This window comes from Enterobacter sp. BNK-34, from assembly GCF_048684445.1.
In the GTDB taxonomy this organism is placed as follows: domain Bacteria; phylum Pseudomonadota; class Gammaproteobacteria; order Enterobacterales; family Enterobacteriaceae; genus Enterobacter; species Enterobacter pseudoroggenkampii.
On record NZ_JBLQUA010000002.1, the window covers coordinates 1 to 54842 of the forward strand.

63 protein-coding genes and 8 pseudogenes are annotated in these 54842 nt (G+C 49.5%); 41 read left to right on the forward strand and 30 right to left on the reverse strand.

Annotated features, from left to right (window positions below):
• Both ACMGG5_RS23770 and ACMGG5_RS23775 read right to left on the reverse strand, forming a co-directional pair.
• A partial coding sequence (locus ACMGG5_RS23770) for a DMT family transporter (protein WP_420278636.1) occupies nucleotides 1–683 on the reverse strand: 683 nt, incomplete at its 3' end.
• On the reverse strand, nucleotides 683–1270 hold the full coding sequence (locus ACMGG5_RS23775) for a TetR/AcrR family transcriptional regulator (protein WP_119916886.1): 588 nt from the start codon (nucleotides 1268–1270) through the stop codon (nucleotides 683–685). The genes ACMGG5_RS23775 and ACMGG5_RS23770, both read right to left, overlap by 1 nt.
• Before the next feature lie 356 nt (nucleotides 1271–1626).
• Between ACMGG5_RS23775 and ACMGG5_RS23780 the strand changes: the two genes are divergently transcribed.
• The 11 genes and pseudogenes from ACMGG5_RS23780 (at nucleotide 1627) to ACMGG5_RS23830 (ending at nucleotide 7898) form a co-directional block, all read left to right on the forward strand.
• On the forward strand, nucleotides 1627–1893 hold the full coding sequence (locus ACMGG5_RS23780) for a DUF1778 domain-containing protein (protein ID WP_039025113.1): 267 nt from the start codon (nucleotides 1627–1629) through the stop codon (nucleotides 1891–1893).
• Nucleotides 1881–2366, forward strand: coding sequence for a GNAT family N-acetyltransferase (locus tag ACMGG5_RS23785; protein WP_039025114.1), 486 nt, complete (start codon nucleotides 1881–1883; stop codon nucleotides 2364–2366). Before ACMGG5_RS23780 ends, ACMGG5_RS23785 begins: the two co-directional genes overlap by 13 nt.
• Nucleotides 2367–2648: 282 nt before the next feature.
• Nucleotides 2649–2801 (forward strand): annotated as a pseudogene (locus ACMGG5_RS23790) (DUF5431 family protein); the annotation flags it as partial.
• Nucleotides 2746–2868: a type I toxin-antitoxin system Hok family toxin gene (locus ACMGG5_RS23795; RefSeq protein ID WP_223256846.1), complete on the forward strand. Its 123-nt coding sequence runs from the start codon at nucleotides 2746–2748 to the stop codon at nucleotides 2866–2868. The pseudogene ACMGG5_RS23790 and the gene ACMGG5_RS23795, both read left to right, overlap by 56 nt.
• Before the next feature lie 874 nt (nucleotides 2869–3742).
• Nucleotides 3743–4057, forward strand: coding sequence for a hypothetical protein (locus tag ACMGG5_RS23800; RefSeq protein ID WP_032641243.1), 315 nt, complete (start codon nucleotides 3743–3745; stop codon nucleotides 4055–4057).
• Between the two features lie 60 nt (nucleotides 4058–4117).
• On the forward strand, nucleotides 4118–4579 hold the full coding sequence (locus ACMGG5_RS23805) for a DUF1419 domain-containing protein (RefSeq protein ID WP_252063808.1): 462 nt from the start codon (nucleotides 4118–4120) through the stop codon (nucleotides 4577–4579).
• Nucleotides 4580–4666: 87 nt separating this feature from the next.
• Nucleotides 4667–4867 carry a hypothetical protein gene (locus ACMGG5_RS23810; RefSeq protein WP_031494497.1) on the forward strand — a complete coding sequence of 67 codons (201 nt, stop codon included), beginning with the start codon at nucleotides 4667–4669 and terminating at the stop codon, nucleotides 4865–4867.
• A 40-nt stretch (nucleotides 4868–4907) separates the two neighbouring features.
• A complete protein-coding gene (locus ACMGG5_RS23815) occupies nucleotides 4908–5699 on the forward strand; it encodes an N-6 DNA methylase (protein WP_164961891.1) in 792 nt (263 codons plus the stop codon).
• 43 nt (nucleotides 5700–5742) lie between these two features.
• Nucleotides 5743–6078 carry a hypothetical protein gene (locus ACMGG5_RS23820; protein ID WP_164961890.1) on the forward strand — a complete coding sequence of 112 codons (336 nt, stop codon included), beginning with the start codon at nucleotides 5743–5745 and terminating at the stop codon, nucleotides 6076–6078.
• 688 nt (nucleotides 6079–6766) lie between these two features.
• Nucleotides 6767–7060 (forward strand): hypothetical protein, encoded by a 294-nt coding sequence (locus ACMGG5_RS23825; protein WP_164961889.1) that lies wholly within the window; start codon nucleotides 6767–6769, stop codon nucleotides 7058–7060.
• Nucleotides 7061–7076: 16 nt separating this feature from the next.
• Entirely contained in the window at nucleotides 7077–7898 is an 822-nt protein-coding gene (locus tag ACMGG5_RS23830) for a DUF932 domain-containing protein (RefSeq protein ID WP_164961888.1), read from the forward strand.
• 28 nt (nucleotides 7899–7926) lie between these two features.
• On the opposite strand, the gene ACMGG5_RS23835 is transcribed toward ACMGG5_RS23830, so the two are convergent.
• The gene (locus tag ACMGG5_RS23835; RefSeq protein WP_164961887.1) at nucleotides 7927–8466 is read right to left on the reverse strand and encodes a lytic transglycosylase domain-containing protein; all 540 of its coding nucleotides are present in this window, start codon (nucleotides 8464–8466) and stop codon (nucleotides 7927–7929) included.
• A 573-nt stretch (nucleotides 8467–9039) separates the two neighbouring features.
• Here ACMGG5_RS23835 and ACMGG5_RS23840 point away from each other — a divergent pair.
• Nucleotides 9040–9435: a conjugal transfer protein gene (locus ACMGG5_RS23840; protein WP_252063805.1), complete on the forward strand. Its 396-nt coding sequence runs from the start codon at nucleotides 9040–9042 to the stop codon at nucleotides 9433–9435.
• 32 nt (nucleotides 9436–9467) lie between these two features.
• Here the strand turns inward: ACMGG5_RS23840 and ACMGG5_RS23845 are convergent, their stop codons facing one another.
• Nucleotides 9468–10109, reverse strand: coding sequence for an Arc family DNA-binding protein (locus ACMGG5_RS23845; protein WP_110915536.1), 642 nt, complete (start codon nucleotides 10107–10109; stop codon nucleotides 9468–9470).
• Between the two features lie 195 nt (nucleotides 10110–10304).
• Here ACMGG5_RS23845 and ACMGG5_RS23850 point away from each other — a divergent pair, with 195 nt between their 5' ends.
• The 19 genes and pseudogenes from ACMGG5_RS23850 (at nucleotide 10305) to ACMGG5_RS23940 (ending at nucleotide 24556) form a co-directional block, all read left to right on the forward strand.
• Entirely contained in the window at nucleotides 10305–10658 is a 354-nt protein-coding gene (locus tag ACMGG5_RS23850) for a type IV conjugative transfer system pilin TraA (protein ID WP_107112185.1), read from the forward strand.
• 3 nt (nucleotides 10659–10661) lie between these two features.
• Nucleotides 10662–10964, forward strand: coding sequence for a type IV conjugative transfer system protein TraL (gene traL, locus ACMGG5_RS23855; protein WP_015572087.1), 303 nt, complete (start codon nucleotides 10662–10664; stop codon nucleotides 10962–10964).
• Between the two features lie 5 nt (nucleotides 10965–10969).
• A complete protein-coding gene (locus ACMGG5_RS23860) occupies nucleotides 10970–11551 on the forward strand; it encodes a TraE/TraK family type IV conjugative transfer system protein (protein ID WP_045332716.1) in 582 nt (193 codons plus the stop codon).
• An 11-nt stretch (nucleotides 11552–11562) separates the two neighbouring features.
• A pseudogene (locus ACMGG5_RS23865) lies at nucleotides 11563–11892 on the forward strand (TraK domain-containing protein); the annotation flags it as partial.
• A pseudogene (locus ACMGG5_RS23870) lies at nucleotides 11893–13107 on the forward strand (conjugative transfer relaxase/helicase TraI domain-containing protein); the annotation flags it as partial.
• A 28-nt stretch (nucleotides 13108–13135) separates the two neighbouring features.
• Entirely contained in the window at nucleotides 13136–13963 is an 828-nt protein-coding gene (locus ACMGG5_RS23875) for a DsbA family protein (protein WP_233396695.1), read from the forward strand.
• Nucleotides 13964–14038: 75 nt separating this feature from the next.
• On the forward strand, nucleotides 14039–14266 hold the full coding sequence (locus ACMGG5_RS23880; RefSeq protein ID WP_233396696.1) for a type II toxin-antitoxin system Phd/YefM family antitoxin: 228 nt from the start codon (nucleotides 14039–14041) through the stop codon (nucleotides 14264–14266).
• 26 nt (nucleotides 14267–14292) lie between these two features.
• Nucleotides 14293–14628 carry a type II toxin-antitoxin system RelE/ParE family toxin gene (locus ACMGG5_RS23885; RefSeq protein WP_233396697.1) on the forward strand — a complete coding sequence of 112 codons (336 nt, stop codon included), beginning with the start codon at nucleotides 14293–14295 and terminating at the stop codon, nucleotides 14626–14628.
• A 13-nt stretch (nucleotides 14629–14641) separates the two neighbouring features.
• Nucleotides 14642–14800 (forward strand): annotated as a pseudogene (locus ACMGG5_RS23890) (type II toxin-antitoxin system YafO family toxin); the annotation flags it as partial.
• A 163-nt stretch (nucleotides 14801–14963) separates the two neighbouring features.
• Nucleotides 14964–16136 carry an IS21 family transposase gene (gene istA, locus ACMGG5_RS23895; protein ID WP_233396699.1) on the forward strand — a complete coding sequence of 391 codons (1173 nt, stop codon included), beginning with the start codon at nucleotides 14964–14966 and terminating at the stop codon, nucleotides 16134–16136.
• Nucleotides 16136–16933 (forward strand): IS21-like element helper ATPase IstB, encoded by a 798-nt coding sequence (istB, locus tag ACMGG5_RS23900; RefSeq protein ID WP_233396739.1) that lies wholly within the window; start codon nucleotides 16136–16138, stop codon nucleotides 16931–16933. The genes istA and istB overlap by 1 nt, the downstream gene beginning before the upstream one ends.
• 426 nt (nucleotides 16934–17359) lie before the next feature.
• Nucleotides 17360–17896 (forward strand): fimbrial protein, encoded by a 537-nt coding sequence (locus tag ACMGG5_RS23905; protein WP_420278637.1) that lies wholly within the window; start codon nucleotides 17360–17362, stop codon nucleotides 17894–17896.
• Nucleotides 17897–17997: 101 nt separating this feature from the next.
• A complete protein-coding gene (locus ACMGG5_RS23910) occupies nucleotides 17998–20538 on the forward strand; it encodes an outer membrane usher protein (RefSeq protein WP_420278638.1) in 2541 nt (846 codons plus the stop codon).
• 72 nt (nucleotides 20539–20610) lie between these two features.
• The gene (locus ACMGG5_RS23915; protein WP_233396702.1) at nucleotides 20611–21360 is read left to right on the forward strand and encodes a fimbria/pilus periplasmic chaperone; all 750 of its coding nucleotides are present in this window, start codon (nucleotides 20611–20613) and stop codon (nucleotides 21358–21360) included.
• 39 nt (nucleotides 21361–21399) lie between these two features.
• Nucleotides 21400–21999 (forward strand): fimbrial protein, encoded by a 600-nt coding sequence (locus ACMGG5_RS23920; RefSeq protein WP_233396703.1) that lies wholly within the window; start codon nucleotides 21400–21402, stop codon nucleotides 21997–21999.
• 23 nt (nucleotides 22000–22022) lie between these two features.
• Entirely contained in the window at nucleotides 22023–22493 is a 471-nt protein-coding gene (locus tag ACMGG5_RS23925; protein WP_233396704.1) for a hypothetical protein, read from the forward strand.
• A gap of 28 nt (nucleotides 22494–22521) precedes the next feature.
• Complete coding sequence (locus ACMGG5_RS23930; protein WP_233396705.1) at nucleotides 22522–23040, forward strand: fimbrial protein; 519 nt, start codon at nucleotides 22522–22524, stop codon at nucleotides 23038–23040.
• On the forward strand, nucleotides 23037–23579 hold the full coding sequence (locus ACMGG5_RS23935; RefSeq protein WP_233396706.1) for a fimbrial protein: 543 nt from the start codon (nucleotides 23037–23039) through the stop codon (nucleotides 23577–23579). The genes ACMGG5_RS23930 and ACMGG5_RS23935 overlap by 4 nt, the downstream gene beginning before the upstream one ends.
• Before the next feature lie 80 nt (nucleotides 23580–23659).
• On the forward strand, nucleotides 23660–24556 hold the full coding sequence (locus ACMGG5_RS23940; protein WP_233396707.1) for a hypothetical protein: 897 nt from the start codon (nucleotides 23660–23662) through the stop codon (nucleotides 24554–24556).
• Between the two features lie 151 nt (nucleotides 24557–24707).
• Here ACMGG5_RS23940 and ACMGG5_RS23945 read toward each other — a convergent pair.
• Nucleotides 24708–25433: pseudogene (locus ACMGG5_RS23945) on the reverse strand (IS66 family transposase); the annotation flags it as partial.
• On the opposite strand from ACMGG5_RS23945, the pseudogene ACMGG5_RS23950 reads away from it, so the two are divergent.
• Both ACMGG5_RS23950 and ACMGG5_RS23955 read left to right on the forward strand, forming a co-directional pair.
• A pseudogene (locus ACMGG5_RS23950) lies at nucleotides 25431–26071 on the forward strand (integrase core domain-containing protein); the annotation flags it as partial. The pseudogenes ACMGG5_RS23945 and ACMGG5_RS23950 sit on opposite strands and share 3 nt — an antisense overlap.
• A gap of 238 nt (nucleotides 26072–26309) precedes the next feature.
• The gene (locus ACMGG5_RS23955; RefSeq protein ID WP_233396708.1) at nucleotides 26310–26840 is read left to right on the forward strand and encodes a fimbrial protein; all 531 of its coding nucleotides are present in this window, start codon (nucleotides 26310–26312) and stop codon (nucleotides 26838–26840) included.
• 769 nt (nucleotides 26841–27609) lie between these two features.
• Here the strand turns inward: ACMGG5_RS23955 and ACMGG5_RS23960 are convergent.
• The 4 genes and pseudogenes from ACMGG5_RS23960 to ACMGG5_RS23975 all read right to left on the reverse strand — a co-directional run bounded on the left by ACMGG5_RS23960 (nucleotide 27610) and on the right by ACMGG5_RS23975 (nucleotide 30285).
• A complete protein-coding gene (locus ACMGG5_RS23960; RefSeq protein ID WP_233396709.1) occupies nucleotides 27610–28428 on the reverse strand; it encodes a hypothetical protein in 819 nt (272 codons plus the stop codon).
• A gap of 581 nt (nucleotides 28429–29009) precedes the next feature.
• A pseudogene (locus ACMGG5_RS23965) lies at nucleotides 29010–29305 on the reverse strand (ISNCY family transposase); the annotation flags it as partial.
• Between the two features lie 204 nt (nucleotides 29306–29509).
• On the reverse strand, nucleotides 29510–29995 hold the full coding sequence (locus ACMGG5_RS23970; protein ID WP_232946148.1) for a GNAT family N-acetyltransferase: 486 nt from the start codon (nucleotides 29993–29995) through the stop codon (nucleotides 29510–29512).
• Complete coding sequence (locus ACMGG5_RS23975; RefSeq protein ID WP_407057344.1) at nucleotides 29983–30285, reverse strand: DUF1778 domain-containing protein; 303 nt, start codon at nucleotides 30283–30285, stop codon at nucleotides 29983–29985. The genes ACMGG5_RS23970 and ACMGG5_RS23975 overlap by 13 nt, the downstream gene beginning before the upstream one ends.
• 619 nt (nucleotides 30286–30904) lie before the next feature.
• Between ACMGG5_RS23975 and repA the strand changes: the two genes are divergently transcribed.
• On the forward strand, nucleotides 30905–31918 hold the full coding sequence (gene repA, locus ACMGG5_RS23980; protein WP_233396710.1) for a plasmid replication initiator RepA: 1014 nt from the start codon (nucleotides 30905–30907) through the stop codon (nucleotides 31916–31918).
• A 950-nt stretch (nucleotides 31919–32868) separates the two neighbouring features.
• Complete coding sequence (locus tag ACMGG5_RS23985) at nucleotides 32869–33675, forward strand: DUF4225 domain-containing protein (protein WP_063136860.1); 807 nt, start codon at nucleotides 32869–32871, stop codon at nucleotides 33673–33675.
• Here ACMGG5_RS23985 and ACMGG5_RS23990 read toward each other — a convergent pair.
• The 6 genes from ACMGG5_RS23990 to ACMGG5_RS24015 all read right to left on the reverse strand — a co-directional run bounded on the left by ACMGG5_RS23990 (nucleotide 33650) and on the right by ACMGG5_RS24015 (nucleotide 36961).
• The gene (locus ACMGG5_RS23990) at nucleotides 33650–33979 is read right to left on the reverse strand and encodes a hypothetical protein (RefSeq protein ID WP_126488661.1); all 330 of its coding nucleotides are present in this window, start codon (nucleotides 33977–33979) and stop codon (nucleotides 33650–33652) included. The two genes, ACMGG5_RS23985 and ACMGG5_RS23990, sit on opposite strands and share 26 nt — an antisense overlap.
• Before the next feature lie 131 nt (nucleotides 33980–34110).
• On the reverse strand, nucleotides 34111–34881 hold the full coding sequence (locus ACMGG5_RS23995) for a TraX family protein (RefSeq protein ID WP_214580417.1): 771 nt from the start codon (nucleotides 34879–34881) through the stop codon (nucleotides 34111–34113).
• Nucleotides 34882–35229: 348 nt separating this feature from the next.
• Nucleotides 35230–35727 carry a hypothetical protein gene (locus ACMGG5_RS24000; RefSeq protein WP_233396711.1) on the reverse strand — a complete coding sequence of 166 codons (498 nt, stop codon included), beginning with the start codon at nucleotides 35725–35727 and terminating at the stop codon, nucleotides 35230–35232.
• Nucleotides 35728–35739: 12 nt separating this feature from the next.
• Nucleotides 35740–36234, reverse strand: a complete 495-nt coding sequence (locus tag ACMGG5_RS24005) for a thermonuclease family protein (RefSeq protein WP_126488668.1) — start codon at nucleotides 36232–36234, stop codon at nucleotides 35740–35742.
• Nucleotides 36235–36293: 59 nt separating this feature from the next.
• Nucleotides 36294–36653 (reverse strand): helix-turn-helix domain-containing protein, encoded by a 360-nt coding sequence (locus tag ACMGG5_RS24010; protein ID WP_126488670.1) that lies wholly within the window; start codon nucleotides 36651–36653, stop codon nucleotides 36294–36296.
• Between the two features lie 5 nt (nucleotides 36654–36658).
• On the reverse strand, nucleotides 36659–36961 hold the full coding sequence (locus ACMGG5_RS24015) for a type II toxin-antitoxin system HigB family toxin (protein ID WP_126488672.1): 303 nt from the start codon (nucleotides 36959–36961) through the stop codon (nucleotides 36659–36661).
• Nucleotides 36962–37167: 206 nt separating this feature from the next.
• Here ACMGG5_RS24015 and ACMGG5_RS24020 point away from each other — a divergent pair, with 206 nt between their 5' ends.
• Nucleotides 37168–37380 (forward strand): hypothetical protein, encoded by a 213-nt coding sequence (locus ACMGG5_RS24020; RefSeq protein ID WP_214580418.1) that lies wholly within the window; start codon nucleotides 37168–37170, stop codon nucleotides 37378–37380.
• A gap of 81 nt (nucleotides 37381–37461) precedes the next feature.
• Here the strand turns inward: ACMGG5_RS24020 and ACMGG5_RS24025 are convergent, their stop codons facing one another.
• The 3 genes and pseudogenes from ACMGG5_RS24025 to ACMGG5_RS24035 form a co-directional block, all read right to left on the reverse strand.
• Entirely contained in the window at nucleotides 37462–37710 is a 249-nt protein-coding gene (locus ACMGG5_RS24025) for a hypothetical protein (protein ID WP_232931732.1), read from the reverse strand.
• Between the two features lie 179 nt (nucleotides 37711–37889).
• Nucleotides 37890–38211 (reverse strand): annotated as a pseudogene (locus ACMGG5_RS24030) (Tn3 family transposase); the annotation flags it as partial.
• Nucleotides 38212–38237: 26 nt separating this feature from the next.
• Nucleotides 38238–38990 (reverse strand): alpha/beta hydrolase family protein, encoded by a 753-nt coding sequence (locus ACMGG5_RS24035; RefSeq protein ID WP_004729622.1) that lies wholly within the window; start codon nucleotides 38988–38990, stop codon nucleotides 38238–38240.
• 241 nt (nucleotides 38991–39231) lie between these two features.
• On the opposite strand from ACMGG5_RS24035, the gene ACMGG5_RS24040 reads away from it, so the two are divergent.
• Together ACMGG5_RS24040 and ACMGG5_RS24045 are read left to right on the forward strand one after the other, a co-directional pair.
• A complete protein-coding gene (locus ACMGG5_RS24040; RefSeq protein WP_126488678.1) occupies nucleotides 39232–40104 on the forward strand; it encodes a DMT family transporter in 873 nt (290 codons plus the stop codon).
• A 130-nt stretch (nucleotides 40105–40234) separates the two neighbouring features.
• Nucleotides 40235–41458 carry a MalY/PatB family protein gene (locus tag ACMGG5_RS24045; protein WP_214580419.1) on the forward strand — a complete coding sequence of 408 codons (1224 nt, stop codon included), beginning with the start codon at nucleotides 40235–40237 and terminating at the stop codon, nucleotides 41456–41458.
• 185 nt (nucleotides 41459–41643) lie between these two features.
• Here the strand turns inward: ACMGG5_RS24045 and ACMGG5_RS24050 are convergent, their stop codons facing one another.
• The 3 genes from ACMGG5_RS24050 to ACMGG5_RS24060 all read right to left on the reverse strand — a co-directional run bounded on the left by ACMGG5_RS24050 (nucleotide 41644) and on the right by ACMGG5_RS24060 (nucleotide 44355).
• Nucleotides 41644–42417: an SDR family NAD(P)-dependent oxidoreductase gene (locus ACMGG5_RS24050; protein ID WP_004729618.1), complete on the reverse strand. Its 774-nt coding sequence runs from the start codon at nucleotides 42415–42417 to the stop codon at nucleotides 41644–41646.
• Nucleotides 42418–42482: 65 nt separating this feature from the next.
• Entirely contained in the window at nucleotides 42483–43184 is a 702-nt protein-coding gene (locus tag ACMGG5_RS24055; RefSeq protein WP_126488682.1) for a DsbA family oxidoreductase, read from the reverse strand.
• A gap of 64 nt (nucleotides 43185–43248) precedes the next feature.
• Nucleotides 43249–44355, reverse strand: a complete 1107-nt coding sequence (locus tag ACMGG5_RS24060) for an alkene reductase (protein ID WP_126488733.1) — start codon at nucleotides 44353–44355, stop codon at nucleotides 43249–43251.
• A gap of 370 nt (nucleotides 44356–44725) precedes the next feature.
• On the opposite strand from ACMGG5_RS24060, the gene ACMGG5_RS24065 reads away from it, so the two are divergent.
• The gene (locus ACMGG5_RS24065) at nucleotides 44726–45289 is read left to right on the forward strand and encodes a YbhB/YbcL family Raf kinase inhibitor-like protein (protein WP_126488684.1); all 564 of its coding nucleotides are present in this window, start codon (nucleotides 44726–44728) and stop codon (nucleotides 45287–45289) included.
• On the opposite strand, the gene ACMGG5_RS24070 is transcribed toward ACMGG5_RS24065, so the two are convergent.
• Entirely contained in the window at nucleotides 45273–46118 is an 846-nt protein-coding gene (locus ACMGG5_RS24070; protein ID WP_045334643.1) for a helix-turn-helix transcriptional regulator, read from the reverse strand. The two genes, ACMGG5_RS24065 and ACMGG5_RS24070, sit on opposite strands and share 17 nt — an antisense overlap.
• A gap of 288 nt (nucleotides 46119–46406) precedes the next feature.
• On the opposite strand from ACMGG5_RS24070, the gene ACMGG5_RS24075 reads away from it, so the two are divergent.
• Nucleotides 46407–46736 carry a thioredoxin family protein gene (locus ACMGG5_RS24075; RefSeq protein WP_126488735.1) on the forward strand — a complete coding sequence of 110 codons (330 nt, stop codon included), beginning with the start codon at nucleotides 46407–46409 and terminating at the stop codon, nucleotides 46734–46736.
• Between the two features lie 121 nt (nucleotides 46737–46857).
• Here ACMGG5_RS24075 and ACMGG5_RS24080 read toward each other — a convergent pair whose 3' ends face one another.
• Entirely contained in the window at nucleotides 46858–48177 is a 1320-nt protein-coding gene (locus ACMGG5_RS24080) for a 6-phospho-beta-glucosidase (RefSeq protein WP_007374388.1), read from the reverse strand.
• A gap of 141 nt (nucleotides 48178–48318) precedes the next feature.
• Here ACMGG5_RS24080 and ACMGG5_RS24085 point away from each other — a divergent pair, with 141 nt between their 5' ends.
• A complete protein-coding gene (locus tag ACMGG5_RS24085) occupies nucleotides 48319–49221 on the forward strand; it encodes a LysR substrate-binding domain-containing protein (protein ID WP_045334639.1) in 903 nt (300 codons plus the stop codon).
• A 130-nt stretch (nucleotides 49222–49351) separates the two neighbouring features.
• Here the strand turns inward: ACMGG5_RS24085 and ACMGG5_RS24090 are convergent, their stop codons facing one another.
• The 7 genes from ACMGG5_RS24090 to vapB all read right to left on the reverse strand — a co-directional run bounded on the left by ACMGG5_RS24090 (nucleotide 49352) and on the right by vapB (nucleotide 54511).
• Nucleotides 49352–49690 (reverse strand): carboxymuconolactone decarboxylase family protein, encoded by a 339-nt coding sequence (locus ACMGG5_RS24090; RefSeq protein WP_007374386.1) that lies wholly within the window; start codon nucleotides 49688–49690, stop codon nucleotides 49352–49354.
• Between the two features lie 16 nt (nucleotides 49691–49706).
• The gene (locus ACMGG5_RS24095; RefSeq protein ID WP_042936984.1) at nucleotides 49707–50276 is read right to left on the reverse strand and encodes a TetR/AcrR family transcriptional regulator; all 570 of its coding nucleotides are present in this window, start codon (nucleotides 50274–50276) and stop codon (nucleotides 49707–49709) included.
• Between the two features lie 183 nt (nucleotides 50277–50459).
• Complete coding sequence (locus tag ACMGG5_RS24100) at nucleotides 50460–51017, reverse strand: OsmC family protein (RefSeq protein WP_007374384.1); 558 nt, start codon at nucleotides 51015–51017, stop codon at nucleotides 50460–50462.
• A 208-nt stretch (nucleotides 51018–51225) separates the two neighbouring features.
• Entirely contained in the window at nucleotides 51226–52248 is a 1023-nt protein-coding gene (locus ACMGG5_RS24105) for a DNA helicase UvrD (RefSeq protein ID WP_233396712.1), read from the reverse strand.
• The gene (locus ACMGG5_RS24110; protein ID WP_119916852.1) at nucleotides 52233–53795 is read right to left on the reverse strand and encodes an ATP-dependent nuclease; all 1563 of its coding nucleotides are present in this window, start codon (nucleotides 53793–53795) and stop codon (nucleotides 52233–52235) included. Before ACMGG5_RS24110 ends, ACMGG5_RS24105 begins: the two co-directional genes overlap by 16 nt.
• A 72-nt stretch (nucleotides 53796–53867) precedes the next feature.
• Nucleotides 53868–54284 carry a type II toxin-antitoxin system VapC family toxin gene (locus ACMGG5_RS24115; protein ID WP_007374381.1) on the reverse strand — a complete coding sequence of 139 codons (417 nt, stop codon included), beginning with the start codon at nucleotides 54282–54284 and terminating at the stop codon, nucleotides 53868–53870.
• Entirely contained in the window at nucleotides 54281–54511 is a 231-nt protein-coding gene (gene vapB, locus ACMGG5_RS24120; RefSeq protein ID WP_007853351.1) for a type II toxin-antitoxin system VapB family antitoxin, read from the reverse strand. The genes ACMGG5_RS24115 and vapB overlap by 4 nt, the downstream gene beginning before the upstream one ends.
• Nucleotides 54512–54842 lie beyond the last annotated feature (331 nt).

Here is a 54842-nt window from a genome sequence, read left to right on the forward strand (position 1 = left end):
AGCGCCATATAAATACCGACGGCGGCGTTGTTCCATGCCATCAGGAGCGGTGCTCCCGTCATCAGCAGTACAGGCAAAAGCAGAATACCGCCTGCACCAAATGTGACGCCCATCGCGGCCCGGGAAGCCACCCCGGCCTGCATTAACCGTCGCGCTGACCACGAGTAAAAGGCATAGGTGAAGCCGGCTAGCAGGCCCAGAAAAACCCCCGTCGTAGCATGGTCATTTGCGGTACTGTTTTCGCTGCTTTCTGCCAGGCAGAGCAGAACCATGCCCGCAACGCCAACGCCCGCTCCGCACATCCACCGCTTGGTCAGTCGGAGACCGTCAAGGCGGCATTCAATCAGGGCAGATAGGATTGGTGCAGAGCCGATGGTAATAACCGTGCCAACCGTAACACCGGCGTAACGCATTGAGGCATAAAAAGCGAGAGGGTAAACCGCCACCGCCACTGCTCCGGTCAGCAGGAAATGCCAGTTCCGAGTTATCAGAACGCGCTGGCGGATGATGGGAGCTGCAGCGATAAGCCCCTGTAGCAGGCCACCAATACCCATAGCGACCGCCCCTACGGCCAGTGGGCTGAGCCCGGGGGCATAAGTCGCAGCTGTGCCGGTCGTTCCCCAGAGAATAGCTGCGATAAGCACACCCGCCCTGCCGCCAAGGCGTGTTTCCGAAGAAAGCATCAGTACGCCTCCATCATCTGCTCGGCAATGTTGCCGGCCTGCGTCACGCAGTCACTATTACCTTCAAGTCCGGCCCGTGAAATGCTTCCTTCCAGCAGGAAGGCAAAATGTCTTGCCATACTGCGTGCGCTTTCAGCCTTTCCGTTCATCAGCTCAGTCAGATGCGCAGCCAGGATCGCTTCCACTTCCTCTTTGTGCTCCCGAACGGCCTGACGGCCCGGTGCCCCGGCGGGAAGTTCTGCCGCCGCGTTCAGCAGGCCGCAGCCGCGAAAACCGTTCTCATAGGCATATTCAGCATGGTCTTCATAAGCAGAGAAAACGGCCATTACCCGCTCTCTGGGCGTCATGGCAGCTTCCAGCCTGTTTTTATATAAAGAAAGCCATTCTTCATGGCGAACCCTGAGATAGGCCGCCACCAGTTCGTCTTTGGATGCAAAGTTGTTGTACAGGCTTTTTTTAGCAACGCCGGCTCGTTTCACAATGGCATCAATCCCCGTGCCATTAATGCCATGATTGTAAAAAAGGACGCGTGCAGCACTGAGCAATTTTTCGTAGGCGGTTTCAGAACCTGCAGATAAAGATGTCATGATCAGCCTCTTTCGGTCATTTGTAGGTAGACCAGTCTACCTACAAAATAGGCTGAAGCAACAAAAGTCTGCATTTATCACAGGCTTTGTGACCCTAAATAAGCTGGTCTGGCGAACAGAATCCGGTAAATAAGGCAATTATATATGCCGCGTCAGCAGCAAAGTGGCCCCAGCCAGCATTACATATCATCAGGAAGCTAACATCCGGCATGTTTAGATACGCGAATAAATGTCCGCTTCTGGCACAAAGCGGAAATCAGTATTTAAAAAATGAAAACCACAACTTGATGTATAGCGTTTGCTATACGTGATGGTTATGCTATTCTTGTAAAGTAAATGCTATACAGGGGTGTCTCATGAAATCAGATGTTCAACTTAACCTTAGAGCCAAGGAATCGCAGCGGGCGCTTATTGATGCAGCTGCGGAAATCCTTCACAAGTCACGTACAGATTTCATTCTGGAAATGGCCTGTCAGGCTGCCGAGAATGTGATCCTCGACCGCCGTGTATTTAACTTTAACGATGAGCAATATGCGGAGTTCATCGATATGCTTGATGCACCCGTTACAGATGATCCCGTTATCGAGAAACTGCTGGCAAGGAAACCTCAGTGGGACGTGTAACAGCACCAGAACCTCTGTCAGCTTTTCATCAGGTGGCTGAGTTCGTCAGCGGTGAGGCTGTGCTCGATGACTGGTTAAAGCAGAAGGGCCTTAAAAACCAGGCTCTCGGAGCGGCCAGAACGTTTGTAGTGTGTAAGAAAGACACAAAGCAAGTATCCGGTTTTTACTCTCTGGCCACCGGGAGCGTCAACCATACAGAAGCGACAGGCAATCTTCGGCGTAACATGCCAGATCCCATCCCTGTCATCATACTTGCCCGTCTTGCAGTCGATCTCTCTTTTCGCGGAAAAGGGCTTGGCGCTGATTTACTTCATGATGCAGTGCTTCGTTGCTATCGGGTTGCCGAGAATATTGGTGTACGTGCAATTATGGTTCACGCACTCACTGAAGAAGCTAAAAATTTCTACATTCACCATGGTTTCAAACCATCACAAACTCAGCAACGGACATTATTTCTTAAACTCCCTCAATAAACGCGAAGACTATTACGCTCAAACCGATACGAGCGAGAATCGGATGGCGCGTCTAATGTTAATTCAGTAGAAATGCTTCACGAAAGAAGATGACGAACGGTTATTGATGAGACTGTAAGGCGTAAGGAAGGAAGCGGTGGGATGGATAATCCGACTGTGGAAAATGTTATTGAGTTATAGCCATAAACAAAAAAGAGCCCATATATTAAATGGACTCTTTCTCTGATGCCTCGGTTAATCTGTCCAACTTATTGGGGTCAGTACACCCACGAGGCCCGCTGTATGTCTAGTCAACACCAGTATGGCCTCTTACCGTGCAATTTGCAAGGAGGAGTAAACCATGAAACTGCCGCGAAACGCCCTTATCTGGTGCGTATTAATCGTGTGTATAACGCTTTTGATATTCACGTGCCTGACCCGGAACCGCTTATGCGAACTCCGGCTAAAGGACGGGGACAGGGAGGTCGCGGCAAGCCTGGCTTACGAATCCAACGGTAAGTAGCAACCTGGAGGCGGGGGAAACCCCGCCTTTTCAGGAGCTGAGTTGGCCTGATATGCCTGAAGCGCCTTTATGAAGGGGTTGCCGGTTCGCTGGCAGCCCCTTTTTCCTTCCTGACGCGACCGCACGCCTGAACTTCCGGGAAGGGCTGTTCCCCTGCGGGGAACGGGGGAAGGGGGACGCGCCTTCGGCGCTGCCCCTCTGCTCCCTCCGCCTTGTCCACATTCCTGTCTTTCCTGCCTGATTTTGCTGAAGTCAGCGCGCCATGAGTTACCTGCCTGTACCTGGCTTCAGCCTGGTTTTCTCTGTGTTCTTCATCCCGGGCGTCATATCCGGCGTCCTGCTGGTTAACTTTCTCAGCTGCAGCTCAGTGGCCATAACCCGAAAACAGGGCAGGGCGATGGCCCCCTTCGGCTCCCGGCCAGCGCTGCTGCCCGGTCGTCGAGCCCCACTCCGCCAGGGCGGCCGCTGCGCACCCGCCGGGCTCCGCCGAACCCCTCCGGGTTTCGGGCTGACGCTAGGGTCTGATGGCTAAGGTCAAGGGCTGCGGCTTCTCCGGCCGTGCCGTCCGGAACGCCTTCACCGCGCCGGCTGATGCCGTCGCTTTAAGGTCGCCACGCCGTTCCGACGTGTCGGGTGTGTGCATCCTGTTCCCCCGGTGAAGCCATCTCCCGTGCGTCCTCACGCGGAGGGCTTGTCGTAGCACCGTCGGGTCGTCATCCAAGGGGTGAAATGCACTCCGCCAAAAGTTTTTGCGTGCCGCAAAAACTTTTGTCTCCGCCCCTTTCCTTCCTCCCTTCGCCGTTGCTCCTTTGCCCTTTGCCGCGAGAGAACTCACCAGGGAGATGGACAACCATCACCACAGGAGAAAACCAGGATGCACACACGAAACGTCAACGTCAAAACCGCCGCTCCCGAATCTTCCAGGAAGATAGGGGGAAAAACCGTGTCGTACACGATCCTCGTCGCTGAGACGAAAAAAAACTCTGAGGAGGAATCGGACGTTCTGGAGTTCAGCAGCCTTGCAGAGCTGAAGAAACTGCGCAGACGCTGCCCCGAAACAATGCGCTGCACCTATTTCTACGCCCTCAGCAGCGGCGTCGATAAACAGTTCCGCCATATCCATGTGGCTGAAGCTGACCACTTCAAACAGTTTGTGCGCCTGATCGAGCGCGAAGGTATCGACATTTAAATCCGATTCACCCCGTGCGGCAGCCGCCGCACGGAACCTCATCAGACAGGAGCCAGAAACATGAGCGTTAACACCCCGACCGCTGCACCAATGGCCTTTTTTGTTCCGTCTCATAACGCCGTTTATGACTGCGCAACACAACTGGACGGGCAGTGGGTGACTCAGCGTGAAGCGAAAACGCTTGAATCCCTTCGCCGTCTCTATCCGGATGCGGAGCTGATCCCCGCGACTCTGGTACAGGAAAAGCAGAATGACGGCTATCGCCGTCCCTGGGCGGAAATCACCGAGGCCCGGTATATCGACCAGCTGGAAACACTGCCGCCAGTGGACTGGTGCAGGGGGTTTGGCGGGGAGTCGTTCAAATCAATGGAGTTTACGGGCGGGGATGTGACCGCAATTTTTGTCCGCTACGGCGCGCGTTTCTTTGAGTGCCATGACCTGCACACCCGCCATCACCGTGAGCTGATTGGCGACGTGATCGCATGTTTCTGTCTCGATGCGCCGCTGAATTCCGCGCATTAAAAAAGCAGGGTTGCCCCTGCTTTCTCAACGCCGGGTAGCCGCTGGAACGGTGAACCGGCAATCACAACCAAAGTAAGGAGATTGATCGTGAAATTTGACCCGCAAACTGTCGCACAGGCGAAGGCATTTGTAAATGCCCTCCGCGCCGGAAAACGCGCACGCGTCCCCGCGCTGCGCTTCTCACAGTGGCAGCCGTTCCTGTCCGTGGTAAATGCCGAAACGGGCTACGCCGCCGATGCTGACTGTGGTCTGGCTGTCAGCGTCTACCCGGCGCTTGGACTGGCTTAACAGGAGACGGCCGCCCGCGGGCGGCCGGTAAGGAGAAACCATGTCACAACTGAGTTTTGAATCCCTGTTCCTGTCTGACCAGGCAGAGGCGCTGCCGCGGGCTTCTGCTCCTGCCCTAATGTTGTCGCCAGCTGAGGCGCGTAGAGAGTTCGCCAGTGTCTTCCGTCAGACTGCGAAACATATGCGCCGTTCCGAAGTGTTCCGCGACTTTATCCAGCTTGCTGCCAGCCAGCTGGATGTGGCTCGGCTGCGCACGCCAGAGGGTATGGAAAGTAACTATCTGATCTGCAAACGTTATGAACCGTCCGATTTAGACGCCATGAACCAGCTGTTCTGCCTGTTGGTGGAGGGACTGGCGGGTGAAACTCATGATTTCCTCGGCGCGCTGTATATGGAGCAGGAGCTGGGCGCGGATGAAATGGGGCAGTATTTCTCTCCGTCCTCCATCTCCCGCCTGATGGCCGGACTACTCATGCCCGGCGCTCAGGAGACGATAAAGCGTGAGGGTTGGATGACACTCGATGAGCCTGCCTGTGGTAGCGCCGGTATGGTCATTGCCTTTGCATACTGGATGACTGACGCGGGATATAACCCGTCAGAACAGCTGTATGCCACCTGCACAGATATCGATCCGATGGTGGCTGATATGGCCTTTATCCAGCTGTCACTGCTGGGTATCCCTGCGAAAGTCGTGACCGGTAATACGCTGACCCTGAAAGCAAATCGCGTGCGTTATACCCCCGTTTATTACTTCAATGACTGGAAGGGACGTCTGGAGTTCCGCAGCCGTTTCGAAGCTATGAAAAACTTTCTGGCCACCGTGGCCGCCTGACTGACAGAGCGGTAGGGCAGACCTGCCGCAGGGAGAGAGAAAAATGATGAGCAACACACTGAACGCTGTTCCGGCCACCGTGCTGGAGACGATGGCAGAACGCCTGCAAGGCCAGGCTGAACCGATAAAAATCCGCAGCAACGATGATCACGCCGCGCTGGCTGCAGATGTGCTCTGGAAATTTGCCCGTAAAACCGGGCTGAACAGGGAAAGCGAAAGCGTGCAAACTGTCATCACGGATTTTCTGGCGAATCTGCTGCACCTGTGCGAACAGTGCGATCCGGACGGGGCGGGTATCGACGGATTTAATGCCCTGCTGAATATGGCCATGATGCACTATGAGCAGGAAAACGGAGGTGACAGCGGAGAACCGATCTGATCGGAAATCCTGGCCCCGGTGCATATCATCGGGGCAACCGCATAAACCCTCTTTCCCCTTCGGGGAAACGGGGAGGGCGAAAGCGCCTCCGGCGCTCCTGCCTTTCCCCGTTGCTGTGCTTCTCTCCTTACATGCGATCATAACCGGCGTCCTGCTGGTTAACTTTCTCAGCTGCAGCTCCGTTATGGCCATAACCCAAAAACAGGACAGGGAGATGGCCCCCTTCGGCTCCCGGCCAGCGCTGCTGTCCGGTCGTCGAGCCCCACTCCGCCAGGGCGGCTGCTGTGCACCCGCCAGGCTCCGCCGAACCCCTTCGGGTTTCGGGCTGACGCTAGGGTCTGATGGCGAAGGTCAAAGGCTGCGGCTTCTCCGGCCGTGCCGTCCGGAACGCCTTCACCGCGCCGGCTGATGCCGTCGCTTTAATGTCGCCACGCCGTTCCGACGAGTCGGGTGTGTGCATCCTGTTCATCCGGTGAGGCCATCCCCCATGCGTCCTCACGCGGAGGGCTGGTCGTAGCACCGTCGGGTCGTCATCCGAAGGGTGAAATGCACTCCGCCAAAACTTTTTGCGGGGCGCAAAAACTTTTGTCTCCGCCCTTCTTCTGCCGCCCCGCCGTAGCTACTTGGCCCTTGCCGCGAGAGTACCAGCCTGGGAGATGGACAACCACCACCAGAGGAGAAAAGCAGAATGAACACACAGAACGTCAACGTCAAAACCGCCGGAGAGGAAACCGCCAGAAGATGTGATTCAAACCTCACAATGTCCCAGTTCACGGATCTGTTTTGCTGGGTCCTGGCAGCATCGGAAGGGGAGCCACAACCGGCAATTTTTACGCCGCCAGTGAATGCCACTGAGCTGACGTTAATTAATGACGAATGCCCGGATTATATCTCTGTCTGGGTTGTAGATGGTCGCCCTGTGGCAACTGCAATGCCGCTGGATAATTTTCACCGCGTTATTTCTTCATCTTTAACTAAATAATCAGGAGTAAATAAAAATGGTCAGTTTCGCAAGCCGCTATCGTATGCCTACCTCGATCCGCAAAGACCGTCCGCTGACGAATGATGAATTACAGCTCATCGTTCCGAGCGCGTTCTCATCGGATAAACACGATTCACGCTCTGAACGTTATACGTATATCCCGACCATTAACATTCTTGATCGCTTACGTGATGAAGGTTTTCAGCCATATTATGCAACTCAGTCACGTACACGTGAACAGGATAAACGCGACTTTACAAAGCATATGCTTCGCCTGCGCCGTCATGACCAGATTAACGGAAAAGAAGTATCGGAAATTATTCTGCTGAATAGCCATGATGGTTCAAGCAGCTATAAAATGATCCCCGGTATGTTCCGTCAGGTTTGCAGTAATGGTCTGGTTGCATGGAAGGATTTTGGTGAAATACGTGTGCCCCACAAAGGGGATATTGTCGGGCAGGTTATAGAAGGCGCTTACACGGTGCTGAAAACATTTGACGCGGTTGATGAAAATATTGACCTCATGAAAAGCATTCAGCTCACTTTGCCTGAGCAGCGTCTTTTTGGTGCGACCGCCCTGGAACTTAAGTACGATGGAAAACCAGCGCCGATTACGCCGGAGCAAATTATTAACCCCCGCCGGGTACTCGACAGAGGCCAGGATTTATGGACCACGTTTAACGTGGTGCAGGAAAATGTGATCCGTGGGGGGATTCGTGGCAGAACGCAAAAAGGGAAGTTGACCAGAACGCGGGAAGTCACCGGAATTGATGGTGACATCAAATTAAATCAGGTTCTATGGAAAATGGCTGAGGAGTTTGCAAAACTGAAGGCCTGAAAATTAAGCCGCTCAACAGAGCGGCTTTTTACTGTCCGCTATGTAACGAGGCCGTATCCGCAATTTTAATCTCATGCTCCTTTCCCGCAGCTGGCGCCAGACGTTCAGAAAGTAACTTTTTTCTTGCCAGCAATATACGATATATATTTTTGATATCCAGAGCATAGGCCTTGCGCTTCGCGATGAGCTTTTTGCTCGGCCCAGTATTATACATCCCTACGCTGTCCCAGTTTTTTCCGTATGACTTGAAGTTGTGCGCCAGTACCCATGCCCCCGTATAAACGCAGATGCATGGATCATTCAACAGGCGCTCACGGGTAATATTGAAGTTTTTAAGTTTACCGTAATGAGAGCTGTTTACCTGCATACCGCAGACATCTTCTGTCCCATTCCTGTTTGATCCATTTATCGCATCCGGTACCAGATGGCTCTCTTTAATCGAAATTGACATAAGCAGCAGTGGATCAATTTGATAATCTTTCCCGGCCTGATCAAAGCACATTTGTGGAGCTGCGCCAGCAGACATGGAAAGGGTCAGTAATGCCGCAGGCAGTATCGATATTTTCATGGTTTGGCCTTTTAACGAAATACACGAACTCTGGAGAGTAGCCTTAAAAAATACCCCGGCGGATCGTCGTAATCAAGTTAATTCACTACAAACGCGCGTGAGCGCTTTCCTGCGGGGATTTAACACCTGTCCGAAATAAACATGTCAGAGCAGTAGACGGTATTTACATGCCGCCCTTTACTAACCCTTTAAAACATCACACCCCACGCAAGACTTCGTCTTGCAGATTTTTCTTTTAATTTCAGTTGGATGCCCGTAAGAATTTTGCGCGTTGTTGGATTAAGACCGTTAAATGTCGCACATACCGACACTACACTATCGTATAATCCTGATACCTGTTAGTGTCGGTATGTCACACATGTATCGTACAATTGTAGATATGCTTTAATTCCATTGAATTATATATCGCACAGTGTCACACTGTCGCACATCCTGGTGCTGGATTGTACTACTGTATAGAGCGTAAATTCACAGCAGTATCAATCCATTGCACTTTTGCGCAGCAATCTGATAATCCACCAACAGGCTATATGTAGTGTCGGTTCCGACACTAACTTAAAACAGGTAAGAAATATGGGAAGAGTCGGCATCTACCTTAAAGATAAAATTGAACGCGAAGTTCGTGATATCGTTCAACAAGACCTGCAAAACGGCGCTAATGCTGGAGAAGCAAACATATCAGCTACCTGCAACGAATTAATCAGGCTTGGACTTCTTGTTTATAAGCGCGATGGCGAGGATGGCAAACAGTTTGATATTGAAGGATATCGCAGAGACCTCATAAGAAAAGCAGCCGGCTCACGTGAAGGCACAGTTCTCATTGCAACACTACTCGCTGAAATGTATTTAAAAATGACAGGAAAAGACGGCGAGGGCAGCCTGGAAGATACGCTCGATATGATTATTAGCGGCATAAATACAGCCGAGAACGAAGCGGAAGCAAGGCACTTCATCAACGAAAAGGAATAAATCTGCGAGCCGGAAACCCCGGCTCACATCGATCACTGAGACGATTTTTCATCCCAGGGGAGGTCACCTTTTTCCACCTCTCTTATTTTTTCCTTCAGGAAAACTTCAAACTCCATACAGAGAACTTTAAGTGCCTGAGCATCCTCGTTCTGGTCAAGCAACCTTTCCGTAAAATAACCCAGCGTATTCATCAGGCGGGTGAGCATTTCGTCATTCAGACTACGGTTATGCACCTTCGCCATTGCCCTGATTTCATCAGCAAGATTCTCGGGAATACGCATGCTATATCCGGTTGTTTTCCCCGGAAGCAAAATCCGCTCACCCTCACGCCACATCCACAATTGTTCCTGCTTGAGTGGGGTTTTAACTTCAGCCACAACTTCAGCGGATTCACTATCAAGTAATTTTCCAAGCCACTCCTCGAATCTTACCGCTAGCGCTATGAGCCGCTCACCCTCCGCAGTTTTAATGACTGGCTTACCCGGCTGATAATTTAGCGACAATAAAAGCCTGGCAATAATTTCCTCATTCACACTCCTGTTGCCAGCTCTGGCACATATTCTCAGCTCCATAAGCAAATTATCCGGAGCACGCAATCGCCACTCCACCGCTTCACCTGGCTGGAACTTACGCGGACGGCCGCGACCATCCCACATTTTCTCTTTAACTTTCATAGCTATAGATCCCGGAGGCCATTTCCGAACTTACTGGTCAACAAAGCCTACTCACTTACATATTCGGATAAATCTGAATGATTCCAAAAAGTGTGACATGAGTCACAGTTTTTTTTTTTAGGGTCATGGGACAATTGCGCCCGCGTAAACAAGCACTTACGCGATTCACTTTTGTTTACTTCGGAGAAAACAAACATGTTAACCAAAGGCAGTGCCCTTAACGTCGGTAAGGGATGGGCGGTAGCGTCTTTATTCCGCAAAGCACGCGAAAATCGCAAAGCTAAATTTTACTTAAAGTCAGCAGGCGCTTTTTTAATTGCACTTATGGTCACTCACCCGGCATTCGCTGGCGGCACCGACCTTCTTTCCTCACAGAACACCACGGTTAATTCCACCTTCGGTTCTGGCTCTTCATTGATTAAATGGTTTTACATTGCCGAAATCATCATGGGCCTGTTTATTTACATCAAGGCCCGCTCACCGTTGGTATTCGTCGGTATCGTAATGGCAATCATCTTTACCCGTGTAGCCTTCGGCATCGCGAGTTAAACGATGAGCGGGGAGGAGGATAAATACAACTTCCCGGAAACAATGAACCAGCAGGACCGCTATTTAGGTTTGCCAATTGATGAGTTAATTGTTACCGCACCCCTTATTGTTCTGGGGGTGCTTAACAACCTGTCAGTTGAACTTGGCGTTATAGCGGGAATCCTCTGGTTCATCGTCAGATATCTGAAAAAAGGGCAGGGGTCGTACTGGTTACTTAATTTCTGTTACTGGCATCTGCCATCACTTTTATTCAAAGTAACCTTTCGCCAGATACCTGATTCTAGTTTCCGGCACTGGAGGGCATAGTTTTCATGAAACTGAATATTAAAGGAGAGCGCGATAAACAACTCCGCTATGCGTTTATTGGTCTTTCAGCTTTAACTTTACTTATGGGGGCCGGTAACGTACTGACAGGTTCGCTTGCATGGTATTTTGCCACCACCCAGAAAACCATTACCACACCATTAACATTTAATCGCCCCTTCGCATCAGATTCAAAAGGTGTCGATGCCCCAGGCCTGACACAATTCGCCGCCTCCTTTATTTACTGGCGACTGAACGTCACCCCGGAAAACATCGACACCAACCAGAAAATGATTCTTGGATTCGTCCCTTCCGACGAACGGGACGAACTCAAGAAAGCTCTGGACATTGAAGCTGAACGCATCAGGAAAGCGGGCATTTCCACCCAGTTCGACACGAAAGAAATTCGCGTCATGGATGATGGCTCCGTGCAGTACAGCGGGGTTCTGAAGTCCTCCACCACTAACGGCGTAATCATCACGCCAATGAAAGACCAGGAAAAAACCTACCGCCTGAAACTGAGTTATGAGAACGGTGTGATTAACCTCCACAGCTTCGAAGAACTCCAGCCGGTATCCACCACCAACTGACAGGACTGCCCATGAAATTTCGTATTTCACCGGCAGCTGCTGCTGTGTTTCTGGCAGCGGGATTATTTAACAGCGGCCTCCGGGCCGCTTCCGCACCCGCAGCCATTCCGTTTGAGAACGACGCCGCCTTTAACGTCACTCTCAGCAACACCAACCCGAGCAAGGTTGTTGTCGACGGAGAACTCATTACCAGCATCAGCGGACCAACCGGTGCCTATGACCAGAGCCAGACCGACGACGGAGCACTTATTCTGTCTCCACTTGTCAGCCAGAACTTCACGCTGTTTATTCAGACCGACCGCGGCTCATCCCTGAGCCTTAACATCAGGCCACAGCCGGGTATCCGCCTGAAGGGCGAGAACGGTCGCGTCACTATCAATCCGGAGAATGTCCGGTCGCAGCAGCATATTGACTACGGCTGGGCCGTCACCGGGTACGGTGCCCAGGGGGCCAGTACCGATTACGTCATTGCGCTTGAGGGCACGGAAGGCGGGCGTAAGGCGCTTGCCACACGTCGTGCCTTCTACATCTCGGCCTCGCGCGTGAAGGAGCATGTCCAGATTTATACCGACGGGAAAGCAGACTGGGTTAAGGCGATAAAAACGCCGGAGCATGATATCAAAACGGCGCACGATGCGCTGGCACCTGAAACGCAGCGGAAACAGGCGAAAGCCATCTGGGCGATGGGGCAGCCGGTGAATAAAACGGCCATTGGCCGCGCCTGGGTGCGTCATCAGGGCATGCAGGACGCGTCACTTACGGCAAAAATCATCCCGGCCACCCGGCGCTTTCCCGAACCGGCGCTGGCGCTGCCGGTGTATGACAACAATGGCAGGAGTGCGGGCCTGGCCCTGGTCTCCCTGGTCGCCAGTCCGGAAGGGCGGATGACGCAGGGCGACACCCGTATGGTGATGACAGAGCGTGCCCGTGGTGCGGTACTGCAGCGGAGCCAGTCCGGTAACACGATTGTGGTCAGCGACCTGACGGCTGCGCTCGATGCCGTGCGTAATCATCCGAAGGACGGCGTGGTCTGGCAGACCGGCGATGAACCCCCTTCAGCATGGCTGCTTAAGGTGAGCGGCGGGACACAACAGGACGTCTCACCGGGTACTGTCTCCACGCTGACGGACGGGCAGAGCGTACAGCAGCTGCGCGAGCAGATGCTGGCAGAGCAGATTCGCAATGAAGAAGCCGGGCGGAGCAGACAGCCGGAACCGTTGCCGGCAGACGTTCCGCAGGAAGAAGTGATCAGACTGAAACCGGAAGAAATTAATCCGCGTAAACCGGAACAACTCAACCCGGATGCGGATGTGATCGCCAGGGTGAGAGGTGAGGAAAACACCGATGGACAGGAAATGAAAGCCGCGGCAGGTGTCAGGAGTGAGCTGGAAGGTGCTGACAAGGCATCCGGTGAACTGTCGCGGGCATCGCGTGTGATTGCAGATCTGGCAAACGCTGAGCGCGACATGCTCAGGGCTGCAGAAAATACTGAACGCGGCCGCATGCCGGAGCGTGAAGAACAGACCCTCACCCGTACCATTCAGAAAGAACGTTAATCCCCCTTTTAACAATGAGAATCAGGCAATGAAAAGACATAAATTAACGGCATTAATAGTTACAACATACATAAGCTCTGGATTAACTGCACACGCCTCGGCACCTCAGCCGGTATTCAGTCCGGAACAGGAGGCCCGTATCGGAGAAATCGCTGCCGACTATCTGGTGTCCCACCCGGAGATTCTGGTGACGGTCAGTCATAAGCTGCAGGAACAGCAGGAGGTACGTAAGCAGAAAATGTTTGCACTCAGCGTGATGGAGAATCAGGCGAACCTTCTGCATGATCCGGACACCCCGGCTTACGGGCCTGAAAATGCAAAAGTCGCGGTGATTGAATTCTTTGATTACCAGTGCGTGTTCTGCAACCGCTTCGCGCCGGAGCTGGAGAAAGTTATGAAAGCGCAGCCGGACGTCCGCTACCTCTTTAAGGAGTGGCCAATTTTTGCTGGTCGCTGGGAAGCCTCACTTCAGGCAGCGCAGCAGGGGCTGACGGTCTGGCAAAAGAAAGGGCCGCAGGCCTATGTCACCTATCACAATGCCATCTACGCCACCGGCCATAATGAAGGCAAACTGACGGCGCAGGATATTCACGGGGCAGCGTCAAAGGCGGGACTGGCCGCCCCGGCTCCTGGCGACCATACCGCGTCCCTTGAGAAAAACAGTAACCTGGCAGAGGCGCTGGGACTCACCGGAACGCCGGGGAGCATCGTCATGCCCGTTAGCGGAGCGAATCGGGACAACATCACGGTTTTCCCGGAAGCCGTTAACGCTGACAGACTCCAGGCCGCTATCCGGGAAATGACCAACAGAGATCAGGCCTGCTGTCGTAGTCTTCTGGCGGGAACAGCCATCTAGTCACAGTCGTTCGGAATTGCAACAAAACTAAATTTAGACTATATTAAGTTCTGATTTAACGACAGGGCCTCCACTATGAAAGTTGAAACAATATCTTTCGTAAAAAAGAACGCAGCATCCTTGGATCTTTCTGAACCTATTCTGGTTACCCAAAACGGTGTACCTGCTTATGTTATTGAGTCATATGACCAGCAACAGGAACGGGAAAATGCCATAGCACTTCTTAAACTTTTGACGCTATCTGAACAGGATAAAGCTCAAGGGAGAGTGCTCACCAGAAAACAGTTGCTTGAAGGATTGTAAGGACGCTTTCTGCTTAAGGCACAAAAATGGAAAAAAACGTCGTTAAAATTGAATATACCGAAACAGTGAGAACCTGTCTGTCTGAGATCACATCTCACCTGAGACAGACAGAAATAGACCCAGGGCCTGTTCTGGCTGAAATACTGGATCAATACGAGAATCGCGTAAGCATCTACCCCTACGGATGTCAAAGTTCTCCGGAACTACTTAAAATAGGCGTCTCGAAATACCGTGAGTGTAATACAGCAAACGGTTATCGTGTTTTGTATAGCGTAGAGGATTCAGTCGTCACGACACACGCGATTCTTGCGCAACGACAGGACATAAAGCAACTCTTGTTCAGACGTCTTATCAAGGCCTGAGAATTACAACCGTAATTCAGATTATTACCTCATTTACACAGAACATATGTGGGACAGCGGTCGCTTTCTGCTGACAGGGCTGATTACACCGGCTCATGAACGTATGCCTGCGAGAGATATCCGGTTCCTCAGCAACTTCTCTGAAATTGATGAAAATTTTCATACCTCATGAACAGCCCCATCAGGCCCGACAGAACGCAGGATGACCGGCCAGCTCCACTGTACAGGAAGTTATGTTAGCGCCAATGATATAAGACGGTAATTCACCATTTGAATTGTCCGCTCCACCCAACATGTTGTTTCCTTGAGGTTCTCACACCAGAAAGGACATCTACATGCTGAGCAGAGAGGACTTTTACATGATAAAACAAATGCGTAAGCAGGGTGCGTACATTATCGACATTGCAACTCAGGTGGGTTGCTCTGAACGCACCGTCAGACGGTATCTTAAATACCCTGAGCCACCGGCCAGAAAGACGCGCCATAAAATGGCCAAACTGAAGCCGTTTATGGATTATATCGATACGCGTCTGGCCGAAAATGTCTGGAATGGCGAGGTCATCCTCGCAGAAATCAAAGCGATGGGTTACACCGGTGGTCGCTCCATGCTGCGCTATTACATCCAGCCCAAACGCAAAATGCGCCCGTCGAAGAAAACGGTCCGCTTCGAAACCCAGCCCGGTTACCAGCTGCAGCACGACTGGGGCGAAGTTGAGGTGGAGGTCGCCGGGCAGCGATGCAAAGTTAACTTCGCGGTTAATACGCTGGGGTTCTCCCGTCGCTTCCATGTCTTCGCCGCGCCAAAGCAGGATGCTGAACACACCTATGAGTCGCTGGTTCGCGCCTTCCGCCACTTCGGTGGCAGTGTGAAAACAGTGCTGGTTGATAACCAGAAAGCGGCGGTGCTGAAAAATAACAACGGGAAAGTGGTGTTCAACTCCGGGTTCCTGTTGCTGGCCGACCACTATGACTTCCTGCCGCGTGCCTGCCGTCCGCGCAGGGCCAGAACCAAAGGTAAGGTGGAGCGGATGGTGAAATATCTCAAGGAGAACTTCTTCGTCCGCTATCGCAGGTTCGACAGCTTCGCTCATGTTAACCAGCAACTGGAGCAATGGATGGCTGATGTGGCTGACAAACGGGCGCTTCGCCAGTTCAGACAGACCCCGGAACAGCGCTTCGCGCTCGAGCAGGAACATCTGCAGCCGTTGCCTGATACGGACTTCGATACCAGCTACTTCGACATCCGCCATGTGTCCTGGGACAGTTATATCGAGGTTGGCGGCAATCGCTACAGCGTTCCCGAAACGCTGTGTGGTCAGCCGGTCTCGATACGCATATCGCTGGATGATGAGTTGCGGATCTACAGTAATGAGCAGCAGGTGGCATCGCACCGGCTCTGTTCAGCATCATCTGGCTGGCAAACGGTGCCGGAACATCATGCCCCGCTCTGGCAGCAGGTCAGCATGGTGGAGCATCGTCCACTGAGTGCGTATGAGGAGCTGCTGTGATGCATGAACTTGAAGCGCTGCTGAGTCGCCTGAAAATGGAACATCTGAGCTATCACGTTGAAAGCCTGCTGGAGCAGGCAGCTAAAAAAGAGCTGAACTACCGGGAGTTCCTGTGTATGGCGCTGCAGCAGGAATGGAACGGCAGGCATCAGCGCGGAATGGAGTCCCGTCTGAAACAGGCCCGGCTGCCGTGGGTCAACACGCTGGAGCAGTTCGACTTCAGCTTCCAGCCAGGTATCGATCGTAAGGTCGTCAGGGAGCTGGCCGGTCTGGCGTTCGTGGAGCGCTGCGAGAATGTAATCCTGCTGGGGCCTCCCGGAGTGGGGAAAACCCACCTGGCCGTAGCCCTCGGCGTGAAAGCTGCGGATGCAGGTCACCGGGTGTTGTTCATGCCACTCGACAGGCTGGTAGCGACCCTGATGAAAGCGAAGCAGGAAAACCGGCTGGAGCGTCAACTACAACAGCTGAGCTATGCGCGGGTGTTGATCCTGGATGAAATAGGCTACCTGCCGATGAACAGAGAGGAAGCCAGCCTGTTCTTCCGCCTGCTGAACAGACGGTATGAAAAAGCGAGCATAATCCTGACATCAAACAAAGGCTTCGCAGACTGGGGAGAGATGTTCGGCGATAACGTACTGGCAACGGCGATCCTGGATCGGTTGCTGCACCACTCAACCACAGTGAATATAAAAGGAGAAAGTTACCGGTTGAAGGAAAAACGCAAAGCCGGAGTGCTGGCCAAAAACGCAACGCCAGTCAGTGATGATGAAATGGCGGAAAGCGGACAACAGAAGTGATCAAATAGCGGACATTAAAAATGGCGAAAAACGGTCATAAATCTTGGCGTTGACAGTTACGGCCCGGCACTATTCACGTTATTGTTCTGAGTGATATTACTGTGCTGTTCCAGCAGCATTCGGACAGCCCGCTCACGTAACGCTGGTGGGTAACGGTTTGCTCGTTTGGATGTCATTTCGGATCTTCTTTCACTGAGAGTTTAGTCTCCCGAAAACCCGGTACGGTTCAGAACACTTACAACTACGGTGAAATTATCAGGGTAAACGGATGGAACAATCAATATGTTAATAGATTGTAATGGTTGCATGGTTTTTTCGCACGATGCGGACATTTTTAAACTCTTCGTAATACTATCTTTTCTAATTAGGCAAGGAAATCTGGAATTGGTTCAGATCCTATAAATAGCAAATAAGGTTTGAAAATAAATGAAGCTCTCTGCATTATGTCTTTCGCTTGGTTTTACTGCTGTAATGATGTCTGGCAGCGCCTTGGCTATAAACCAAGGAGGGAAAGTAACCTTCACCGGAAATATTACTAATTCGGCCTGTTCCATTTCTCCGGAATCATCAGATCAAACTGTTGATCTAGGGCAGATATCTATTAAAGATCTGACCGATGGCGATAAAACAACAAAACCGCGTGATTTTGATATTACACTAGAAAATTGTGTGCTGGATGAAAGTACCGCAAATACAGTGACCGTCACGTTCGGGGGGGCGTCCTCAGAATTTGAGCCGGGCATTTTAGGGGTTAGTGGTACGGCAAGTGGTGTTGGCGTAGCTATCGCAGAGCAAAATAGTAGCTCTGGTTTTCTTCCTCTGAATACTCCAAGTAAAGCAATGGATATTATGAATGGAAGTAATACTATGCATTTCTCAGCTTATCTCATGGGGAATGAAGATGCTACGCCAACCGAGGGTGATTTTACTGCTGTCGCTAATTTTATTTTAACTTACCAGTAAGTAGCTTTATCCTTACGAGCAGGAGTACTTGTCACACCTGTTCGTAAGGATATTTATGGGTGAATCAAATAATCAACGATTGAAAATTAAAGATTAGTAAAATGGCGATACATTGCAAATCAATGAAGGGAAACGCGGTTATATTTGCAATGTGCACACTTGCTTTTATATTTTCTCTTCGAATGCCTGCTGCCAATTCTGAAGATGAAATTCAATTCAATACTAGCATCCTTGATGTAAATGATAAAAATAATTTTGATTTAAGCCAGTTTTCTAAGAAAGGCTTTATTTTACCCGGTGCTTACCAGTTGATGGTGAAAATAAATGGTCAAAGCATCAAAGAAATGGAAGTCATCTTTCGGGCGCCTGAAGACGACCCTAATGGTAGCGAAGCTTGCTTAACTAGAGATATGGTTTCCCTGTTTGGGATTAAACCTGACATTTTTGAAAAATTGCAATGGGATGATAAAAACCAATGCCTGAGGATTGATAGTCTGAACGGCCTTACCATTGATGTCGCACTCGCTACGTCATCCTTAGCATTAGGTATTCCGCAAGCTTATCTCGAATATACAGACACAAACTGGGATCCTCCTTCCCGATGGGATAATGGCATTTCCGGAGTTTTGGTTGATTACTACATCAATGTGCAGTCGATAGATAGACAACATGAATCGCGTAGTAGTAGTGATTACACACTTAGCGGGAATGGAACTACTGGAGTTAACCTGGGAGCCTGGCGCTTAAGGGCTGACTGGCAAATGAGCCCAGATTCAACTTCGTCAGCCAGTGCCATGTCCTCTGACATGGAATGGAGTCGATTTTATGCGTACCGTCCGATACCAGCATTAGCGGCGAAACTGACAGTAGGCGAAGACTATCTTTACTCGGACATTTTTGACAGTTTCCGATTTACAGGTGCCGGGCTTAAGTCTGACAACAATATGCTGCCACCAAATTTACGGGGTTATGCACCTGAAGTCACTGGTGTGGCCAACAGTAATGCACGTGTGACAATTTCCCAAGAGGGCCGCATTTTATATGAAACACAGGTCGCAAGTGGCCCTTTTGCTATACAGAATTTAAGCGATAATATCCATGGAAAACTTGACGTTAAGATTTCTGAGGCAGACGGTTCAATTAGAGAGTTTCAGGTTGAGACTGCCAATATACCTTATCTCACCCGCCCTGGAACGGTAAGATACAGTACTGCTGTAGGTCGGGCCTCAAGCTGGTCTCATTCAGTAGATGGTCCGATGTTTGCTACCGGAGAATTTTCCTGGGGAGTAAGTAATGGTTGGTCACTTTTTGGTGGGAGCATCGTTAGTGATAATTACTGGGCTGCCGCTGCGGGTATTGGTAGAGACCTGTTCGCGATAGGGGCTGTATCTTTTGATATAACACAATCCATGACTACCCTACCCGATAATTCCGCATTACAAGGTCGGTCCTTTCGGTTGGATTACTCGAAATCTTTTGACGAGCTAGATGCAAATATAAGCTTTGCAGGTTACCGGTTTTCAGAAAGAGACTTCATGAGTATGGCTGAGTACCTCGACGCCCTTGATACTGGGGAAAGGGCAGGAAACCGAAAAGAGATGTATACTATAACGGCTAATAAAAGATTTAACAGTATCGGACTTACCGCATATCTGAATTATACCCATGAAACATATTGGGAAAAACCTGTTAATGAACGTTATAGTATTACGGCCTCTCATAATGTTGACATTGGTCCTATAAAAAATATCAATCTTTCATTGTCAGCTTATCGTAATGAATACGAACAGGAAACAGACGATGGAATGTATCTTTCCATGTCAGTGCCTTTTGGTGAAGGTAGTACAGTTTCTTATAACCTTTCAAACAGTGGAAGCAAAACAGAGCAACAAGTTAGTTATATGAAAAAGTTAAATGAAAATACTGACTACCGAATCAGCACAGGCTATACTGGAAGCAATAATTCTTTAAGTGCAAATGTGACGCATAGAACCGATATTGCGCTGATAAATGGAAATGCAAGCTATAAGTCAGATGAATACACTCAGCTAGGCATATCCTTACAAGGAAGTGGAACTGCGACTATGAAAGGCGCTGCGTTACATCGTTCTGGGACGAATGGAGGAACCCGGCTTATGGTCGATACTGATGGTGTTTCAGGCGTCCCTGTCAGAGGTTATGGGGCATCTGTGTATTCGAATGTATTCGGTACATCAGTTCTCGGTGATGTTAATAGTTATTACCGAAATTCAGCTAAAATCGATCTCGATAAACTGGATGAAAACACAGAAGTCAGACGTTCTGTTACCGATTTAACTATGACTGAAGGCGCTATAGGATATCGACATTTTGATGTTATAACAGGGAGTAAAGGTATGGCTGTAATTCGTCTTAAGGACGGGTCATACCCACCTTTTGGTGCTACTGTTCACAATACAAACCACGAAGAAATTGGTCTCGTAAATGACAGTGGCAATGTCTATTTAAGCGGAATAAATTCAGGTGAAACTATATTTGTACGTTGGGATGGGGAATCCCAGTGTGCCATTGATGTTCCTGATAAACTTCCACTTAATAATGAGCAAGTTGCTAGCATGCTGTTGACATGCAGTCCTGTGGCATCTTCAACAGTGCAAGAGTGAAAAAATAATCATGAGAAGATATATCACAATTTATTTATCTTCTTTTACTTAAAACCACAACCGGAAATTAACATGAAATCATCCACTATCAAGAATAGTCTTTTTGTATCATTACTGATAGCTATAAACGTTCAATCAGCCTTGGCAGCCATTGCCCTGGACCGAACGCGTGTTATTTTTGATGGCAACAAGAATTCAGTGAGTTTGGGAGTTAGTAACGAAAATACTAAATTACCTTATCTTGCACAGGGATGGCTTGAGGATTCGAAAGGAAACAAAATCACCAGCCCGTTGACTGTTTTACCGCCAGTTCAGCGTATTGAGCCGGGAAGTAAAAGTCAGGTAAAAATTCAGGCTTTACCTTCCGTCAGCACATTCCCTACGGATCGCGAATCACTTTTTTATTTCAATTTACGTGAGATACCACCACGTAGCGAAAAAGCAAATACTATGCAACTGGCACTGCAGTCGCGAATAAAGCTGTTTTATAGACCAAAAGCCCTTGTTATAAGTGCAGAAGAGATGGCTTCCATCTTTAACGAAAAAATCACGCTGACTAAATCTGGTAATAAGTATCAGGTTTCAAATCAGACTCCTTATTTTATTACGCTGGTTGATGCACGATCTTCAGAAAAATCTGAGGCCAATGCAAATTTTAAAGCCGTGATGATCGAACCGTTTGGTCAGAATACATTAGGCGTTAACGCAAATGAATTAGGGAACAACCCTGTTCTTACGTATATAAATGATTACGGTGGACGTCCTCGCCTGAATTTTAAATGCAACGCAAATTCCTGCATGACTGATACAAATAAGAAATGAATTACTAGTGTTAATAAGCCTCTTATTAAGAGAATTCGCATGCATTCAAAAACATCAAGATTTCAGATGTTGTTAATTATATTAATGACAACTCTAGTTATACAGGTGAGTCATGCCAGTGAGCAAAATAATTGGCTTACAAATAGTTTACATGGAATGTTTCACGTAAATGGTGCTGTATATCGAGATGCCTGTCGTCTTGATATGACTTCAGTCTTTCAGGAAATCGATTTAGGGGATACAAAAACAAGCCAGTTAAATCATCCGGGAGATAGAGGAAGGGCTACTACCCTTGAGCTGCGCCTGAAAGACTGTCAACAGACAAGCCGGAGTTTAATGAATGTTCCTGGTGCATTACTGAACTGGAGTGATAGTCAGCCGTTGGCCACAATTCGCTTTATAGCTAACAGCCATAAAGATAATGACCAGCTTATCGCGTTAAACGGAATCGAAGGCATTGGTTTGAGAATCACAGATCATCAGGGGAAAAGTGTACCTTTGGGTCAGCGGGGTGGCGCTTTGTTCTTGGAACCGGGTACTGATACCTTAATTTACCATGTAGCCCCTGAACGAACCCTATCGGCCCTTGAGGCCAACGAATGGGATGCTTTTGTGAGTTTCGAATTAATTTATGATTGATGAGATATAAAGATATAAATTGAATGATTACGAAACTAAATGCGTGTGTAAAGATTTTTATACTGGTGTTGGCCGCAGTTTCAACTTCTTTTTGTTATGCTGCGCAGTCTCCCGATAGTTTTACCTTTACCGCGACCGCCATTATTTTAGGTCCGCAGTGTACGTGGGTACATGAGGGCGAAACCACTGCTTCTTTGGGGAAGCTCACACTTGGCATTCCAGTGAAAAAAGATATTCCCGTCGGGGCTATGAGGGGGGTTTGCCAAGGAACCGAATCTCGCGCATTTGGATTTACAGTTTCCTTGGAAAATCCAAGCAAAAATGGTCTGAATCACCAGTTAATTGATAGTACTGCGAATACTGAAATCAAGGATGGCACTCACTTGGAGAAGAAACCGTCGGAGAAAACCATGTTATCAATACGAACTACCGGGACTCCAAGTCAGGCTGGCTTCTATAATAATAATCTGGTCATGATAATTAAATATGACTAACACCAACTGATTTTATATGTAGGTTAAAATGTATAATCTGAGTTTTAAAAAAAACACCTTAGCCTGGCTTTGTTATAGCCTGATAATGTTGGTTTCATATTCACCGCGAGCAGCTCAGGATGATGATAGAGTAGAATTCCCGATTACAGCGCTGGTCTCAGAAGCAGCACAATGCATGGTTAATAACAATGAAAATATTGTTGTTCAGTTTGGAGATGTCGATATTACAAAAATTGACGGTTCTTCATATCAAAAAAAACAGTTAGATTTACACCTAACATGTGAACATCTTCAGAATAATCAGTTAACCCTACAATTTTATGGTGCCAGTGCGCAATTTAATACTGCGTTGCTTGATGTTCCTGAAAAACCTGGGCTAGGTGTACGGTTACTGAATAATGGTACCCCCCAGGCTATTAATGAAGATTTTACATTAAATTACGGTGATAATATAATACTTGAAGCTGTTCTTGATAAAGATATTGATGCGACTTTAATCGGGGGTGGATTTACAGCATCTGCAACCCTGCGGGTAACTTATCAATGATAAATCGTCAAGTTATATTCACTATATTATTTATAGTTTCTCTCTTATTTTATCCATTCCGTCATGCTTTATCAAATGAAAGTAGCGTTGCTGCTGAATTTAGCGGAACATTAATTGAAGCTCCTCCCTGTACCCTCAGGCCTGGTGATGAAGAAATTACGATGATGTTTTCTGCAATTACAGTCAGAGAGCTTAAAGAACAAAAAAGAACAAAAGGTTTTCCTTTTACTATACATCTTGATAACTGTGATATATCCAGGCAAGGAACAGTGAAAATTTTCTTTACCGGAACTGAAAGCTCTGTCTCTACCGGTTTGTTAATGCCCGACCCTAGTAGTACTAGTAATGGGATTGCAATTGGCATTGAAACACCAGATGGAGAACTGCTGTCAATAAATAACCCTGCAAAATATCTTTCATTAGAGATTGCAGAGTCGACACTGTTTACAGTGCAGGCTTTCATTCAGGTTGAGGATGAAAGCAAATTAACCGAGGGCACCTTCTATGCTAGCGCAAATTATATTATTGAGTATGATTAATTAATCAAGATGAATATGAACTAGCGCGAATCTTGGATATGCTAAAATATACACAAAGCATATATTATATTAGGGGTAACATGACTAAATTTAATGATGGTTTTTCACAGGAAATCTTCAATTCTTTACTGGAACATATTGACAATCGACTGCCCAATCAGATGACCATGAATGAGTTACAGCGCATTTCTGGTTATAGTAAAAGACACCTGAGTAGATTATTTATGAAATATGCAGGTGTCACTCCATACCTGTATACTAAAGTGATGTGGGCTTACAGGATACTTCTGGAGCTCAAATTCACCACTATTTCAGTTGAGGATCTTTGTAAAAAATACAACAGAAAGAGTGTTGGCTACTTTATAAAAAGCATTGAAATAATAACAGGAGAGTGTATTAATAAATCAACAACACACAGAAACATTAGTTTTAATGGAATTCTGAAAAAACATAGAATAAATCTTCCGAAGAGATATCTTTCGTGCAAATTCGTCAGTCTTTTTGATTTTGATATACAGGCTCGTGGTATTAAGCATACATTTCAGCGTCCAAGCGGGATGATGATGGCCTCACATTACCATCAGCTTGAGCTCATTATTGATAATTTTTGTCATACCAAATCATTAAATCGTGATGACGTATGGATGTGTTTGAAATTCTCTCCATATGATGTGGAAAATTATGAAGTCAGTATGTATACATTTATACCCGGCAACCCAACTATTTTACCTGAAGGTGAAAATGTTTCCCTTCAGGGTGATTACATCTGTTTTAGCTGGGCTGGCCGAGCAGAGGACACCTTTTCGAGGATTAGAAGTTTTTACGATATTTTTTTTCTTGAATATATGGCAACTCGGAAAGAGGGATTTGATATATCAAGAAGGCAAAAGGTAGAAGGCATAGATAATTATTATGTATTTAGTTACTATATTCCGGTAGTCATTAACGAGGCGATACTATTAATTTCCAACCCTTGACACCAATAAATTTAAAATTATTCAACTGCAAGCGGAAAAATTCTCATAGGTTTTTTCTGTCCACTTATTATTTTGCGATCAAAATGCGTTACTTACATATCTCTTCTATGTAATCACCTTCGAGGTAAGCGTCACATAATGACCGTATTGACTAACAGGCCTGGATGAGATCAACTTTCCATGGCAGCGGATCACGGACCCGGTTCACCGGCCAGTCCTGTATATGACCGATGACGTAACGCAACCACGTCTAAAGGTCAACGCCGTTAAGCCGGCAGGTGATGAACAGAGAGTATAGGATTACCGCACGTTCTCCGCCCGTATCTGTACCGGCGAACAGCCAGTTTTTCCGGCCCTGCGCAACGCCAAGCAGCGTGTTCTCCGCGATGTTGTTGTCGCTCTCCGCCTCGATGGCATACAGCTTTCCGATTCGCTTCAGCGCTTCGGTTGTGATGTCGCTCGGTGTCCGGGCATGCACGTCGTGGATTTTTCTCCGCGCATGGACCATTTAGGCCACTTCCGTGATGCGGCCGTCTTCGTAAAGCGCGTTGTAGCCACCGTACGCATCCGCCTGCTGGATCCCGCTGTACCCGGCAAAATGCCGCTGCGGATATACACCTTTCCGGTCCGGCGGGTACGCGAACCATACCGCCGGTGGAAGCGGTGAACCCGCGTTACGGTCATCCCGCACGGTCCGTGCGGGTTTTACTGCTGCCGGCTCCTGCACCGGCACAGAGGTATCATCCGTATGTACTTTGACCGGCATCAGCACGTACTGGCGCAGCAGGTCGTAAAGTGGTTCCAGCAGTTTGCTCACCGCGCAGGACCAGCTCCCCAGCGTGGCCCGACTCAGTTCAACGACCTGACGGCGATAGATATGCCCAGCTACGGCTATCGACGTGTATGGGGCATCCTGTGTAAGCAACGCCGCACAGCAGGACTGTCGCCGGTAAATGCCAAACGACTTTACAGGATCATGAATGAGCATAACCTGCGGTTATTGCATGACAAACCAGAGCGACCGAAGCGTGAGCATAAGGGAAAAATCGCGGTGGCAGAATGCGATATACGCTGGTGTTCAGATGGCTTCGAGTTCGGCTGCAATAATGGTGAAAAACTGCGGGTTACGTTCGCGCTGGACTGCTGCGACAGATAAGCCATCGACTTGGCGGCGAGCACAGGAGGCTACGACAGTTCGACGGTGCAGGACGGTAGACGACAGGTTGCCGGACACTTCAGTGCAGTGGCTGACGGATAACGGTTCATCGTATACCGCGCATGAAACACGAAGGTCGCGAGAGAGCTGAATCTGGAACCCTGCACAACTGCGGTGAGCAGCCCGCAGAGCAATGCATGGCCGAACGGTTCGTGAAAACGATTAAAGAAGACTATATCGCGTTCTTGCCAAAACCGGATGTGAGAACAGCACTGCAAAACCTTGCAGCAGCGTTCACGCATTACAATGAAAACCACCCGCACAGCGAGCTGGGATATAACTCCCGAAGGGAATACCGGGGCGGGGTCAGCCCATTAAGATACAAAAGCTGTCCGAGGTGGCGGGTCAAGATCATTTCCGGTTCATACCAATATATTCTCGGTATAACAGGGAGATCACATGAATGTTATAAATTTGTTTCTTTGAGAGAGGGGGTGGACGCCTTTGATGCGCCGCCTAATAATTATATTTATCCTTTCTAATATACTTGGCTTGAACCAAGCAAAGTTATGACTTTATATTTCAACAGGACAATATATGAATTTATCATCAAAAGTTATCCCCCTTTGTTTCGCGACAGCATTTTTAACCGGAAATGCAATGGCTGCAAACCAGGGAGGTAAAGTAACCTTTACCGGAAACATTACTAACTCGGCCTGTTCCATTTCTCCGGAATCATCAGATCAAACAGTTGATCTAGGGCAGATATCTATTAAAGATCTTACCGATGGTGACAGAAAATCAACACCACGTAACTTTGATATTTCACTCGAGAACTGTGTCTTGAATAAGCCAAAACTCTATAATTGGGTAACAATAACCTTCAACGGTTCAGGGGCTACGTTTAATCCTGAAATTCTGGGGACAACCGGCACGGCCAGTGGGATTGGCATCGCCATTTCGGAGCAAAATAGCGGTGATTATCTTCCTCTGGGAGTCGCAAGTTCACCTCACAATCTTTTGACAGGTGATAATACATTACATTTCTCAGCTTATCTCGTTGGCGGTTTGCGTCCAACTGAAGGTGATTTCACAGCAGTCGCAAACTTTACATTAGATTATTTGTGATTCCTAACAAGAGCTATTTTAACGATAGCTCTTGAGATATATCACCACCGTATTTTTACCTTGGCGACTCGAAGAACTAATATCTATAACTGTTCTTGCCCACACATGACCTTCACATCAGCCATTGTTATTTAACCTCATATTATGAGGTTAAATATCTTTACCTAACATGAACCCCTTATCTCTCGTTCTAAGATGTGCTTACTGGACTCACTGAATTACCACGGATACTCGACACTTCTAAATAATAGATGAACTGACTCCGCCACGGTAGCCGAACCTATATAAGACTGTAACCAAAGCATTTCCGCTTCCCGTTGTTAAACTCCTGCAATTCGCACTCTAATAGCTCGCATACCATGGCACAGCACGAAAACAGTTTAAAAGTTAGCTTTTGCGCTCGCCGGTCTGGATTCTGTTTAAAGTTGGCTTTGCGAAGTGGAAAAGGGCAAGTTAAGTTGTTTGTAGTCGTCAACGAAAGGTTTTCTTCAGCAAGCTTGTTTGTGTTACGCCCCCCCCCGCCGCCAGTACTCCGAAAGATAGAGCAGGCTAGCGAAAAAAGAATAACTTACAAGCCTGAAGTTAAAGGGACAGTACCCGGTAGAATACCGCACCTTGGTCTCAGCGACAGCATGATTTAAAACGTCCAATTTTTGGCTTGCAGTTCATTTTTAGGGCAGGAAAGATGTCAAACTCAACCAATTAGAGACATCACCTGCACTTTCATAGCCTTTCGAAATTATTTTATAACCAATTGAATATCAGTTTATCATAAATATGTGATTTTCATTATTGAAGTAAAAGTCATTCCTCCTATTACTGATGGCATTCCGGTAAATGTGATTTTTATCGGAACTTGAGTTCCAGGGGTGAGCGTGTAGTCCCCACCCAAAGGTTTTCCTGTTATTGACGAGGTGAAAGCCATTTCGACATTGTTGATTTCATTAGAAGTAACTTCGATGTTAACTTTCACGCTATCCTGATTGGGATTTTCACATTCAGTGTTCAAATACAAATCAATACTCTTTTTGGCGAGTTCATCAGGAGTTAAGGCGCCGAGATCCCAATGCAATTCAGAGGGTACAACATGACACTCAAGTTTGGGTCTACCAGGGCTAATATCACAGACTTCATTTACCCATTCTTCCGTGTCTTTATCCGTAAAATCGCCGTCAAAAATAAGGCATATATCACCAGCATGCTCGGGGTCATTCTCTATCCAGAAATTTAAGGTTTCGGGTAGCGGAACGCCAAATAGTATGTATCCTTCTTCGTTACAGTCGCGGCTGTCTAAGATCATTTTTGGGTCAATCGTCGATGCGTCATTCCATGGCTGCCCAGTGGAGGCTCCATTTGCATGCGCGGGATAAGTAGGCCCAATCTCCCACAATCCACGACGCGTATTCCAACGCCTTAGATGTAGATACCAATTTCTCGCTAGGTCTGCATCTGGCCGATTACAGATAGGAACTGAAGTACCTTTAGCTATTTTACCACCTGGTGCTGGCGAGCCACCCCAGATGTATCCGATGCCATCGGCAAAGCAGAGGTTGGACACAAAGATAAGAGATAGCATCACTATGCGCATAATATTCTGTCTTGTTATCATTCTAAGTTAATGGGATACCCACGCTCAGGGTAGGCAGTATGATTGCAATGTTTGTGTTCGTCGCGGGACGGCGCTCTTTTCATAGATGGTGTCATTACTTTCTCGACTATTAAATATAACAGGTTTCCCTAACGCCATTAGCACTGCTGGGATTTTACAAGAAATGGTTACCGGCCTATTCAACAGAGAAAATATTCTGCACATAAACATAGATAACCAGCCATTAGTATAGTTTGTTATCGACTGTAACGCATTAAATAATGCGAGCGGCTTTCGCTGCCCAAAGAGAGCGAACCGCCGATGGCGAGACAAACGCCATGATCCAAACAAGTTGTGCATAGTAATTTAAAACCCACTATTCCAGAAGCTTTGTTATTTTTTAACGGCATAAATGGAAGTTATTCTCAGCCCAACCATAAGCACCTAATTACAAACCATTGCAGGATAAGTATATAATAATAGGGTAATTGCCTGGTAGGGCGCAGTGTTTGTCCACACCTTTGGCTGGCCAAACAAACATTTAACAATAGTACTCCTGCCAAAAATGCCTAGGGAGTGTTCTCAACAGATACTGTGATGTTGTGACGTTCGCGCAATTTTTCTGCAGCCAGTGTTAGTCCAAAATCGCTGTAATGCTCGTGAAGTAATGAAAGAACACACAGCTTAAGTGACTCAGGAAGCCTGTGATTACCGGGGCATCCACGCCGAAGGTTTGCTAGTCCTGCAGCGCCAGATTCGCGAAAGCGGTTCATCAGACGCTGTGTCTGAGTTCGGTCAGAGCAAGCTGCTGAGCTGGCATGCGCTTTTCAACAACTGACTGAATGACATCGATCCTACTGAGTTCTTTATCTGACATGGTCACAAGCATCCTGATGTATCCATGGCCTGAGGATTGGATCCTTTATGCCAGAAAAAGTGACATCACTAAATGGGTTAAAAGTGACATTAGAATTTTGCTGTCACAGCACTTGTGCGCATAACAAAGATTATGTTAAATGCAGCAACACATTACATTACAAATCAATAAGTTATACACCACCCTACCCTTTTTCCTCAAACCTCACTGTGGTAACTTTAAAAATAATGTCCGTTCCTGAGTTTTCGATGCCTTAAAGCCATGGTGAAGATAAAAGTTTTTGGCTTCTTCAGTCAGTGCATGAACCATAATCGCACGGACTCCAATATTTCCAGCTACACGATAGCAGCGCAATACTGCATCGTGCAGTAAATCAGCACCCAGCCCTTGTCCACGAAGTGAGACACCGACAGCCAGGCGAGCAAGTATGATAACCGGGATTGGATCTGGCATATTGCGCCTGAGACTTCCCGTCGCTTCAACATGGTTAACGCTGCCGGTGGCCAGGGAGTAAAAACCGGCAACCTGTTTGGTGCCTGTTTTACATACAATGAATGTCCGGGCAGCACCAAGAGCCTGATTTTTTAACCCTCGCTGTTTAAGCCAGTGATCGAGAACGGCCTCCCCGCTTACGAACTCAGCCAGTTGATGTGAGCTGGATAACGGTTCCGGAGCTGTTACACGTCCCACTGAGGTTTCCTTGCCAGGAGTTTATTGATGGCAGCGTCATCCGCAACTGGCGCATCGAGCATATCGATAAACTCGGCATACTGCTCATCGTTAAAATTAAATACACGTCGATCAAGGATCACATTCTCCGCAGCCTGGCATGCCATTTCCAGAATGAAATCCGTACGTGATTTATGAAGTATCTCTGCAGCAGCATCGATGAGTGCTCTTTGAGATTCTTTGGCTCTGAGATTGAGTTGAACTTCTGATTTCATTAGTGCCCCCTTGTATAGCAATTGCTTTACGAGCATAACACAGGAATAATGTATAGCAAACGCTATACAAACTTTCTCTCACTACAGATATGATCCTAAAGCTCCACAGTTCAACGACTTAAGTTAAATGCCCTGCTTGCAAATTTCTTTACTCTCTGCAGGATTCCCGGATTACACATAATTCCCTGACATTACAGTGAGCGCTGCCGGTAAAAATTTCTTAGGGACAATCAGCACGCGCCGATGGGTAGTAATCTGGTCTAACATCTGGAAAAATTACTGACGAGAAGGTAGTATTCGGATCGTCAGCGATCGTCTTGTGGTGGGACAGATTGTTGATTCGAATTACTTTTGTGACCTAACTCAAACTCACAGTTTGACTGCTTTGTGGTGAGGCAGGCGGGTAACAAAGATGGTTTTACGGAAGAAATGCGGACTTCCGGAAACAAACAGGGACAGGACGTGTCCGTTAAAACGTTCAGGAGCAGGTAACGGGATTTCCCGGAACCTGAATGCACAAACCCCCCGAAATCTGTCATCAACTTGGCGGAAGAGTCAGATATCAGGGGGTCCAAAAGCAGGCGCGTTGCCTGTGAAGGATTATAACGCATGCACCATAGAAAACAACACCCGGCCGCCATAAGAACAGGCCGCCGTGAATGACAATCAGATTTCTGTTCACTGGTCAGATCTACCGAAAGATGAGTTAACCCGTTTCTGGCAGGATGTCGATGCCGGCACTCAGGGTAATTTCCTCATTGCACCAGTCAAAAAACTCACCCGCCGCAAACGCGGTGAGCATTCCACAAAAGCCAAATGTGAGAACCCGGCCTGGTATCGCCCGGAGCATTATAAAAAGCTCTCCGGACAGCTCGGTCATGCCTACAATCGCCTGGTGAAAAAAGATAAAGAAACCGGGCAGGCCAGCCTGCGCATGCATGTTTCTCGTCACCCTCTCTATGTCGCCGGCCGCCGTAAGGCGGGACGTAAATATGGCTTCCGTCCGGAACGTCAGCGCCTGCTCGATGCGCTCTGGCCAGTGCTCATCAGCTTCTGTGATGCCGGCAAGCATACCGTCGGCATGTGTATCTCCCGTCTTGCAAAAGAACTCAGTGCAAAGGACGCAAAAGGCAATGTCATTCCTGAAACGGAGGTGACGGTGTCACGCCTTTCACGGCTTATTGAGGAACAGGTACGGTTTGGCGTTCTGGGTCTCGCGGAAGAACGCACCTGGGATCGTGAATCCCGCACCTGGCTGCCAACGTATGTCTATATTACCCCTGTGGGATTCCAGATGCTGGGCGTCGATATGGACAAGCTGTTTAAAGAACAGGAGAAGAAGCTCCGTCAGAGCGCCGAGCGTGAGCAGCTGATCCGGGAAGGGGTGATGAGCGAACATGATGATGTTCAGGCCCACTCTGCGCGGAAATGCTGGTCTGGCCGTAAGCGTCAGGAGGCACTCGTTTACCGCCGCAAAAAAGGCGCGGAGCGTAAACGTGCCAACAATCTGATTAAGCTGCCGGCAGATGAACGACTCCATGCAATGTCTGAATGGATTTATCGTACCCTGCCGCCTGACGAAGCGTACTGGTGCACATCTGAGCGCCTGAAGGCGCTGGCCATCCAGCATCTTTACCAGCTGGATCTGGCGCTTTCTCCACCGGACTAGTCACAGACGACACAACAGTCTTCCTGTTTACAGGCCCCTCACCGGGGCTTTTCGTGCTTGTTTTTTTCGGCCGTTCTGCTCATTTTTCATCCTTTACTCCTTTCTTCTTCCGGTCACCATGACGTTCTGCCGGTCGTTATGGCCCGCAGTGGCCACTATCTCTTTTTTTTACACAGAAATCCGCAAACGAATAAGTGAAGTAACCCGGAAATGAATAAAAGACATTCCGCAAAACAGTCTTACTTCATCTTTTTTATCTCTCTGTTCATTACATTCCAGAGTAGATCTTTGTCTTCGGCTACTCTGTGGATAACGTAAAATGCCTTCGCATGCAGCGGCCTCACGGCCGCGCGCTCAGAAGGAAATCAAAAGTACCTCCCGTCGCAAGCGCCGGGCCCCATTCTCGCCAGAACCAGGCGCCGCATACATACCTGACCCCTGCTAAACCGACGCCGCCCCGGCCCGAAGGGCCGGAACACCCTCGCTTTAAGAGGGATGTTGTAACTAGTATCAAGAGTAGCTGTAGTTAAGTCGCGGTAATCACTTCATACACGCTCGTAAGCGCCTGACGGCGCTAACGCGGAGATACAGCCCGTCAGCGGCCAGAGGCCTTGACGGACTCACTCCGACCGCGCACATTAGCAATCGGAAAGCTTTAAGCGGGTATAGCTTTGCAGGGAAAGGGATGTGATTGGCAGAACCTATCAATCCGTAACGGCTGATGCCGGTTCCGACGCCCCTCGCCAGAATCACCCGGTTCAGCTCCGGCTGGCGTCTCCATGCCGCTTCGCGGCATACATGTTCCATGAACCCTGGACTACACGGGCAGGCCATCATGGCCGAAGGTTTACTGACAGCATCAGACTATTATTTTACCCTTTAAAGCAGGGTTGCCTAAATCCGGGAGCGCGATAAGCTTTAACGGGTGATTTTCAATCAGGATGAGTAAAATGGATATAATTCTTCCGGGAAACAAAAGCCAGGCACGAGTCTGGGCAGAAACCATGATTAATCTGGAGGCCCGCAAACTCGTCAATACCGCTAACATTGTTGGCGCCCGACATCTGGGGGATGGACTGACGCGTCTCAAATTCATTGATGAAATTAAATCTGTCATTAATGGCGAATTTGAGCGTGCCCGTCGGGCAAAGTCTGACGAAGAGTGCATGACCTGCCTGCGTAACCTGCAGGTCGAAAACAGCAGTCTGCTTGAGCAGAGCCGCCAGCTCCAGACCGGTTATGCGAAACTATATGCACAGATCAAATACGTCAGGGATGAAGACCGGATGGTCGGTTATGTCATCTCAGGAATTAAAGTGGTGCTGGCAGGTATGCAGGGTGCATTTGGCTTTGTGCTGACTTCCTCGATGACACCCGTCGGCGTTCTTGCCGGGGCTATTCTGATTGTCGACTCGGCCAACACGATAACCCGTGAAGTTGGTCGTCAGTTCCTGAATGAACCTGACACGCAGGGTATGTTTGGTGATGGTGCCATGAATATCGCTAAATTCATGGGATTTGAACGATCAACAGGGTTGGGGATATACAACGGGATCGCGCTTGCAGGCAATATCTACAGTGTCTATGGATTAATGGCCAGACCTGGAACATGGCGTCTGTTTAACTATATCAGCACCGATTTTTACCGGAAAATCGACACCATGTCCCGGGGTAAACTGACAATGAAAATTGTGGGATGGGGGGTAAAGGCTAAGGTTGTTTTCGATCTGATCACTTCTGATGACGCTGGGAAATGAGATTTTTCCGGCGGTAATGCCATGATTTATAGGCCAGCTTCAAAGGCATGGTAATCGTAAACAGAGTGCCAAGAACAAGAATAGCCACGCCAAAGGAAATGGCATGCATCCTCGAGCCAGCCAAAAGTGTGGCCACAAAAATCAGTAACATGACTGACAGCACCCATATCAGGGCCTTAAAACGGTTTGCCAGATCGTTCAGCAGAGTATCCATTTCCGTACCCGTTTTAGCTGAACTGGCCCGCAGTCGGACAATGTCCTCTTCACTGAAGCCGTGGTTCATCAGATCACTTTCATGGTTCATGCTTCTCTCCTTTTCCCTGCGGGAAGTTTAACATGCCCTGCGCTAATAACCAGTTAAGCCCGACCGATAACCTGTCAGGTGGTTACGGGCTATCAGCTCTTTCTCACTGATAGCCATCACGTCATCCTAATTCAGCCAAAAGTAGACTGTACCAGACCAATAATCCCCAGGTGGCCGGCGTAAGCATAATAAAAGAAATTACGCGGCATGAAACGCTTGCGGCCCTCCGGACAGATTTTCCTGCAGAAGGAAACCACTGCCAGGGGGAATGCCAGAGTAGGCAGCGTGGCCAGTAATAATGTTTCTGCGGGCAGATCCGGGAGATGCGAGAACCCGTTTAAACAAATCAGTGACAGCACGGCAGTGATGGCCGCCAGCCGCTGCACTTCGGGTGTTTCGTTGCCAGAAACGGTTGCCATACTGATGGCCAGCGTTATTCCTGCCAGCCCGTAGCTTGCCGGCTGCAGCGGCCAAATCATGAGGGCCAGGAGCAGATATCCCGCAAACATTCCTTTCCGGCCGTGCTGGTACTGCAGGGCAATCAGCTGCGTGACGCCGGCAAACAAGAACAGAATGTTCAGGGCCCACCAGGGCTGGTGATGCCAGAAGGCCAGGCTGAACACCGGCTGCGTGATGACTGCCCAGATCCACAGACGATTGGCTCTCTTCTGAAGTCGTTCCGGGGTGCGCTGTACGTTCATCGCCCATATAAGCGTGAACAGGGGGAAGGCCATCCGGCCAAGCGCATACATCACCGGCCAGGCTGGCGACAGAAACACCGTATTGGTGTGGTCGATAATCATGGCCAGAAGTGCGAGAAGCTTGACCATATCCAGAGCAGCGGGACTGAGCTGGCTGGCATTCCGGATACTGGGAAGTACGTTGGGTACTGAATGATTCATGCTGTATATTCCCCTGGCGACACGCGGTTAACAGCCAGCCCTGAACATAATGCCAGAATGCCCTGCCTGTTTGCGCTGTGACCCTGACCTTAAGTTTCTCCAGAATCTTGCGCGCCGCAAATTCTGATTTATCACGCAGCACACGCATTGCGCCCGCCGCATCCTTATTCTGAATACAAATACTTAAAATATGAAAATCGTTCACACGGCCCCCTTTCTTACACTCTTATTATCGGCCGTATGAATATTATATTTAGTGCAGCAGGAAAATTCCTAATAATACTTTAAAATTATCATCCTAGATCTTAGTCAGTTTATTAACCCTTTTAAATGGCTGACGATAGTTCATTAATTATTTACATTGCTTGCTGATGCCTTTTCCCTGACCAGAGCGAAATCTTCACGAATAGATTTTGCGGCAGGCTTCCACCCTTTAGCCCATTCTTCGTTCATACGGCCTTCACTGACAATCTTCAGAGTGATGGCATAAGGGGTGCGCTGCAGTTTCCTCGACAGCCAGAGTATATGATCATCGATTCTGTCATCCGGAATATCAGCAATGATCGAATGAATAAGGTCCAGGTCTTCCGGTGCCCACGGTTTTCCGGAGCGCGGAAACACTTCATCCGGAAGGCGTGGTTTTTTTTCCTTTACTTCTTTTACCTGCTTTCTGGCGTCTTTTTCAGCTGTGATTAGGCGCTGCCGCTCCGTTAACCCTCCCAGGGTTGCAACCGTTCTGACCATATTTTCGCGCTGCTCACGAGTAATATTTACTTCACCGCATATAATGTCATTTAACGTTTCGACAAGAATTTCCAGTTTGTTTTCGGTTAATTTTAAAGCCATACAATAATCTCCTTAATTTTTATTCGTTTTTTGCTCATCCTGATGCAGACTACGCCAGCGCCAGGGCTCTGTCTGACCCGATTCTGACCAGAGTCCAGCTGACTGACGACGGGCTTCAGCCTCCAGAACAGCGTAGCCTGGCCGGACGAGATTCCCGTGGTACCGGTATGCCCAGGCCATTCCTTTGCGTACCTGTTCGGCATTTACATCCGTCATGTCAAGCCATATGGTACCCAGCAGGCGTCCATAGCGATCCGTTTCACTTCCCGTGACGGTTACGGGCCGATGAGCCACCATCGATGAGAGTTCCTGACGGGAACGCTGGCCAAAGGGCTGGCTCTTTTCCGGCGCATCGATGCCAGCCAGGCGTACGCGCGTCAGTCGGTTTCCTGGCTCAAGAATCTCAACGGTATCCCCGTCCAGCACGCGCACAATCCGGCCGCTGATATCTGCACTGGCCGAAAACGCCACAACGAACAGGACCAGCGAGCAGAACTTCCTTTTCATTATTCATTATCCCCGGTTGCATACCCTGCGGTTATTAAGCTCGTAAATTTCAATTCGACTTATCCTCCAATGAGGCTTTTTAAAGGAATGCCAAACATTGCATGTAATTTCCGGATCATGGGCAGCGTCAGATTACGTTTGCGGTTAAGCACTTCATAGACCCGGTTAGATTTTCCGATTGCTGGCTCAAGATCTTTTACCGTCAGCCCCTGCTGTTCCATCCTGAACTTAATAGCTTCTACCGGATCAGGGGCTTCAATTTGGAAATACTTGTTTTCGTACTCATTAATCAACACACACATGATTTCAAAAAAGTCACCCTCCGGGGTATCGGCAGGAGGTTCATTATCAAACATAGGCTCCACGGCGCGTAACGCTGCTTCATAGTCCTGTTCAGTTTTAATAGGTTTAATCTGCATAGGGTTTACTCCAGGCTGACAGTTTCAGCATCTATTTTGTCATATTCTTTATGCGTACCAATGAATTTGATAAACATCCATCCTCGCTGGTATGCAATCGCAACAATTAACCAGTAGTCATTTCCCTTAATATTAAAAACCACACGCCTGTTTTTAAGGATACTGGCACTGCGGTATTGTTCTTTGATTTCTGCCGGGGTTTTCCATTCAGCTTTACTGGCTTCATCTACCCAGGCTTTTAGCGACTGCTCTGCATCGGGATTCGCCGTCCAGAAATCCCTCAGTGTCTTGATAGCGATTATCTTCATGTCATGAAGATAGTCCCATTTTAGGACTGCTACAAGTTTTTTGTCCCATTATGGGACTTTAATTTAACTGAAGAGACATACCAGAGTGCCAGGGCCGGCTATGCCTGTACTGAGTGATTTCATATTTTTTTGTTGCCTGTCTGCCGTAGTGACAGAAGCCTAGGATACACAAGGCTCAGGATTCCCCTGTGCCACTGGAGGTATCTATGATGAATTATCAGATGACGCTGAACGAACTCGTTACCGCCACTGAACAGGCCAGAGTGAACTACCGGCGGTGTGGTACGTTGGTATCCAGATTGCTTTATGAATTCTGGTATATGCAGCTGGGAACGGAGGCTTTCGATCAACAGACGCTGACGCTCCGGTGTCCGCTTGCACTGGAAGAGATGTACCGCCTTGCAATTGACGCGCCGTAGAACTGTTCAGTTGCAGGCAGAGCCGCGAAAGCGGCTTTTGAAGATACTTCCCTGAACTGCTTTTCTGGTGTGCAGATCCACTCAGCCAATTAGCTGCAGGGCATAACTGATATTGAGGCCTGTCATATTGGTATTGAGGGCCTTCATCATGTCTGCACTCGTATACTTGGTATTGCCCTTCAGGCTTCCCTGATAGCCTTTTGACGTGACTACTGTCAGTTGTTCCGGATTGCAGAGAGCTTTCCTGCCGGCGAACAGGTCTGACTCAACAGCACGCAGATAAAGCGGGGAGGCCGCCACCACAAACCGATCGTCAGGCATTGCCTGCATCAGCGTCTTGAGGGAGGTACACCGTCGTTCCGAAGGTGGACGCGTTGTCAGCCGTTCCCAGTGAGTGCGTTGGCAGAACGGCATCGTGGAGAACGTCGCTTCATACGGGACCACGGGATCAGAATGGGGTCCGCTTGGAAAACGGAAATTATCCCACGCTAAGACTATATTTTGTACAGCAGTGGAGAAGGATGAGAGACCAGCAGTTCATTAACAGGGACTCCTTTTTGCTTAAGCGGCTCAATGGTTCTTTCTATATAAACCGTATTCCAGAGTATTGTCGCCGCCGTATGTAGTGTCAGCCCGGTGGGGCGGTAACTCTGATCCTCCCGCCCCCAGATCCCTGATTTCACTCAGCCGGTGCATAAAGGATACTCGCGCAAGGGCATTACGGGCCTCACCCTTATTCAGCCCCGCCTGTATGCATCGGTCTAAGCCTTTATCGCGAAATCAGTCCAGCATAAACAGCGTCCGATCTCTGCAGAAAATCTCACTCAGCGCTACGAGTTTGAATGCATTTACTCTGTTTAAAGGTAACATTCGCTCCACGATATAATGATATCGGCAACGTATTCAGCATCCTGAGCATGTGTCAGAAGGTGATCAGCCTTACCCAGGGAAATGAAACTCTTGGGATGCTTAGCTGCTTTGAATATTTTCTCAGCCTGCTCAATTAACACGGTATCATCTTCAGTCGCATGAAAAATCAGCAGAGGCTTGTTCATTGCGAACACCTTATGAGCGATTTTGTGTTCCTGAATATTGTCCAGCATCTGTTTCTTTAACGTAAATACCCGCCCGGCCAGCTCAACGGGATAGGCTCCATGCTGGTTAATGTTTTCAACATCATCCTTAAAAAGACGTTTTACGTGTGTCAGTTCTCCGGGTGATCCTATGGTGACAACGGCCTTTGCCTCAGGAACTTCGCCGGCGATAGACAGGATGGCCGATCCCCCCAGGCTATGGCCGATGAGCAAAGAAGGTGCTTCGTACTGTCGGCGGAGATAATCTACCGCGCAAAGCAGGTCCGAAATATTGGATGAGAAGTTGGTGTTGGAAAAATCCCCTTCGCTGTTTCCCAGACCAGTAAAATCAAACCGGAGAACGGCGATAGCATTCTCTGTCAGTTTCCGCGCAATACGCGCCGCGCCTTTGAGGTCTTTGCCACACGTAAAACAATGAGCTAACAGCGCAAACGCTTTTGGATTTTCAGGAAGTTCAAGCAATCCGGCCAGTTCTTCACCCGCCGCATTTTTGAACGTAAATTTTAGTTTTTTCATAGGATATTCCGGGCCTTAAACTGATGTCATATGTTTGATCGCAGGAGAAAAATAATCTTCTGCTCTGCATCTGGCATAACGCGTTTTCCTTCCTTTACTGGGGATGTGAAACAGAATTCATTCCGAATGCCTGTCCTCACCTTCCAGTTTGAAAACTGATTATTGCTTCCTGTTCGGTGATCACTTACGCTATGCTACCAACTAGATGGTAGTTTACAAGACTTTTGTGAGGACTTCTCGAATGGCCAGGTGCGCGCTCATTCTTAAAATATCACTGGCAATGCTGGCATTTGCAGCAAACTCCATACTGTGTCGTCTGGCCCTGCAGGGAGGCCACATTGATCCCCTTTCATTCAGCAGCCTCAGGCTCGCCAGTGGTGCATTCGTCCTGTCCCCCTTCCTGTTTTTTCATGCCAGGACCACATTATCGCTGTGGCGTCCGCTGAGCGGATTTTACCTCATGGTGTATGCGGTGCTGTTCTCTGTCGCCTATATCCATCTCGATACCGGGGCTGGTGCGCTGTTACTTTTTGGTGCCGTACAGTTTGCGATGGTGATCCACGGATTATTTAAAGGAGAATCACTCTCCGCTATGCGGGCTTGCGGTTTAGTTCTGGCTCTGACGGGAATTGCTGCCCTGCTGTTACCCGGGACGAAGGCACCGCCGCTTTACAGTGCACTTATGATGATCGTTTCCGGATTAGCCTGGGCCGCCTATTCCGTCAGAGGGAGGGTGGGCCAGGCTGCCGGGGCTTCAACGGCGGCTAATTTTATTCTCGCAGCACCGATGGCTCTCGCTCTTACGTTGCTGTTTATGAAGCAGGGTCACTCTGATGCTGCAGGCATTGCTTTGTCATTGCTGTCCGGTGCCGTCGCCTCAGCCGGTGCCTATGTATTGTGGTATACCCTTTTACCCTCCCTCGGCTCTATTACCGCCAGTACCCTTCAGCTCAGCGTTCCCTGCCTGGCAATGCTAGGGGGGGTGGTATTCCTGGGTGAATCACTGACGGTCAGAACGATATTTTCTGCCCTGGCGGTGCTGGCGGGCATCGTGATGGTGACACGCGAGAAATCCCCCCGTCAGCCGATGGCAAAGGCGAGAAAACCTCAATAACGCAATTAATTCATGCAGTTGTAATGATTCTCTTATGTTAATCACACGAGCCAGTTTTCCCGCTCCGGCATCAGACTGACAGGAATACTGAGGTCGACGTTTCAGACTACACCTAAGGCAGGTTCATGAAATGAAATATGATTTTGATGAGTACGTAAGCAGAGAGAAAACAGACAGTCTGACCGTGGACGGCTGGAGGGAATACCTGTTTGCGGGGCAATCCGAATTTGCAATGAGGTATCCGGCAGAAGGATTAATCAACCTGTGGGTTGCTGACATGGCTTTTGCCACACCAGCGCCGATTCTTCAGGCCATCAGAGACCGTCTGGATAGAAAAATACTCGGCTACACTAAAATCTACGACGAAGAATACTATGACATCTTTGGCAACTGGTGTGAGCGACAATATGGTCACCGTTTCAAAACGGAAGACATTGTGCTGTCTCCGGGCATTATTCCCGCGCTGAACCGTCTCGTCCCGCTTCTGACCGATAAGGATGACAGTATTCTTATTATGACGCCTTCATATGGCCCGTTTAAAAAGGCGGGTGAATACAGTCAGCGTCGCGTGGTGTACTCGGCGTTAAAAAAATCAGCAGGTGGCTGGGAACCTGACTGGGAAGACTTTGCACGCAAAGCCAGTCAGGCCGATTTACGTGTGAAAATTCTTTTCCTGTGTAATCCGCATAACCCGACCGGACGAGTCTGGCGGCCTGATGAACTTAAGCGGATTATTGAAATTTGCCTGGCCAATGACATCTGGGTGATATCTGACGAAATTCACTGCGACCTGTCACGAAGTGGTATCGGTCATACACCGGCCGCTTCTCTTTTCCCTGATTCTACACGCATTATTACCTGCATGTCCTCGAGTAAAACATTCAATCTGGCCGGGAATTTGTTGGCAAATATCATTATTCCGGATCCCGGTGTCAGAAGCGAGTGGCGTCTCAGACACGACGAGTTCATCTCTCCACTGAGCCTGGCAGCAAACAAAGCGGCGTGGAGTGAATGTGATGACTGGCTTGTCCATCTGAGGGAATATATTGACGGCAATTTCCAGTACCTGCACGACTATCTCAAAAGCTATTTACCCGAAACCAGGTTCTCGATCCCCGAAGGGACATATCTGGCCTGGATAGATATTAGCCGCTACCTGCCCGACACCGCGGGTGAGGATTTATCGCTGTATTTTGCCCGGGAGTCAGGGGTCCTTCTTGAAGGGGGCTTGCTGTTTGTCGACAATGGGGACGGATATATCCGGTTAAATCTGGCCTGCCCACGGAGTATGCTGACAGCAGGGATGAAAAGAATTTCACAGGTACTGCGGATACCGGCTCCTCATCGTGTATAACCCCTTTCTCTCTGGCCGTTTTGTCCTGTCAGGATGTCGTCAGAACCCGGCATAACACCCTGTGCCGGGAACACAAAAGGCACGGATGAACAGGTCGTGAATATCCTGAGTGAAGCCTGCTGATGACATGTCTGGCGACAAAAAAATGCCGCCCTTAAGGGGCGGCTTATGCCAGCGTCACGGGGTTATCGTCTGACCGCCATGATGCCCGCATCGACATCCCAGATAGCGCCCGTCACCCATGAGGTTTTGTCAGACAACAGGAAGAGAATAGTGTTTGCCACATCTTCGGCAGTTCCGACGCGTCCCAGCGGGTGGAAATCGTTCAGCGACTTCATAGCATCTGCGATATCCGCTTTGTCCATGAAGCCTTCGTATATCGGCGTATGAACAATCCCGGGAGACACCGCGTTGACACGAATACCCGCGCTGGCCAGCTCAATCGCCAGATTACGCGTCAGGGCATGCAGACCCGCTTTTGCCATTGAATAGGCCGAGGCCGGCGAGTCACCCAGTGCAGCCTGAGCACCAATCGAACCGACGTTGACGATAGACCCTTCGAGCTTCGCGGCGAGCATGTTCTTCACGACATCCTGCGTAATAAAGAACGTGGCGCGGTTCAGCGAAAGGTACATGTCATAATCGGCAAAGCTGTGCTCGGTAAATCCTTTGGGCATGAAGATCCCGGCGGCATTCACCATCAGGCTGATATCGCGATGGTGAGCATTAATTTCCTGACGGATAGTTTCCATACCTTCTTCGGTCATCAGGTTGGCCGCGATGACCGCAACCGGTCCCAGCGGGCTCAGCTCTTTTTGTACCGCTTCGGCTTTGTCTTTTTTATTCCCGGTCAGCACGACACTGCCGCCCGCTTCCAGTACCATGCGTGCCACGGCCAGGCCCATGCCGCTGGTACCGCCGACGACGAGCAGTTTTTTACCTTTGAAAAATGTGTTCATTTTCTGACTCCATTACTGGGGGGTAAGACGTTGCCGGCAGCGTGAAACTGCCGGCGGTTGACGGATTAAATACTGCAGCCATCCGTTCCGCAGGTCTGACCCGCAGTGGCTGAAAATTCGGTTTGCTGTTCATCCCAGACCTGACGCAGGGCATTCAAAAAGTTGTCTGCCCCCTGAGCCCCGCTGATGGCATATTTTTCGTTCATCACAAAAACCGGAACGCCGCTGAGGCCAATAGACTGTGCGTGGGCTTCATCGTCGGAAACGGTGGCGCGAAAATCGTCATTTTCCAGGGCGGCTTCAGCGTCAGCTTTCGGCATACCGGCTTCTACGGCCATGGCAACGAGCTGCTGACGGTCAAAGAGAGAGCGACCTTCGGTGATACTGCCATGATAAAAACGTTCTTCCACCGCGTCCGCAATTCCGGCCTTACGCGCGGCAACCAGCAGGGTGTGTGCATCTTCTGTATCACCAAACATCATGCCGTCGAAGTTGTAGATCAGACCTTCAGATTTACCGGCGGTGCCCACCTGATTCATCATCAGCTCCGCTGAATGCTGACTGCCCAGCTTTTTAACGATGGCATCCTTAAAAGGCATCGCGGGAGTACCACCGGCCAGACGGTAGCTGTGATGGCGGATCACCACCTGGTCGCGAAATTCAAAGCGATTCAGACCCTGTTCAAATCTTTTTTTAGCAATCCAGCACCACGGGCAGACCAAATCTGACCAGATATCGATGGTAAGGGTGGGTTTCAGCGTTTGCATAATGATTCCTCAAAGACGTTGGGCGGTCGGGCTCACTTATCAGAGAACCGCGACCGTATGGGATTTATTGCGCCTGCCAGACCGGGTAATCGGTATAGCCTTTTTCCGGGGAACCACTGACGCCGTAGTAGGTGGTGCGGTCACTTTCTGCCAGCGGCCAGCCGTTTTGCATTCTTTCAACCAGATCCGGGTTAGCGATGTAGGGCACACCAAATGCCACCAGATCCAGCTCATCATCTTCCAGAGCCTGCTCTGCGATATCACGGGTAAAACCGCCGGCAGCAATGATGGTGCCTTTAAACGTGTTGCGAAAACGGCGACGGAAGCCTTCCGGAAGTGGCGCTTTGGTGTACACCGGCTGATAGTAAAGGTGTACGTAGGCCAGTTCCCGCTGACCGAGCGCGTCGGTGATGGCTGACCAGGTTTGCTCTTCACCTTCATACGGCGCGAGGTCATAAATGCGGCCAAACGGTGACAGGCGCACGGCAACGTGGCTGTTACCCACGGCTTCCGCCACGGCGTCAATGGTCTCCAGCAGGAAACGCTGACGATTTTCCACCGAGCCGCCGTATTCGTCGGTGCGGGTGTTCAGTTCGCTACTGAGGAACTGGTCAAAGATGAATCCGTTTGCCGCCATGATTTCCACGCCGTCAAAACCGGCTTCCATCGCCAGGCGTGCGGAGTGCACGAAGTCTGCCGTGATGCGTTTCACTTCATGCGTTTCCAGTGCGCGCGGCTGGCTTGGTACAACCGGGCCCGGTTCTCCGGATTCGGTCAGCGCAAAAACGGTGGTATTGACCGCCTGAACGGTGCCCGCTGAAACCGGTGCTATGTGACCTGGCTGAAGAGAGACGTGAGACATACGGCCCACATGCCACAACTGAGCAAAAATACGGCCGCCCTTCGCATGTACCGCATCGGTCACTTTGCGCCAGCCCTGAACGTGTGCAGCGTTGTAGATCCCCGGGGTATACAGATAGCCGCGCCCTTCTTCAGAAACGGGCATGCCTTCGGTGATAAGCAGCCCCGCAGAGGCGCGCTGGGCGTAGTAAAGTGCAACGACGTCATCCGGCACGTCGTTCATTGTGCGGGTGCGGGTCATCGGGGCCATGACCACGCGGTTTTTTAACTGCATGCCTGACAGATTGTAGGGGGTGAACAACTTACTCATCATGTACCTCGCAAGGCGAAAGAGAGAAAAGCCCCGCTGGGGCCGGAGTTAATACTTAGCGGGCCGGGGAGCTGACGATCGCTACCTGATGCCGGTTAAGCGCATGGTTGCACTATAACTACCTACTAGTTGATTGGTCAATAGGTAAAAGAACAAATCATGCTGTTCTTTTGTCACAGCAGACAGGCACCGGGAATACCGCGTAAGGTGAGCTGCCGTCGGCGAGATGGTCGTCATCCTGTGAAATCAGAGAATTACAAATATCATTTTTGGGCGTTATGGAGCTAAGACTGGCCGGTTCAGGGCGGCGCGGGCTCTTTCTCTCCTCTTATCATTCGGATATTAATCACCCCCCTATGGAGAAGAGTAAATGTCCAGACATCACCTTACAGTTATCAGTACATTATGCCTGGCGTTGTCGAGTCAGGTCGCTTTTGCAGCCGGTTTTACGCTGACAAGTCATGAGCTTGAAAAAAACCATTTCCCCGTGGCTCAAACCCTGAGTTCACCTTATGGATTTGGGTGCAGTGGTGGAAACCTTGCCCCCTCTTTTAACTGGAGTGGTGCGCCGGCAGGAACCCATAGCTTCGCTCTCAAAATCTATGATCGGGATGCGCCGACAGGCCTCGGTTGGATCCACTGGCAGGTGGTTAATATACCCTCATCGCTTCATTCGTTACCGGCGGGGATAACGGCGGATAACAAAAATCTCCCGCAAGGGGCTCTTCAGACCAGGACTGATTTCGGTATCCCGGGTTATGGCGGCCCTTGCCCGCCGAAGGGTGAAACGCACCGTTATGAGATCACGCTGACGGCACTTCGTGTCGACAAACTTCCGGGAATAACGGCGGACTCGACGCCCGCCCTGGTCGGCTTTATGACAAAAGCGAACTCACTGGGCGAAGCGCATCTTCAGATTACGCAGGGCCGCTAACCGCAGCCAGGTTGCCGATAGCCTGGCCGGAAACCCGGACCAGGCTGGGGCTGAATCCGAAGCGAGTTCGAAATCTGGCGGCGAACTTAGACGGATTTTCATAGCCGACTTCCAGGGATATGCGGGTGACTGAAAGATCGGTCACCTGCAAAAGTGTCAGGGCGCGGCACATGCGAATGTCAGTCACCAGATGGGTGAATGACGTATTTTCGGCATGCAGATGGCGTCTCAGGGTGGTGGCCGACATACCAAATGCAGCCGCTACCTGCGCAGTATTCCAGTCTTGTGATATGTCTGCTGCAACGAGTTTGCGGATTTTTATCGCCAGTCCGGTATGTTGTTTCAGCGCGAAGAAAATGCGGTATTCATCCAGCCAACTCAGCATCTCTTCCATACGCCTGGCCACGATACTTTCAGGTATGTTTTCAGTATCTGTAATGGCCTGTGCAGTGTGATAAAAGGCCTGGCGAAAACTGTTGCCTGGCTCCGCCATTTTATTTGCTTCGTGCATGCTCATACGTGGGGCATGCATGAAGCAGTAGTTTTGGACGAAATCGGCACAAAAACTCAGCCATGATGCTTCGTACGTACCCGTTAAAGGTGATGGTGTATTGATGATATCAAAAGAGTGCCCCTCCCCGATGACCACCGCGTCACCCGCTTCCAGCGTTATCTCCTCTTGCGCCCAGCGGATTATTTTCCTGCCATGGCGGACCAGGATTATTGTGGGTTCATCTATAGTGATATGGCGCATCATCAGGGGCTGCGTATGCAGCACATGCGCTGTACTCCCCACATTAATACGACTGGATAATGTTCTTTCCATCATCGCCTTACGAAAAGGAATAGGCCAGCCCTGTAGGCCGACACTTTATGGATGGGCTTGCTTTTTTATAAAGTAATCCCGATTTTACAATACGTCAGTTTTCTCATTCAGATGGAGTGAAATATCACAATTCTCAGCACGCCGTCCACATAAGATGACGCTTAACCATTGATAAAACATGGCATTGTCTTCGCTTAAGTACCTTTCAATTGATGATAGCTTTTTATGTTAATTAATTCTATCAACTGGTAGGTAGAATTGTTCACAAGTTACAACGTACAGGAGTGAATGATGCGTGAATTAGCCCTTTACAATGAAGATAATTTTAGAGAAATCGAGAGGTATGAAGGGGTTGCGGTGGTGCGCTTCTCTGCCCCCTGGTGCCCGCCTTGCCAGATGAGCGAAGACATTTTTAACCATTTTGCCGAGCAGACTGAAAGCGACGTCAAAGTCGGCAAAGTGAATGTGGATCTGGCACCGGTGCTGACCACCAAATATGAAATTTGGGGGCTGCCGTCCGTACTGATGTTCAAGGATGGGCAGTTGGTCCAGCGTATACCGGGTGTTAAATCGGCAGGGTTTTATCAGCAAGCATTGTCAGAGCTGAAAAAAGGGCAGTAATGCCTTTTTATCTATGTTTAAAAAAGTCTCTTAGCGGTCTGATGCATCATCGGCAAGCGGTTCCCCCTCGTTCAGAGTGATAACCGCTTTGTTATAAAATAACCGACCAGTCTGCTTAGCGTTATTTATTGCGCTGGAAGGCCGGCATCAACGCTTTGTTATGTTCGATCACTTCATCCAATGCATTTTCAAGCAGTTGACCGCTTTTGACCAGGGGATTAATAACCAAGGCGCGCCATGCCGTATACCGATTACCACTGATGGCTGCCTCAATGGTCAATTGCTCAAAGCTTTTCATCAGTTGAATCAGACGAAGTACATCTTCCGGGAAAGGTTCGACATTCAGTGGTATAGGTCCTGAACGGGTGATCATTGAACTGACCTCAACCGCACAGTCATCCGGCAGGCCCGCAATCGCACCATCGTTTCGCGTATTGACATGCATGATGATGCGTTTGTCGTTATATATTGCGCTCATCAATTCACATGCCGCATCCGAATAGTACTGCCCTCCCCGACCTTCCAGCGCTTTCGGTTTCTCGGCGAGTTCCGGGTTTCGATAAATTTCGAATAGTTCTCTTTCGAGCTCCTTTACGATCTCACCACGAGTCCCTTCCCCTTGTGCTTCGCCAAGCTCCTGACGGTACATGTCGTCGCTCATGTAGTAATAACGCAGGTAGGGGCAAGGTATCATTCCCATATTCGCCAACAACCGATCCGGCCATTTGAAAGGAGGAATATTTTTAGGCACCAACGGATCATTCCCCTCTGAAATCAGCTCAATAACCTGAGGCAGCTTATCCTTACCTTCATGAAAAATATGGCGCGCAAAAATGAAGTGATTAAGTCCCGCGACCTGCATGATAAATTCATTGATGTCACTGACACCTAAAGCACTGGCAATACCTTTTTGCATGATAACAGGCACATTGCACAGCCCTACGGTTTTGACTTTGCTGTATTTCAGTATCGCTTCAGTGACCATTCCCGACGGGTTGGTAAAGTTCAGCAACCAGGCATCCGGGCACAGTTGTTCCATTTCTTTCGCTATAGCCAATGCAATCGGGATAGTGCGGCATGCATTGGCAAACCCACCCAGCCCATTGGTTTCCTGACCGATCATGTCGTATTTCAGCGATATCCTTTCGTCGCTGATCCGTGCTTCCAGGCAACCGGCCCTGAACTGAGAACAAACAAAATCGGCACCGGGCAGTGCTTCTGTGCGGTCAAGGGTTTCATAAACCGGTATATCCAGCCCATTTTTTTCCAGCATCCGTCGGGTGAGGCCCGCAATGATCGCCATTTTTTCACGGCCATCCTCAATATCAACCAGCCATAACTCGCGGATCGGAAATTCATTTTGACGCTTGATAATGCCTTCCATCAGTTCAGGTGTGTAGCTTGAACCCGCTCCAATAACCACTAACTTAAGACCCTTCATTAGATATTCCCCTCATCGTTGTTGTCAGGACGTCTGTTGGGCCAATTAAAGAGGACAAGGGGCTTAGTGGACAAACGATCAATTCCGGGGTATGCATTACTGTAAATAATGCATAAGAAAAATTAAGAAGGAAAATAATGAATGCTCGCTCAACAGAACATACTGGCACTATTGCATACGTTTGAAACGGCAGCACTGCATATGAGCTTTACTAAGGCGGCGACAACCCTCAATCTGACACAAGGGGCCGTTAGCCAGCGCATTCGTTCTCTTGAATCCATGCTCGGATTCAGACTGTTTATCAGAATGACCAGAAAACTTCAATTGACCGATGAAGGGGAGCGTTTACTTGGCGTACTCGCGTTTTCACTTAAACGCATCAGTGATGAAATAGAAGATATTCGCGTGCAGGGGCTGAGAGGAACCTTGTCTGTCGGCCTTCCACCTACCTTCGCTTTTCTCTGGCTGATGCCACGCTTACCGGTATTTACCGAACGGTGGCCAGGGCTGAATATCAATTTCAGAGTGAGGGCCGGTCTGGTAGATTTTAATCTTGAACGGGTAGATGTCGCTATCTACTACAGTAATCTGAAATACCCCGATCTCTACTGCGAACGGTTATCTGAAGAGATGCTGGTTCCCGTCTGTATTCCATCTCTTGCAAAAAAAATCAGGCAAGCAAACCATTGGTTAGCTGAAGTCCCGTTCATTCATACCTCTGAATCCGTTGACTCCCAGAATGTTTTTTCAGAATGGCGAGAATGGTGCAGGGAGTCTGGCAAAAACCTGCCCGTTGAAGATAATTTTTTAAGCTTCAACAATTGTCAGATGTCGATTGAAGCGGCACTCAATGGCGGCGGTATCATCATGGGCAGAAAACGACTCATTCGACATTACCTCGATGAGGGCCGACTGGTCGCCCCTTTTGAAATAGAAATACCCGCCGGGCGAGGATATGACCTCATTATGCCACGAGAAAACCTTAACCGACCGGGCGTTCAGGCTTTGGCCGAATGGGTAAGAAATGTGTTTAACGAGAAATAAAGTCTGTTTTCGTTCTGAAAAGGTGCAATGAAAGCCATATCAGACCTAATGCCAGAGAGCATGATGACAATGTCTGTCAGAAGTGAAAAAAGGGCAGTCATGCCCTTTTATATTTTCAGCGCGATAACTATTACGCTTTCAGTTGCTTAATCGCATCCAGCGTACGTGCTGAATAGACAACTGCAGCGCCTGCATTCAGGTTGATCGCCACACCCAGGGCTTCAGCAATTTCTTCTTCTGTGGCGCCAGCTTTAACGGCAGCTTCGGCATGGACGGCGATGCAACCATCACAGCGAGTCGTCACCGCACATGCCAGTGCAATCAGTTCACGCACTTTCGCGCCCAGAAGGTTGGTCTTATTGCCGGCGTTGCCCAAAGCCATGACGCCTTTTAGCGTTTCCGGGGTCAGCTTACCCAGATCACCAACACGTTGCATCACTTCTGAGCGGTATTCATTCCAATCTAACATGGGGTCATCTCCAGAATTATTTTCTTTTAACAATCATTAGGATCTGTTCAAGCGTATCGTTGAAAAGCTCAGGCTTATTAATCGCCCGGGAAACAACGCTAGCGCCCTCGCATAAATTCAAAATAAGCAGCGCCATTTTTGATGGCGGCAAGTCAGCAGTCAGTTCCCCTGCATCAACGCCACGGCTGACAATTTTGGTCAACCAGGCAATCTGCATATCGAAATATTCGGTCGCCTGAACTCTGATATTCGGTGGCAGATTGGCCATTTCCGCAGACAAAGCACAGCACAGCGGCATACGCGACGTGCGATAGCTCTCGATGAAAAGCTCCACGTAAGCGGTAAGCATCTGCGCAACCGTATTCTCCGTCTTTTCAATCTGTTCAAATCGGTTTTTGGTATCGGTATGGGCCTGAATCACCACTTGTTCGCCCAAAACGTCTTTGGTTGGGAAGTGGTGATGAATACTGGCCTTAGTGATACCAATACTCTTTGACAAATCAGCATAGCTGAATGCAGAGTAACCCCGTTCGCGCATCAGATGGTCCGCTTCATTCAGAAGCCTTTCTCGTGTCATGACTGACATATAATCCTCACAATTATAATCTACTAGTTGGTAGATATTATCTGCGCCTGTTGTTCCCTGCAAGGGGACATCAGTTCACAACAGTAATTTAACCTTCTCTGATAACGCGTTTTGGTCGGAGTTAATAGCCATCAGGCAGTAGGGAAATGACAGTGTTCAGGCATTTCCCTCTCTGAGTTTTACCTACACCAACCGGGTATCAATACTGACCGGGTTCGCCAGGGTATCGTGGATCGGCGAGCTTTCTGGGAGAGCACGAACCATTTCTTCAAGCTGTTCACGGCTGGCGGTCGGACTGGAGAGCTTAACGCCAACACGGATCGCTTTCGCCCCGTTGCGAACTTTTTCGTCAAGACCCAGGAAACCGTTCAGATTAATGTCGAAATTCAGGTCAAGTTCAATACCATCAAGTTCAATGCCCTTTTCTGCCGCCATCACAGTCAGAGTCGCGGTATAACAACCGGCAAGTGCCTGCAAAATGTATTCAGCTGGGCCCATACCGCTATCAGTACCCGATAAATCAGCAGGTTCATCGCCAACATTAGCAAATTTTCCGGAGCGACTGGTATCAACCTTGCCGTTCTGGATAGTCGCATGAGTTTCCACTCGGACGGATACTCCACCGTTGGATTTACTCTTCATGTTAAAGGTGAGATTGCCCAGTTCTGGATGCTGGCGAATAGCTTCTCGTGTACCGCGAATAACATTAGCGTCAGCAAAAGGTTTTTTTAAATCAGTCATTTTAACTCCTGAGATACAGTGCGGATTTAATTAATGATTAATTGAAAATCAACCAATCAACTAGATGGTAGATTACACGCAGAAACAGGCGTTGTCTACTACATCCGGAGTGCTTATGAAATCCCTTCCGAATCTGAACGAAATACAGGTGTGTGCGGCCAAGAAGAGCTTGTTTTACTGGATATTGCGCAATGGAGGATCAACTGATTCAGACCCTGAATCGGCGCAGATGAGTTTCTGAGACAAAATAAATGTTGCCGCGCGCCCGTGAGCATGCCACGTACAGCCTGTTACGGGACGACGGCGGAAGGGCTGCCAGTTCCTGACGATTCAGAAGCTTCCAGTGTGTGGGTCCCATCACAATGCAGACATCCTGAAAGTGGTCGAGCCCTTTACTGACGCCCCAGTTCAGCGAGTAACAGCCGTAACGGTGATGTTCACGATAGAAGAGCTTAATCACCGTATTATCAGCGTGCAGGGTGGAAGCGCGCTCTGCATCTGCGATCGTTTCAATCAGGGTGGCATGTGTCCCATGGGCAGCGATACGGATGTTCAGCTGCCCGGTGATAAACTCGCACACTGAAGCCGAGCAACGCCATGTCCGGTTGAGCGTGTCCCGGTCAACCGTGAAACCGGCTGCGTCGAAGCGGGCCTCATATCGCGTAATGTCATCGTGCAGCGTTGAATTAACGTTGCCGTCATGGCTTGTGTCAAAGGTATGCTGATAAAAATCGCCGCAACAGAGCACAGTGATTTCCGCGCGGCAGAGCTCCAGCAGAAAATTAAAGTCATGTCCGGCAAAGTCCTGGACTTCATCGACAAGCAGTTCATCGTAGTAACGGGCAAGCCGGGTACGGATATCCGGCAGCAGCCCCCGGGCTGTCAGCAGGTGTGCGAGCCGCCGGTGATACAGCCGTCCGGCGGGATCCTGATAATGCCGGGCATTCGTGCGCGGTATTCCGGGTGGGGGCTGGTCGAAGCTCAGGCCACGCGATGCCAGCTGCTCCTGCAGGAAAGGCCGGAAGCAAAAACCGTGCAGAAACTCAAACCAGGTCATCACCCTGATCCCGTCCGGGATAAAGCCAAAACGTCTGATAATCTGCGCCCGCAGATGCGCTTCATTATTCACTGTGAAGGTCAGGAGCAGCGTCCGCCGGTCCTCACTCAACCGTCGTATCAGCAGCGTGGTCTTGCCCGAGCCGGCAACCGCAAATATCACTCTCTTATCCATGCCAGTGCCCTCTGAATATAATCAGGTACTGTCAGCTCTTCGGCGTGCAGCTGTAACAGCCGGAATGCTGCTTCTGCCTTATTGGCCAGCATGTATTCCTGCACCGTGAGTGTCCGGCGGGTTCCGCGGAAAAGCGCATCACACAGACCAGCGTTATCCTGATACAGGCAGATTTCAAATGTGGATCGGGTGTTGTCGCGATCGGCAAATACCCGGGTGCGGGAACAAAGCACGTCAGCATAGCGTTCATCGCAATTTTGCTGGTAGTTGCCGTCATTATCACGAAGGGCCGCGACGCGATTTTCCAGAAGACGGGCCAGCTCAAGATAACGACGGAAACTCGTTCCGCCGATAGCGATGATGTGAACCCCGTCATCCTCCGGCGCCCTGCCATACAGGCGGCGATAAAAGGCCTCGATCAGAATAAACTCAGCATCCCCCTCCACGAGCAGCACACGTCTGGCCAGCGCAAATTCCAGCACGTTATTATCCGGTGCTTTCATAAAGAAGGCGGCAGTCTCAGCGGAAAGTTCATTCATCAGTACCGGCCGGGCAGGCCCGAGGAGGATTGCCTTACGCAGATCGAGGCGGGAGGAGATATGGCTGCTGTGTGTGGCAATAAACACCTGCGTCTGCCGTTCAGCGGCAAGCTGATTAACCAGCCTCTTCATACTGACATGGCTGAGATGATTCTCCGGCTCCTCAAGCAACAGTGCGTGGAGCTCTCCCTGCTGCTGATGCCGCTGCAGTGCAAACTCCGTTTTGATGAAGCACTGCCTTCCTTTTCCACGGTGACGAATGGAAATACCGTCCTCGGTAATGTCCAGATTCGCCTCAAGACCTGATTTGGCACCGGAACGCACGCCAAACTGATACGTTTCCAGCGTGTCGTTTATGGCGGACAGATGCCGGGTGCAGAAGTGCATTTTCTGTTGCCGGTAACTGTTTTCAAGCCGGTACCGATCGGCCACCGGCACATTGACGCTGTAAACCGTGCGCGTATATTCCTGTGCGGCGTGCTCGTTATCGATGCGTGCACTGTCTAACAGCAGATGGCGCAGATAGCGTCTGAAGCCGGCGAAATGACCGCCGGAGAAGGTGCTGAACCGCACGGAATAGTATTCATAGGGAAAATTATCGGGATCCTGCTGCAGGACATGGTGAATATCCTGAGCGTATTCCTCCGTCATGGGTGCAATGCGCATTCTGAGACCATCCGCATCGATACCCGCCAGATTTTGCCTGCCGTTCAGGTCAGGATCTCCCCCGTTACTCAGGAAAACGTCAGCTGTCAGCACGGGTAACCGATCGGCGCGGCGCTCACCTTCCTGAAACTGCCTGACGGCTGACTGGGACAGGAGCGATTCCACACCCAGTGCCTCGACCCGGTGCCGGCTGTCACTCAGCACAAGGTCAAGGGCCAGCAGAATCGTGCTTTTCCCGGACTCATTGTCCCCGACCAGAATGTTACGGTCATGAGTGAAGCGCAGGTCCAGTTCCGGAAACTTTTTAAAGTTTTGCAGCATAAGCCGCGTGATCAGAGGCATCTTTTATTCCTTTATATACCGCTGACTGAAAGAGTGTCCGGCAGCGCCAGACCGCCTGTATTGTTTTCAGCGTTATCTTACCCAGTCTTCCAGCACAAGACCCGGCACCCGCTCAAATTCCCGCGTATTATTCGTCACCAGCACGGCGCCGGCGGCGATGGCGTGTCCGGCAATCGCCGTGTCGTTCGGGCCAATCGGCGTGCCGGCCATGCGCAGCGCCACCTTAATCTCCGTGGTGGCGTCCACCGCGGCGCGATCCCAGGGCAGGATGGCATCGAGGCGGGCGCAGAACGCGTCAACCAGCTGGACGTGACGCGGCGCGGCCTTCGGCCCGGTGGCGCCGAAGCGCATCTCGGCGTAGGTAATGGCCGAAACCACAATGCGGTGACCCCGCAGCACCGCCTGCTCCAGGCGCTTCAGCACGGCTTCCGGCTGCTCGCGCATGATGAACGAGCAGATGTTCGTGTCGAGCATATAGATTTTGTTCACAGGTTAACCCGTCCTTCGTCGCTGACAACGTCCTCGCGCTCCGCCATAAAGTCCGGGTCAGCTTTTTCGAGCTGCGCGAACGAGCCCCAGGTCGGCCGGACGGGACGCAGGATGATGCTGTCCCCTTCCCGGACGATCTCCAGCTCGCTCACCCCCTCAAAATCCAGATCGCGGGGCAGACGGATGGCGCGGTTGTTGCCGTTTTTAAAAATAGAGACTGTGCGCATGGTTTTTCCTCATATGCTGAGTGTGCCAGGGAGTATTCCCGCATAGGTGAAGTATATGCCTCCGGAACAGATCTGTATAGGTAAAGCATATGCAGATGGTGAGTATATGCGTATGCATTACCTATGCAGATGTCAGGCATATGGATATGCATGACCTATACGCTTTCTTCTCTTTTTCCGCTGAGATCCGAAAAAAGGTAGTTCCGGATCTTTCAGAACCCACAGGCGCGCAGCGGCCCCATGACACAAGATGTAGCGGTACCTTCAGCTGCGAATGACGCTATATGTTGTGTTCCTGCCCTGCCCCGTGACCGCCCGCTCACCCCCATAA

Coding starts and splice junctions, on each gene's coding strand:
- ACMGG5_RS24075 (WP_126488735.1), top strand. CDS start 46,407: ATGCGTGAATTAGCCCTTTACAATGAAGATAATTTTAGAGAAATCGAG.
- ACMGG5_RS23845 (WP_110915536.1), bottom strand. CDS start 10,109: ATGAAAGTTAAAGAGAAAATGTGGGATGGTCGCGGCCGTCCGCGTAAG.
- ACMGG5_RS24045 (WP_214580419.1), top strand. CDS start 40,235: ATGAAATATGATTTTGATGAGTACGTAAGCAGAGAGAAAACAGACAGT.
- ACMGG5_RS23830 (WP_164961888.1), top strand. CDS start 7,077: ATGGTCAGTTTCGCAAGCCGCTATCGTATGCCTACCTCGATCCGCAAA.
- ACMGG5_RS23825 (WP_164961889.1), top strand. CDS start 6,767: ATGAACACACAGAACGTCAACGTCAAAACCGCCGGAGAGGAAACCGCC.
- ACMGG5_RS23885 (WP_233396697.1), top strand. CDS start 14,293: ATGGAAAAAAACGTCGTTAAAATTGAATATACCGAAACAGTGAGAACC.
- ACMGG5_RS23880 (WP_233396696.1), top strand. CDS start 14,039: ATGAAAGTTGAAACAATATCTTTCGTAAAAAAGAACGCAGCATCCTTG.
- ACMGG5_RS24020 (WP_214580418.1), top strand. CDS start 37,168: ATGATGAATTATCAGATGACGCTGAACGAACTCGTTACCGCCACTGAA.
- ACMGG5_RS24025 (WP_232931732.1), bottom strand. CDS start 37,710: ATGCAGGCAATGCCTGACGATCGGTTTGTGGTGGCGGCCTCCCCGCTT.
- ACMGG5_RS23875 (WP_233396695.1), top strand. CDS start 13,136: ATGAAAAGACATAAATTAACGGCATTAATAGTTACAACATACATAAGC.
- ACMGG5_RS23975 (WP_407057344.1), bottom strand. CDS start 30,285: ATGCTCGTAAAGCAATTGCTATACAAGGGGGCACTAATGAAATCAGAA.
- ACMGG5_RS23995 (WP_214580417.1), bottom strand. CDS start 34,881: ATGAATCATTCAGTACCCAACGTACTTCCCAGTATCCGGAATGCCAGC.
- ACMGG5_RS24040 (WP_126488678.1), top strand. CDS start 39,232: ATGGCCAGGTGCGCGCTCATTCTTAAAATATCACTGGCAATGCTGGCA.
- ACMGG5_RS23805 (WP_252063808.1), top strand. CDS start 4,118: ATGAGCGTTAACACCCCGACCGCTGCACCAATGGCCTTTTTTGTTCCG.
- ACMGG5_RS24055 (WP_126488682.1), bottom strand. CDS start 43,184: ATGCAAACGCTGAAACCCACCCTTACCATCGATATCTGGTCAGATTTG.
- ACMGG5_RS23990 (WP_126488661.1), bottom strand. CDS start 33,979: ATGAACCATGAAAGTGATCTGATGAACCACGGCTTCAGTGAAGAGGAC.
- ACMGG5_RS23815 (WP_164961891.1), top strand. CDS start 4,908: ATGTCACAACTGAGTTTTGAATCCCTGTTCCTGTCTGACCAGGCAGAG.
- ACMGG5_RS23915 (WP_233396702.1), top strand. CDS start 20,611: ATGAAATCATCCACTATCAAGAATAGTCTTTTTGTATCATTACTGATA.
- ACMGG5_RS24065 (WP_126488684.1), top strand. CDS start 44,726: ATGTCCAGACATCACCTTACAGTTATCAGTACATTATGCCTGGCGTTG.
- ACMGG5_RS23840 (WP_252063805.1), top strand. CDS start 9,040: ATGGGAAGAGTCGGCATCTACCTTAAAGATAAAATTGAACGCGAAGTT.
- ACMGG5_RS23860 (WP_045332716.1), top strand. CDS start 10,970: ATGAAACTGAATATTAAAGGAGAGCGCGATAAACAACTCCGCTATGCG.
- ACMGG5_RS23935 (WP_233396706.1), top strand. CDS start 23,037: ATGATAAATCGTCAAGTTATATTCACTATATTATTTATAGTTTCTCTC.
- ACMGG5_RS23920 (WP_233396703.1), top strand. CDS start 21,400: ATGCATTCAAAAACATCAAGATTTCAGATGTTGTTAATTATATTAATG.
- ACMGG5_RS23960 (WP_233396709.1), bottom strand. CDS start 28,428: ATGCGCATAGTGATGCTATCTCTTATCTTTGTGTCCAACCTCTGCTTT.
- ACMGG5_RS24015 (WP_126488672.1), bottom strand. CDS start 36,961: ATGAAGATAATCGCTATCAAGACACTGAGGGATTTCTGGACGGCGAAT.
- ACMGG5_RS23985 (WP_063136860.1), top strand. CDS start 32,869: ATGGATATAATTCTTCCGGGAAACAAAAGCCAGGCACGAGTCTGGGCA.
- ACMGG5_RS23955 (WP_233396708.1), top strand. CDS start 26,310: ATGAATTTATCATCAAAAGTTATCCCCCTTTGTTTCGCGACAGCATTT.
- ACMGG5_RS23780 (WP_039025113.1), top strand. CDS start 1,627: ATGAAATCAGATGTTCAACTTAACCTTAGAGCCAAGGAATCGCAGCGG.
- ACMGG5_RS23905 (WP_420278637.1), top strand. CDS start 17,360: ATGAAGCTCTCTGCATTATGTCTTTCGCTTGGTTTTACTGCTGTAATG.
- ACMGG5_RS24100 (WP_007374384.1), bottom strand. CDS start 51,017: ATGACTGATTTAAAAAAACCTTTTGCTGACGCTAATGTTATTCGCGGT.
- ACMGG5_RS24080 (WP_007374388.1), bottom strand. CDS start 48,177: ATGAAGGGTCTTAAGTTAGTGGTTATTGGAGCGGGTTCAAGCTACACA.
- ACMGG5_RS24070 (WP_045334643.1), bottom strand. CDS start 46,118: ATGATGGAAAGAACATTATCCAGTCGTATTAATGTGGGGAGTACAGCG.
- ACMGG5_RS23940 (WP_233396707.1), top strand. CDS start 23,660: ATGACTAAATTTAATGATGGTTTTTCACAGGAAATCTTCAATTCTTTA.
- ACMGG5_RS24010 (WP_126488670.1), bottom strand. CDS start 36,653: ATGCAGATTAAACCTATTAAAACTGAACAGGACTATGAAGCAGCGTTA.
- ACMGG5_RS24035 (WP_004729622.1), bottom strand. CDS start 38,990: ATGAAAAAACTAAAATTTACGTTCAAAAATGCGGCGGGTGAAGAACTG.
- ACMGG5_RS23800 (WP_032641243.1), top strand. CDS start 3,743: ATGCACACACGAAACGTCAACGTCAAAACCGCCGCTCCCGAATCTTCC.
- ACMGG5_RS23835 (WP_164961887.1), bottom strand. CDS start 8,466: ATGAAAATATCGATACTGCCTGCGGCATTACTGACCCTTTCCATGTCT.
- ACMGG5_RS23925 (WP_233396704.1), top strand. CDS start 22,023: ATGATTACGAAACTAAATGCGTGTGTAAAGATTTTTATACTGGTGTTG.
- ACMGG5_RS24005 (WP_126488668.1), bottom strand. CDS start 36,234: ATGAAAAGGAAGTTCTGCTCGCTGGTCCTGTTCGTTGTGGCGTTTTCG.
- ACMGG5_RS24085 (WP_045334639.1), top strand. CDS start 48,319: ATGCTCGCTCAACAGAACATACTGGCACTATTGCATACGTTTGAAACG.
- ACMGG5_RS24110 (WP_119916852.1), bottom strand. CDS start 53,795: ATGCCTCTGATCACGCGGCTTATGCTGCAAAACTTTAAAAAGTTTCCG.
- ACMGG5_RS23775 (WP_119916886.1), bottom strand. CDS start 1,270: ATGACATCTTTATCTGCAGGTTCTGAAACCGCCTACGAAAAATTGCTC.
- ACMGG5_RS24050 (WP_004729618.1), bottom strand. CDS start 42,417: ATGAACACATTTTTCAAAGGTAAAAAACTGCTCGTCGTCGGCGGTACC.
- ACMGG5_RS23930 (WP_233396705.1), top strand. CDS start 22,522: ATGTATAATCTGAGTTTTAAAAAAAACACCTTAGCCTGGCTTTGTTAT.
- ACMGG5_RS24000 (WP_233396711.1), bottom strand. CDS start 35,727: ATGGCTTTAAAATTAACCGAAAACAAACTGGAAATTCTTGTCGAAACG.
- ACMGG5_RS24090 (WP_007374386.1), bottom strand. CDS start 49,690: ATGTTAGATTGGAATGAATACCGCTCAGAAGTGATGCAACGTGTTGGT.
- ACMGG5_RS23850 (WP_107112185.1), top strand. CDS start 10,305: ATGTTAACCAAAGGCAGTGCCCTTAACGTCGGTAAGGGATGGGCGGTA.
- traL (WP_015572087.1), top strand. CDS start 10,662: ATGAGCGGGGAGGAGGATAAATACAACTTCCCGGAAACAATGAACCAG.
- ACMGG5_RS24060 (WP_126488733.1), bottom strand. CDS start 44,355: ATGAGTAAGTTGTTCACCCCCTACAATCTGTCAGGCATGCAGTTAAAA.
- ACMGG5_RS24095 (WP_042936984.1), bottom strand. CDS start 50,276: ATGTCAGTCATGACACGAGAAAGGCTTCTGAATGAAGCGGACCATCTG.
- ACMGG5_RS23820 (WP_164961890.1), top strand. CDS start 5,743: ATGATGAGCAACACACTGAACGCTGTTCCGGCCACCGTGCTGGAGACG.
- istB (WP_233396739.1), top strand. CDS start 16,136: ATGCATGAACTTGAAGCGCTGCTGAGTCGCCTGAAAATGGAACATCTG.
- istA (WP_233396699.1), top strand. CDS start 14,964: ATGCTGAGCAGAGAGGACTTTTACATGATAAAACAAATGCGTAAGCAG.
- ACMGG5_RS23910 (WP_420278638.1), top strand. CDS start 17,998: ATGGCGATACATTGCAAATCAATGAAGGGAAACGCGGTTATATTTGCA.
- vapB (WP_007853351.1), bottom strand. CDS start 54,511: ATGCGCACAGTCTCTATTTTTAAAAACGGCAACAACCGCGCCATCCGT.
- ACMGG5_RS24105 (WP_233396712.1), bottom strand. CDS start 52,248: ATGGATAAGAGAGTGATATTTGCGGTTGCCGGCTCGGGCAAGACCACG.